Origin of the sequence: Nocardia sp. NPDC024068, from assembly GCF_040638875.1 — a bacterium.
Classification (GTDB): Bacteria; Actinomycetota; Actinomycetes; order Mycobacteriales; family Mycobacteriaceae; genus Nocardia.
Map to the genome: position 1 here is coordinate 1 of NZ_JBEZYU010000041.1, position 51,071 is coordinate 51,071.

At 69.1% G+C, this 51,071-nt stretch carries 32 protein-coding genes; 22 read left to right on the forward strand and 10 right to left on the reverse strand.

Features of this window, described 5'->3' with window-relative positions; genetic code table 11:
• The first annotated feature begins 620 nt into the window (after positions 1-620).
• The gene (locus tag AB0F41_RS23775) at positions 621-848 is read left to right on the forward strand and encodes a DUF3107 domain-containing protein (protein WP_357427299.1); all 228 of its coding nucleotides are present in this window, start codon (positions 621-623) and stop codon (positions 846-848) included.
• 61 nt (positions 849-909) lie between these two features.
• On the opposite strand, the gene AB0F41_RS23780 is transcribed toward AB0F41_RS23775, so the two are convergent.
• The gene (locus AB0F41_RS23780; RefSeq protein ID WP_357427301.1) at positions 910-1,566 is read right to left on the reverse strand and encodes a TetR/AcrR family transcriptional regulator; all 657 of its coding nucleotides are present in this window, start codon (positions 1,564-1,566) and stop codon (positions 910-912) included.
• Positions 1,567-1,783: 217 nt separating this feature from the next.
• Between AB0F41_RS23780 and AB0F41_RS23785 the strand changes: the two genes are divergently transcribed.
• The 3 genes from AB0F41_RS23785 (at position 1,784) to AB0F41_RS23795 (ending at position 5,259) form a co-directional block, all read left to right on the forward strand.
• Complete coding sequence (locus AB0F41_RS23785; protein ID WP_357427303.1) at positions 1,784-2,833, forward strand: DUF3152 domain-containing protein; 1,050 nt, start codon at positions 1,784-1,786, stop codon at positions 2,831-2,833.
• 193 nt (positions 2,834-3,026) lie between these two features.
• Positions 3,027-4,208 (forward strand): adenylyltransferase/sulfurtransferase MoeZ, encoded by a 1,182-nt coding sequence (gene moeZ, locus AB0F41_RS23790; RefSeq protein ID WP_357427305.1) that lies wholly within the window; start codon positions 3,027-3,029, stop codon positions 4,206-4,208.
• Between the two features lie 196 nt (positions 4,209-4,404).
• Positions 4,405-5,259, forward strand: coding sequence for a TIGR02569 family protein (locus tag AB0F41_RS23795; protein WP_357427307.1), 855 nt, complete (start codon positions 4,405-4,407; stop codon positions 5,257-5,259).
• 180 nt (positions 5,260-5,439) lie between these two features.
• Here AB0F41_RS23795 and AB0F41_RS23800 read toward each other — a convergent pair whose 3' ends face one another.
• Both AB0F41_RS23800 and AB0F41_RS23805 read right to left on the reverse strand, forming a co-directional pair.
• Positions 5,440-6,930: an MFS transporter gene (locus AB0F41_RS23800; protein WP_357427309.1), complete on the reverse strand. Its 1,491-nt coding sequence runs from the start codon at positions 6,928-6,930 to the stop codon at positions 5,440-5,442.
• A gap of 204 nt (positions 6,931-7,134) precedes the next feature.
• Complete coding sequence (locus AB0F41_RS23805; RefSeq protein ID WP_357427310.1) at positions 7,135-7,803, reverse strand: FadR/GntR family transcriptional regulator; 669 nt, start codon at positions 7,801-7,803, stop codon at positions 7,135-7,137.
• A gap of 170 nt (positions 7,804-7,973) precedes the next feature.
• Between AB0F41_RS23805 and AB0F41_RS23810 the strand changes: the two genes are divergently transcribed.
• From AB0F41_RS23810 to AB0F41_RS23850, 9 genes are all read left to right on the forward strand, one after another.
• Complete coding sequence (locus tag AB0F41_RS23810) at positions 7,974-9,128, forward strand: MFS transporter (RefSeq protein ID WP_357427357.1); 1,155 nt, start codon at positions 7,974-7,976, stop codon at positions 9,126-9,128.
• 261 nt (positions 9,129-9,389) lie between these two features.
• Positions 9,390-10,898, forward strand: a complete 1,509-nt coding sequence (locus tag AB0F41_RS23815) for a nitrate/nitrite transporter (protein ID WP_357427311.1) — start codon at positions 9,390-9,392, stop codon at positions 10,896-10,898.
• 24 nt (positions 10,899-10,922) lie between these two features.
• The gene (gene nirB / locus AB0F41_RS23820; RefSeq protein WP_357427313.1) at positions 10,923-13,469 is read left to right on the forward strand and encodes a nitrite reductase large subunit NirB; all 2,547 of its coding nucleotides are present in this window, start codon (positions 10,923-10,925) and stop codon (positions 13,467-13,469) included.
• A 133-nt stretch (positions 13,470-13,602) separates the two neighbouring features.
• Positions 13,603-13,998 carry a nitrite reductase small subunit NirD gene (gene nirD, locus AB0F41_RS23825; RefSeq protein ID WP_357427315.1) on the forward strand — a complete coding sequence of 132 codons (396 nt, stop codon included), beginning with the start codon at positions 13,603-13,605 and terminating at the stop codon, positions 13,996-13,998.
• The gene (locus AB0F41_RS23830; RefSeq protein ID WP_357427317.1) at positions 13,995-15,215 is read left to right on the forward strand and encodes a uroporphyrinogen-III synthase; all 1,221 of its coding nucleotides are present in this window, start codon (positions 13,995-13,997) and stop codon (positions 15,213-15,215) included. Before nirD ends, AB0F41_RS23830 begins: the two co-directional genes overlap by 4 nt.
• Positions 15,212-16,096 carry a CbiX/SirB N-terminal domain-containing protein gene (locus AB0F41_RS23835; protein ID WP_357427319.1) on the forward strand — a complete coding sequence of 295 codons (885 nt, stop codon included), beginning with the start codon at positions 15,212-15,214 and terminating at the stop codon, positions 16,094-16,096. The genes AB0F41_RS23830 and AB0F41_RS23835 overlap by 4 nt, the downstream gene beginning before the upstream one ends.
• A 304-nt stretch (positions 16,097-16,400) precedes the next feature.
• Positions 16,401-20,438, forward strand: a complete 4,038-nt coding sequence (locus tag AB0F41_RS23840) for an amino acid adenylation domain-containing protein (protein ID WP_357427321.1) — start codon at positions 16,401-16,403, stop codon at positions 20,436-20,438.
• A complete protein-coding gene (locus tag AB0F41_RS23845) occupies positions 20,435-21,196 on the forward strand; it encodes a DUF6875 domain-containing protein (RefSeq protein WP_357427323.1) in 762 nt (253 codons plus the stop codon). Before AB0F41_RS23840 ends, AB0F41_RS23845 begins: the two co-directional genes overlap by 4 nt.
• 40 nt (positions 21,197-21,236) lie before the next feature.
• Positions 21,237-22,220 carry an alpha/beta hydrolase family protein gene (locus AB0F41_RS23850; RefSeq protein ID WP_357427325.1) on the forward strand — a complete coding sequence of 328 codons (984 nt, stop codon included), beginning with the start codon at positions 21,237-21,239 and terminating at the stop codon, positions 22,218-22,220.
• Positions 22,221-22,239: 19 nt separating this feature from the next.
• Here the strand turns inward: AB0F41_RS23850 and AB0F41_RS23855 are convergent, their stop codons facing one another.
• Positions 22,240-22,962, reverse strand: a complete 723-nt coding sequence (locus AB0F41_RS23855; protein WP_357427327.1) for a hypothetical protein — start codon at positions 22,960-22,962, stop codon at positions 22,240-22,242.
• Positions 22,963-23,564: 602 nt separating this feature from the next.
• Between AB0F41_RS23855 and AB0F41_RS23860 the strand changes: the two genes are divergently transcribed.
• The 4 genes from AB0F41_RS23860 (at position 23,565) to narI (ending at position 30,652) form a co-directional block, all read left to right on the forward strand.
• Positions 23,565-27,248: a nitrate reductase subunit alpha gene (locus AB0F41_RS23860; protein WP_357427359.1), complete on the forward strand. Its 3,684-nt coding sequence runs from the start codon at positions 23,565-23,567 to the stop codon at positions 27,246-27,248.
• A 45-nt stretch (positions 27,249-27,293) separates the two neighbouring features.
• Complete coding sequence (narH, locus tag AB0F41_RS23865; protein WP_357427329.1) at positions 27,294-29,105, forward strand: nitrate reductase subunit beta; 1,812 nt, start codon at positions 27,294-27,296, stop codon at positions 29,103-29,105.
• Between the two features lie 64 nt (positions 29,106-29,169).
• On the forward strand, positions 29,170-29,850 hold the full coding sequence (gene narJ / locus AB0F41_RS23870; protein ID WP_357427331.1) for a nitrate reductase molybdenum cofactor assembly chaperone: 681 nt from the start codon (positions 29,170-29,172) through the stop codon (positions 29,848-29,850).
• A gap of 61 nt (positions 29,851-29,911) precedes the next feature.
• Positions 29,912-30,652 (forward strand): respiratory nitrate reductase subunit gamma, encoded by a 741-nt coding sequence (narI, locus tag AB0F41_RS23875; protein WP_357427333.1) that lies wholly within the window; start codon positions 29,912-29,914, stop codon positions 30,650-30,652.
• A gap of 124 nt (positions 30,653-30,776) precedes the next feature.
• Here the strand turns inward: narI and AB0F41_RS23880 are convergent, their stop codons facing one another.
• The 5 genes from AB0F41_RS23880 to AB0F41_RS23900 form a co-directional block, all read right to left on the reverse strand.
• Positions 30,777-35,342, reverse strand: a complete 4,566-nt coding sequence (locus tag AB0F41_RS23880) for a TIR domain-containing protein (RefSeq protein WP_357427335.1) — start codon at positions 35,340-35,342, stop codon at positions 30,777-30,779.
• Between the two features lie 36 nt (positions 35,343-35,378).
• Complete coding sequence (locus tag AB0F41_RS23885; protein ID WP_357427337.1) at positions 35,379-35,840, reverse strand: DUF4231 domain-containing protein; 462 nt, start codon at positions 35,838-35,840, stop codon at positions 35,379-35,381.
• A gap of 132 nt (positions 35,841-35,972) precedes the next feature.
• Positions 35,973-37,721, reverse strand: coding sequence for an NTP transferase domain-containing protein (locus tag AB0F41_RS23890; RefSeq protein WP_357427339.1), 1,749 nt, complete (start codon positions 37,719-37,721; stop codon positions 35,973-35,975).
• Between the two features lie 67 nt (positions 37,722-37,788).
• Positions 37,789-38,085 carry an MGMT family protein gene (locus tag AB0F41_RS23895; protein WP_357427341.1) on the reverse strand — a complete coding sequence of 99 codons (297 nt, stop codon included), beginning with the start codon at positions 38,083-38,085 and terminating at the stop codon, positions 37,789-37,791.
• A 9-nt stretch (positions 38,086-38,094) separates the two neighbouring features.
• On the reverse strand, positions 38,095-38,871 hold the full coding sequence (locus AB0F41_RS23900) for an alpha/beta hydrolase (RefSeq protein WP_357427343.1): 777 nt from the start codon (positions 38,869-38,871) through the stop codon (positions 38,095-38,097).
• Positions 38,872-38,955: 84 nt separating this feature from the next.
• On the opposite strand from AB0F41_RS23900, the gene AB0F41_RS23905 reads away from it, so the two are divergent.
• Positions 38,956-43,086: a PD-(D/E)XK nuclease family protein gene (locus AB0F41_RS23905; RefSeq protein ID WP_357427345.1), complete on the forward strand. Its 4,131-nt coding sequence runs from the start codon at positions 38,956-38,958 to the stop codon at positions 43,084-43,086.
• Positions 43,083-46,520, forward strand: a complete 3,438-nt coding sequence (locus AB0F41_RS23910; protein WP_357427347.1) for an ATP-dependent DNA helicase — start codon at positions 43,083-43,085, stop codon at positions 46,518-46,520. Before AB0F41_RS23905 ends, AB0F41_RS23910 begins: the two co-directional genes overlap by 4 nt.
• Before the next feature lie 128 nt (positions 46,521-46,648).
• On the opposite strand, the gene AB0F41_RS23915 is transcribed toward AB0F41_RS23910, so the two are convergent.
• Positions 46,649-47,062: a hypothetical protein gene (locus AB0F41_RS23915; RefSeq protein WP_357427349.1), complete on the reverse strand. Its 414-nt coding sequence runs from the start codon at positions 47,060-47,062 to the stop codon at positions 46,649-46,651.
• A gap of 134 nt (positions 47,063-47,196) precedes the next feature.
• Between AB0F41_RS23915 and AB0F41_RS23920 the strand changes: the two genes are divergently transcribed.
• From AB0F41_RS23920 to AB0F41_RS23930, 3 genes are all read left to right on the forward strand, one after another.
• Positions 47,197-48,267 carry a potassium channel family protein gene (locus AB0F41_RS23920; RefSeq protein WP_357427351.1) on the forward strand — a complete coding sequence of 357 codons (1,071 nt, stop codon included), beginning with the start codon at positions 47,197-47,199 and terminating at the stop codon, positions 48,265-48,267.
• A 41-nt stretch (positions 48,268-48,308) separates the two neighbouring features.
• Complete coding sequence (nudC, locus tag AB0F41_RS23925; RefSeq protein WP_357427353.1) at positions 48,309-49,247, forward strand: NAD(+) diphosphatase; 939 nt, start codon at positions 48,309-48,311, stop codon at positions 49,245-49,247.
• Positions 49,248-49,428: 181 nt separating this feature from the next.
• On the forward strand, positions 49,429-50,904 hold the full coding sequence (locus tag AB0F41_RS23930) for a zinc-dependent metalloprotease (protein WP_357427355.1): 1,476 nt from the start codon (positions 49,429-49,431) through the stop codon (positions 50,902-50,904).
• The last annotated feature ends 167 nt before the right edge of the window (positions 50,905-51,071 follow it).

Consider the following 51,071-nt stretch of genomic DNA (forward strand, 5'->3'; position numbering starts at 1 on the left):
CCTCGAGACTCGTGGCTTCGCCACATGCGCTTCGAGGGCTGACAGCAGACGCGGGCCGAACCCTTTGTGGGCCTCGCTGAACTCGGCACCGAGGGGTGGACCTTCGGCGAGAGTGCGACCATCCGGTCGGCAACCATCGGTTGATTCAGGATGGGATGCAATGGTCCCGGCAGCCTGTTCTCGACCGCAGTGTCCCTGGGAGAGCTGTCCTTATGGGTCTCGCGTCGAGTCCCGTCGGCCTGAGTAGGTTCCGCGATCTTGTAAGTGCTCAACGGTTCGCAACACCTGGATTGTCGGCCGCGTACATCGAAACTTCGACCGGGCGCAGTTGCGGTTCCCAATTGACCGGATCACCCACGACCCATCCCCGGATCACCCACGACCCATCCGCAGTTCCGATTCACGAACCCGCCTCCCCCCACAGCGCCGAGTTCAGCGAGGCCCTTGAAGGGTTGCGGGCCGTCCCGTGTTTCAGCCCTCGAAGCGACGCGCCGCAGGCGCGAGTCTCGAGGGCTGAAACACGGGACACAAGGGGCCCGCAACCCCGCCCCGCCGAAGGCGGGGCCAATAGATATAGCCTTTAGGCGACAGCACAGGACTTACAAGTTCGGAGGTTGGCCGTGGAGGTCAAGATCGGTATTTCGGATAGCCCGCGTGAACTCGTCATCTCCAGCTCGCAGACCCCGGACGAGGTCGAGACCCTGGTGTCCGAGGCGCTCGCGAACTCGAGTGGTGTCCTGGCTCTGGCCGATGAGAAGGGCCGCAAGTACCTGATCCAGGCGAGCAAGGTCGCCTATGTGGAGATCGGTGCCGTCACCGGTGGCCGGGTGGGGTTCGCCGCGGTCTGACAGAGACAGATTCTGATACAGGAAGGCCCCCGCCGGGATCCGGCGGGGGCCTTCCTGTCGTTCAGGCGGTGGGGTGCAGGGGGATGTGTTTCAGGCCGCCCCAGGCCAGGGCGACCGTGGTGTCGACGGCGTCGTCCTTGGGGATGGGGCGGTCGGCCTCGAGCCAGTACCGGGCGGTGAACTGGCTGGCGCCCACCAGGCCGACCGCGAGGATGCGGGCGCGGTAGGGGTCCAGGCCGGAGTCGTGGGCGACGAGGTCGTAGACGGCATCGACGCAGGCTTCGGTGGCCTGTTCGACCCGGCGCTGAACCTGAGGTTCGTTGGTGAGGTCGGATTCGAAGACGAGGCGGAAACCCTGCATCTCGTTGTCGACGAAGTCGTAGTAGGCGGCGACCGCGGCGCGGACGCGTTGTTTGTTGTCGGTGGTGGAGCGCAATGCCTGGCGCACGCTGGACACCAGCATGTCGACATAGTTCTGCAGCACCGCGAGATACAGCTCGAGTTTGCTGGTGAAGTGCTGGTAGAGGACCGGCTTGCTGACGCCCGCGCACTGAGAGATCTCGTCCATGCCCGCGGCGTGGTAGCCGCGCAGTACGAATATCTCGCTGGCGGCCACGAGTAGCTGCTGGCGTCTTTCGTCACGTGGAAGCCGGGTGCCACGTTTGGGGGCGGTGCCGGACGAGGAGCGGGGCGTCATCCGGTCCACGAGGTCGGTCATATTCGGATCTCCCAGTCGATTCCCCGGCAAAGGGGTGTGTACCGGGTCTTTCGAGCACCATACTCGCATCTTGCGCGGTTGCCGACCCGGGTCTGGGAACCCGGTTCCGGTCCGGACCGATGTGGGCGGCGGTTCAATTGTTCGTGGGCCGGTGGCTCCGGGGTCCGGGTCGACGCCGTTTTTACCGGTTCCGGCGGGCTGTGAGATTCTGGAATGTGTGACCGACAGACCGGATAGCTCCGCCTCCGGCAGCGGGCGCGACGCGCACCGTCCCCACGATTCGGACCTGGTGATCGCCGCACGTGAGGCGGTTCCGGAGGCCGCGGTATCGCGGGTGGACGATCCGCGTTCGCCGTTGCGGGCGGCCTGGGATCCCGGGACATCGGGTGCGAGCGACCCCGCGGGTGGGCGGCGGCGCCGGCATTTTCTCTTGCGGTACGGCTGGCGGCCGTACGTGCTGCCGGTATTGCTCGTACTGACGGTGTTGGTGGCGGTGGACGCGGTCCGATCCGGATCGCGATCGCCGCTGGATCCGGCCCAACCGGGCCTGGGGGAACTCGGACCGCCGCCCGCCAGCGCCGGGGTGATCGGCGCCCCGCCGGGTGACGGCAGGTTCCCCGAGGATCTGCCGGTGGGCGCTCTGCCCGAAGGCGGGAAGTTCACCGAGGCCGGGAAGGGTTCCTGGCGGATCGTCGCGGGCGGTTCCCCGCGGTCGGGAGCGGGGGAGCAGTACACCTTCACCTATACCGTCGAAATCGAGAACGGGATCGACACCCGGGCGTTCGGCGGTGACGAGTCGGTGGCCCGGATGGTCGATTCGACCCTGGCCAACCCGAAGAGCTGGGTACACGATCGTAAGTTCGCGTTCCAGCGGATCGATCGCGGGGAACCGGATTTCCGGGTCTCGCTGACCGCGCGGGCGACCACTCGTCAGACTTGTGGTTTCGATATTCCGATCGATTCGTCCTGCTACAACTCCGACGAGGCCCGGGTGGTGCTGTCGGAGGCGCGCTGGGTGCGGGGTGCCCCGGCCTTCGAGGGCGATATCGGTTCCTACCGGCAGTATCTGGTCAATCACGAAGTGGGCCACGCCATCGGCTATCACGCGCATCAGCCCTGCGAGAACAACGGCGGTCTGGCCCCGGTGATGATGCAGCAGACGTTCGGTACCGCGAACAACGAGATCGCGGCCCTCGATCCGTCCGGTGTGGTGCCGATGGACGGGAAGACCTGCCGGTTCAATCCGTGGCCTTATCCACGCGGCTGAGCCCGGCCGCCGGGCCGGAGATCAGTCCGGGAAGAATGGTTCCCGCATCGGCGTTGTACCGGGAACGACGCCGGTGCGGGTGCGCATCGCCGCCGCGTCGGCCAGGGCCGGGCGGATGCCGCGTCGGGGAGGACCCGGCGGCCGCACCCGCGCCCACCGCAACCGGCCATATCGATACGAGGAGTGCACAGACGTGTCAACACCGCAGTCCCTGCCCCCACTTGTGGAGCCTGCCGCCGAACTGACCAGGGACGAGGTCGCCCGTTACAGCCGTCACCTGATCATCCCGGACCTCGGGATGGATGGGCAGAAGCGGTTGAAGAACGCGAAGGTGCTCGTCATCGGCGCCGGCGGGCTGGGTTCCCCCGCGCTGCTGTATCTGGCCGCCGCCGGGGTGGGCACCCTCGGCATCGTCGAATTCGATGAGGTCGACGCCTCGAACCTGCAGCGTCAGGTCATCCACGGTGAATCCGATATCGGCCGGCCGAAGGCCGACAGCGCCCGGGATTCCATTCTGGAGATCAATTCCGGTATCGATGTGCGCCTGCACAAGATCCGGCTGGAACCCGATAACGCCGTGGAACTGTTCCGTGAGTACGACCTGATCGTGGACGGGACCGACAACTTCGCGACCCGCTATCTGGTCAACGATGCGGCGGTGCTGGCCGGTAAGCCCTATGTCTGGGGTTCGATCTACCGGTTCGAGGGCCAGGTCTCGGTGTTCTGGGAGGACGCGCCGGACGGTCGCGGGATCAACTACCGCGATCTGTACCCGGAGGCCCCGCCACCGGGAATGGTGCCCTCGTGCGCGGAGGGCGGTGTGCTCGGGGTGCTGTGCGCTTCGATCGGTTCGGTGATGGTGACCGAGGCGATCAAGCTCATCACCGGTATCGGGGACCCGCTGCTGGGCCGGCTGATGGTGTACGACGCACTCGATATGAACTACCGGACCATCAAACTGCGTCGCGATCCGGAGCGGCAGCCGATCACCGAGCTGATCGACTACGAGGCGTTCTGCGGTGTGGTGTCGGAAGAGGGCCAGGCCGCGGCCGCGGGCTCCACCGTCACCGCGCGGGAACTCAAGGATCTGCTGGACGCGGGTGATGTGGAACTGATCGACGTGCGCGAACCCGTGGAATGGGACATCGTGCACATCGAGGGCGCCACCCTGATCCCGAAGGACCGGATCCTGTCCGGCGAGGCGCTGTCGGAGTTGCCGCAGAATCGCAAGATCGTGCTGCACTGCAAGACCGGGATCCGGTCGGCCGAAGCGCTGGCGGCGCTCAAGCGGGCGGGTTTCTCCGACGCCACCCATCTGCAGGGCGGTGTGATCGCGTGGGCCCATCAGGTGGACCCCTCGCTGCCCGTCTACTGATTACGTAACGGGATCACCCCCGGTGGTCGACGGGGTCACCGAGTTTGCCCCGGCCTGCGGCGATCGCGACCGCCGCAGGTCCGGTGCGGCGCTGCACACGAGCCCGGTAGCGCTGTCGGGACGGGCGTGTCGCGGCCCTGCCACGACACGGTGTGGCGCCCCGGCCGGGCCCGGGTCCGCAGGTACGGTACGGCCCGTGACCACCACAGTCGAACCCCCCGAGCATGTGCGGGCCACTTTCGGGCTACGCGAGATGACCCCGGTCGCCCTCGGTGATTGGGAGGGCGGCTGGCGCCTCGGTGATGTGGTGCTGAGCCCGGTCGCCGACCATGCCCGCGCGGCGTGGTCGGCCAAGATACGGGAGAGTCTGCGGGTGGACGGGTTACGGCTGGCGAAGCCGGTGCGTGCCACCGACGGGCGATACGTGGTGTCGGGGTGGCGCTGCGATACGCATATGTCCGGCGCCCCCGAACCCCGGCACGACGAGGTGGTTTCGATATCGCTGCGGTTGCACAAGGCGACCGCGGAGCTGGACCGGCCGCGCTTCCTCTCCCAGCCGCCGGTGACGCCGTGGCTGGATGTGGACGTTTTCGTCGCCGCCGACCGGGCGGCCTGGGAGGCGGTGCCGTTGCGCACCCTGCGCGCCGCCGGCGCGGTGATGGAGAATTCCCCCGACGGCCGGCACAGTCTCGAATTGATCGGGCAACTGGCCACGCTGCGCAAGCCGGTGCGGACGCCGCCCCAGCTGGTGCACGGGGATCTTTTCGGCACAGTGCTTTTCGCGGGTTCCCGGACTCCCGCGCTCACCGATCTCACCCCCTACTGGCGTCCGCCGGCGTGGGCGGCCGGTGTGGTCGTGGTGGACGCGCTGTCCTGGGGCGGCGCCGATGACGGGCTGCTCGAACGCTGGTCCGATCTGCCGGAGTGGCCGCAGATGCTGTTGCGCGCGGTGATGTTCCGGCTGGCGGTGCACGTTCTGCATCCGCGGTCGACGCCGGAAGCGCTACCGGGCCTGGTACGTACGGCGGATATGGTGCGATTCCTGCTCTGAACCGGGCTCGCCGGTACACCGCCAGCGACGGTGGTGACCAGCGCGTCGACGAGGGTGGTGGCGCGGTACCGGCATGCGATCGGCGGGCCGGTCTGCGACCGGCCCGCCGGATTTCCGGGATCCACACCAGTTTCCGATAGCGCGCAGTGCTGATGCCCCCCCTGAGGATGTTTCGGTGGATCAGATGTTGGCGTAGGCCAGCGACGGGACCCGCGTCACCGCGAACGAGGACCGGCGGTAGAACCACCAGGTGACCCCGCCCATCACCAGGAAGGCGCCGGCATAGGCCCAGAAGGCCGGGGCCATGGTGCCGAAATGGGTGTTGGACAGCCGCAGCGCCTGCTGCAGGATGAATCCGCCGAACGCGCCTACCGCCCCGATGACGCCGATCGCGGCACCGGCCTGGCGTTTCGCCGACGCGGCCGATTCGGCCGGCTCGATGCCGCGCTCGGCGGCATACTTCTTCGCTTCTGCGGTGAAGATGGACGGGATCATCCGGTAGGTGGAACCGTTGCCGATACCGGTGAGCACGAACAACAGCAGGAACGCGAGCAGATACAGCGGGAAGCTCTTCATCTCCAGCGCCGCCATGATGAGTGCCACGGCCACCGCCATCCCGCCGAACACCAGCACGGTGATCTTGGCGCCGCCGCCGAGCCGGTCGGACAGCCAGCCACCGAACGGCCGGGAGAACGAGCCCACGAAGGCGCCCAGGAACGCGAGGTTCCCGATGGTGCTGATCCAGCCGATATTCGCCAGGTCCGGGAAGTTGGCCTTGATCAGCGTCGGGAAGGCGAACGAGAACCCGATGAAGGACCCGAAGGTGCCGATGTAGAGGAAGGCCATCACCCAGGTATGCCGGTTGGTCAGCGCCAGTGAGTACGAGCGGCCGTCGGATTTCGCGGTGGAAAGGCTGTCCATATAGCGCAGTGCCCCGAACGCGGCGGCGAGGATGAACGGCACCCAGATGAGCACCGACAGGGTGATGCCGAACCGGTAACCGGCGGGGTCCTTCGCGGTGAGATGGGTGCCCAGGGCGATCAGCAGCGGCAGCAGCAACTGGGTCTGCGCCACACCGAGGTTGCCGCCGGCGGCGTTGATGCCGAGCGCCGCGCCCTTTTTCCCGTCGGGGAAGAAGAACGAGATATTGGCCATCGACGAGGAGAAGTTACCGCCGCCGAAACCGGACAGCGCGGCCAGGATCACGAAGACCCACATGGGCGTTCCGGGCTGATTCACGAAATACATCAGGCCCAGCGTCGGGATCAGCAGCATCGCCGCGCTGAAGGCGGTGAAGGCCCGCCCGCCGAAACGTGGAATGGCGAAGGTATACGGGATACGCAGGGTCGCGCCGACCAGGGTGGGGATCGAGGTGAGCAGCAGGGCGTTGCTCACCGCCGTGGGATTGCCCTTGCCGAGCCCCTCGAGGAAGCCGAAACCGGCCGCTCCCATACTGGTGACGACACTGGCCCACAGCACCCAGATGCTGAAGCCGAGGTTCTCCGCGAATACGGAGAAGATCAGATTCTTGCGGGCGGTGCGGTCGGCGCCGGAATTCCAGAACCGTTCGTTATCGGGTTCCCACCGGTCGATCCAGCGCCCGCGCCGGCGATGGGTGAATGATGCTGTCGTATCGGATGACTGTTGGCCGGTGTCGACAATCGCGGTCATCGGCGTCCCTCTCGTCATGGCTCGACGGCCCCCGGAGCCGGGTCGTCCGGCTGCCTCGCCGGGCGGGTCGAGTGCGGTGTGTGACGTGAGAAAACGCTAGAAGCCGGGTGTTTCAGCGGAATAGCGCGCAATGACGATGAGCGCAATTCCCGCTCACGGGAGCAAAATACCCGGGTGATCGGTCCGTAACGCGGATGGAACCCGTCAGGGTTCGGGATACTCGGCGAGCAGGCTGTCCAGAAAACATCGGGTGGTCTTGGCCGCGCGTTCGGCGTCGCCGTCGGTGATCGCCTGCACCAGTTCGCGGTGCTCGGCGCAGTACCAGCTGTCGATGCGATCGGTGCGCGAGCGGATCCCGGATTCGATATTGCCGAGCAGCGAATCGTAGAACTCCAGATACACCGCGTTGTGGCTGGCGACCACGATCGCGCGATGCAACTGCACATCGGCCTCGATCGCCGCGGCGCGGTCGGTGCGCCACAGGCGGTTCCGGGCGTCCAGCAACTCGTGCAGGGTGGCGACATCGGCCCGGTCGCGCCGGTGGGCGGCCAGGGCGGCGGCGGTCGACTCCAGTCCGTGCCGTAACTCGAGGACGTCGCGTTCGGCGGCCTCGGCGAAATACTTCGTGAGGGTGCCGCCCACCTCGGAGGTGGCGATGACGTAGGTACCCGAACCCTGGCGGCGCTCGAGCATGCCGGCATGCACCAGCGCCTGCACCGCCTCGCGGAGCGTGTTGCGGCCGGTACCGGTGAGTTCGGCCAGTTCGGGTTCGGTCGGTATCCGCGTCCCGACCGGCCAGCGTCCCGAGCGGATATCCTCTTTGAGTTGCTCGGTGACCTGGGCGATGAGACTGGTGCGGCGAACGCTTTGCACCGCAACAGCGTACCGCTCGTCACAATCCACTTGTCCCACTCCTCAGGTCATCCTATGATTTCTCGGTGACTGCAGCGCTGCCCGAGGTGACCCGTAAGGCCGATCAGCCCGCCGCGGGCCGTCGGCGTGCGCTCATCGAAGGCCGGCTGCTGGTACTCGCGGCGATTCTGATGTCCGCGCTCACGCTGCGGGTGGCGGTCACCGCCTTCACTCCGCTCGCCGAGAAGATCGGCGCGGAAATCGGTTACTCCACCGCCGTCGTCGGCGTATTCGGGATGATTCCCACCCTGATGTTCTCGATCACCGGCCTGCTCACGCCGGCCCTGGTGCGGCGGCTCGGTCTGGAGCGCACGGCGCTGCTCGCCATGGTCGCGGCCGGCGCCGGCATGCTCATCCGCGTGCTGGTCTCGGGCACGGTGGAGCTGCTGCTGTTCTCGGCGCTGGCCCTGGGCGGTATGGGTATCGGCAACGTCGTGGTCCCGCCGCTGGTGAAACGGTATTTCCCGGACCGGCTGGCCACGGTCAGCGCGCTCTACATCACGATGGTGCAGATCGGCACGGTGCTCCCGGCACTGGTCGCCGTGCCGCTGGCCGAAGCGCACGGCTGGCGCGTCTCGCTGGGTGTGTGGGCGCTGCTGGGCTTCGCCGCGGCCGTTCCGTGGATCGGGGTGCTGCGCGACCGGCGCGGTCGCGACCTGGCCGATACGACCGGGCTCCCCGGGTCGGCCGCCCCGGCACCGAAAGTGTGGCGCTCCCCACTGGCCTGGGGGATGGGCGCCATGTTCGGGATGACCTCGCTGACCACCTATTCGGTGTTCACCTGGCTGCCGACGATCCTGTCCGACGCCGGTGCGGACGCCGCGTTCGGCGGTTCCATGGTCGCGCTGTTCGCGCTCATGGGTTTGGTGGCGGCCCTGTCCGCGCCGACCGTGGCCGCCCGGATGACCAACCCGTTTCCGGTGGTCGTGGGCTGCGCTCTGAGCTTCTTCGTCGCGTTCGCCGGTCTCTGGCTGGCGCCGATGAGCGTGCCGGTGCTGTGGGTTGTCATCCTCGGTCTGGGGCCCAGTACCTTCCCGATGGCGCTCACGCTGATCAACCTGCGCACCCGGACCCCGGCCGGGTCGGCGGCGCTGTCGGGCTTCACCCAGGGCGTCGGGTACGCGCTGGCGTGTATCGGGCCCGTGGCGTTCGGAATGCTGCATACCGCGACCGATGGCTGGACGGCGCCGTTCGCGCTGCTGTGCGTCTCTGTGGTGGTGCTGCTGATCGGCGCCTGGCAGGCGTGCAAACCGCGCATCCTCGAGGACAACCCCGCGGTGTGCTGACCCGGCCCACGGCTCCGCCCGAGTTGCGGCCGGGAGTGACGCGGGTCATCATTTCCGCAGGCCCTCACCGCGCCCGTCGGCGGAATTGGGCTCTTCGTGACGCACGGAAACGCTGACGTGACACCGAATTAACAACCGGGGTCTTCTCACCTGAGCGGTCGGAACCGCGTGAGAAACCGTTGATTCGACGGTCATTTTGGGCAGCATTCCGGCAATACCGCTTTCCTAACGTTGGGGTCGAACCACGTTGGGAGGCCCAATTTGAGCACGCAGACGGAAAGTCGCCGGAACCCCGTCCGGGCGATCCTCGGGCGGCCGAAGCTGGAGCGCTGGGATGCCGAGGACACCGCGGCCTGGGAGGCCGGCGGTAAGAAGATCGCCACACGCAACCTGGTCTGGTCGGTGGCCGCCGAGCACATCGGATTCTCGATCTGGTCCATCTGGTCGGTGATGGTGCTGTTCATGCCCACCGAGACCTACGGGATCGACGCGGCGGGCAAATTCTTCCTGGTCGCGGTGCCCACCCTGGTCGGTGCGATCCTGCGCATCCCGTACACGGTCGCGACGGCCCGGTTCGGCGGCCGCAACTGGACGGTGTTCAGCGCCGCCGCGCTGCTGGTACCGGCACTGCTCACCCTCTATTTCGTCAATCAGCCGGGTACGTCCTATACGACCTTCCTGATCGTGGCGGCGTTCGCCGGGCTCGGTGGCGGCAACTTCGCGTCGTCGATGACCAATATCAACGCGTTCTATCCGCAGCGGCTCAAGGGCTGGGCCCTGGGCATGAACGCCGGTGGCGGCAATATCGGCGTTCCGGTGATCCAGCTGTTCGGCCTGCTGATCATCGCCACCCTCGGCAACGAGTACGCGACCGTGATCTGTGCCGCCTACCTGGTGCTGATCGTGCTGGCCGGGCTGGGCGCCGCCCTGTTCATGGACAATCTGCCGAACCAGAAGGCCGATCTGTCCTTCATGCTGACCGCGCTGAAAGTGCCGCAGTCCTGGGCGGTTTCGTTCCTCTACATCGGCACCTTCGGCTCGTTCATCGGCTACAGCTTCGCGTTCGGCCAGATCCTGCAGATCAGCTTCGTCGCCGGTGGCGACACCGCCGCCGAGGCCACCCTGCACGCCGCGCAGATCGCCTTCATCGGACCGCTGCTGGGATCGCTGGCCCGCCCCTACGGTGGCAAACTGGCCGACCGGATCGGCGGCAGCCGGGTCACCGTCTACACGTTCGCGGCCATGATGGCGGCCGCGGTGGTGGTGGCAGTGGCCTCGACCGTCGCCGACGGTTCGGCGCACGGTTTCTCCGGTCCGGTGCTGGGTGTGCTGGTCGCCGGGTTCGTGGCCCTGTTCGTGCTGTCCGGCCTGGGCAACGGCTCGGTCACCAAGATCATCCCGTCGGTATTCGACGCCAAGTCCCGCGGTCTCGACGCGAGCCCCGCCGAACGCGCCGCGTGGGCGCAGAACACCTCGGGTGCGCTCATCGGCTTCGTCGGCGCCATCGGCGCGCTGGGCGGTGTCGGGATCAACCTGGTGCTGCGGTCGTCGTACGCCTCGACGCAGTCCGCGACCACCGCCTTCTGGGTGTTCACGGCGTTCTACGTCGCCTGCGCCCTCGTCACCTGGACGGTGTTCCTGCGCCGCCCCCGCCGCCCGGTATCCGACAACGAGGTCGTCGCCGCAGCCGAAGCCCTGGTCCGCGGGGCCGAAGCCGGCTCCCGCACCGCAGCTCAGCCCATCGGATCCCGGTCCGCCCGGTCGCTCTGACACCGGATCTCCACGGAGGACACCATGAACGCACAGCGCAAAACAGTCGTCGTCGCCGGTCACGGCATGGTCGGGCACCGGTTCGTCGAAGCGCTCCGCTCCCGGGACGAGGCGGGCCGGTGGCAGATCGTCGTGCTCGGCGAGGAGAAGCTGGCCGCCTACGACCGCGTGGGGCTCTCGTCCTACATCGGTAACTGGGAGGCATCCGCGCTGGCGCTCCCGGGCAACGAGTACGCCGGTGACGATCTCGTGGATCTGCGGCTGGGCCAGCGTGCCGAGTCCATCGACAAGGACGCCCAGAAGGTGATCACCACCTCCGGCGAGGTGCTCGACTACGACGCGCTGGTCCTGGCGACCGGGTCCTATCCGTTCGTACCGCCCGTGCCGGGGCACGAACACCCGGAATGCTTCGTCTACCGCACCATCGAGGATCTGGACGGCATCAAGGCCGCCGCCGAGGCGGCCGGTCCGGGCGCGCACGGTGTGGTCGTGGGCGGCGGTCTGCTCGGGCTGGAGGCGGCCAACGCGCTGCGCCTGCTCGGGCTCACCCCGCATGTCGTGGAGTACAACGACCGGCTGATGCCGGCCCAGGTCGACGAGGGCGGCGGCGCGATCCTGGAGAAGCTGGTCACCGATCTGGGGCTGGCCGTGCACACCGGGGTGGGGACCGCCGGTATCGAGCGCAGCGAATCGGCCGGTCCGGCCGAACGGCTGAAGATCACCCTGTCCGACGACAGCGAGATCGACGCCGCGCTGCTGGTGTTCTCCGCCGGTGTCCGGCCGCGGGATGAGATCGCCCGGGACGCCGGTCTCGAAGTGGGCCCGCGCGGCGGCATCATCACCGATCTGGGTCTGGCCACCTCCGATCCGAACATCTACGCGATCGGCGAATGCGCCGCGGTCGAGGGTGTCTGCTACGGCCTGGTCGCGCCGGGCTACAGCACCGCCGAGATCGTGGCGGACCGGCTGCTGGGCGGCGCCGGTGAATTCCCCGGTGCCGATATGTCGACCAAGCTGAAGTTGCTCGGGGTCGACGTGGCGAGCTTCGGCGACGCGCACGGCAAAACCGAGGGCGCGCTGTCGGTGGTCCTGCACGACGCCGCCGCGGGCACCTACGCCAAACTGGTCATCTCCGACGATGCGAAGACCCTGCTCGGCGGCATCCTGGTGGGCGACGCCACCCAGTACGCCGCGCTGCGCCCGCTGGTCGGCCGGCCGCTGCCCGCCGAACCCGCCGCGCTGATCTCCCCGGCCGGTGCCGAGCTGGGTGCCGACGCGCTGCCCGATGAGGCGCAGATCTGCTCCTGCAACGATGTGAGCAAGGGCGCCATCTGTGGCGCCATCGCCGACGGTGCCTGCGATATCCCGGCCATCAAGGCCTGCACGAAGGCGGGTACCTCGTGCGGCGGCTGCGTGCCGATGATCAAGAAGGTGCTCGAACAGTCCGGCGTCGAAATGTCGAAGGCGCTGTGTGAGCATTTCGAGCAGTCGCGCGCCGAACTGTTCCAGATCGTGCAGGCCACCGGTATCCGCACCTTCTCCGAGCTCATCGCCCGGCACGGTAGGGGCACCGGCTGCGATATCTGCAAACCGACCGTGGCGTCCATCCTGGCCTCCACCTCCAGCGATCACATCCTGGAGGGAGAGCAGGCCGCGCTGCAGGACACCAACGACCATTTCCTGGCGAATATGCAGAAGAACGGCACCTATTCGGTGGTGCCGCGGATGCCGGGCGGCGAGGTCACCCCGGAACAGCTGATCGTGATCGGCGAGGTCGCCAAGGAGTTCGGGCTCTACACCAAGATCACCGGTGGGCAGCGGATCGACCTGTTCGGCGCCCGCGTCGAACAGTTGCCGCTGATCTGGAAGAAGCTCGTGGACGCCGGTATGGAATCCGGTCACGCCTACGGGAAATCGCTGCGCACCGTCAAGAGCTGCGTCGGATCCACCTGGTGCCGGTACGGCCAGCAGGATTCGGTCGGGATGGCGGTCCTGCTGGAGAAGCGCTACCGCGGGCTGCGGTCGCCGCACAAGCTGAAGCTGGCGGTGTCCGGTTGCGCCCGCGAATGCGCCGAGGCGCGGGGCAAGGATGTGGGCGTGATCGCCACCGAGAACGGCTGGAACCTCTACGTCGGCGGTAACGGCGGTCTCACTCCCAGACACGCGGTGCTGCTCGCGGGTGATCTCGACGACGAGACGCTGATCTCCTATATCGACCGCTACCTGATGTTCTACGTCCGTACCGCGGACCGGCTGCAGCGCACCGCGCCGTGGCAGGAGGACCTCGGCATCGACTACGTGCGCGAGGTGGTGTGCGAGGACAGCCTCGGTATCGCCTCCGACCTGGAAGCCGCCATGGTCGCCCACGTGGCGGGCTACCGCGACGAATGGGCCGCCGTGCTCGACGACGAGGAGAAGCTGTCGCGGTTCGTGTCCTTCGTCAATGCCCCTGCCGAGGCGGATCCGACGATCGCCTTCGACGAAAGCGGGGAACGCAAGGTCCCGGTCCTGCTCGGATTGCCCGGGATGCCGGAAACCGCCGCCGCCGAGCCCGCCACCAGCGGGAAATGATCGTGTAACCGTCAGGAAACAGGCCGCCGGTACCAATGGGTGACGGCGCGTGGAGAAGAACACCGATGCTGCGATCCCGCCGCCTTCGCTGCGGCCTCCGCGGACCGCATGTACCGCCTTCGAAGGAGGCACAATGACCGTGATCGACACCCAGGTAGCAGCCCCGGCCACCACCACCGGCTGGACCCGGGCATGCCCCCTCGAGTACCTGATTCCCGGCCGCGGTGTGGCGGTGTTGTTGCCCGGCGGCCACCAGGCCGCCCTGTTCCTGCTGCCCGAGGGCACGCTGTACGCGGTCGGCAATATCGACCCCTTCGGCCGGGCGGCGGTGATGTCGCGCGGTATCGTCGGCGACCGCGGCGGTGAACCCGTCGTGGCGTCGCCGCTGCTCAAGCAGCCGTTCTCGCTGCTGGACGGCCGCTGCCTGGACGACACCACGAAGTCGCTGCCGGTATATTCGGTGCGCGTGGCCGACGGAACGGTCTCGATCTCCGACGAACCCGTGCAAATGAACGGCCTCCCGACATGACAGTTGCCGAGACGAACACTTCGCTGGCCGGTTTCACCGTCGGCATCACCGCGGCCCGGCGGGCCGAGGAGTTCGCGACCCTGCTCACCCGGCGGGGTGCCTCGATCGTGTCCGCGCCGGCCATCCGGATCATCCCGCTGGCCGACGATACCGAGCTGGAACGGGTGACCCGGGAACTGGTCGCCGCCCCACCGCAGATCACCGTGGCGACCACCGGTATCGGTTTCCGGGGCTGGATGGAGGCGGCGGAGGGCTGGGGTCTGGCCGAGCAGCTGCGCGCCATTCTCGGCGGGACCCGGATGCTCGCGCGTGGACCCAAGGCCAAGGGTGCGATCCGGGCCGCCGAACTGCGTGAGGAATGGTCGCCGGCGTCGGAGTCCTCGGCGGAGGTCCTCGACCATCTGCTCGCCGAAGGCGTCGAGGGTGTGCGCATCGCGGTGCAGCTGCACGGCGCCACCACAGAATGGGAGCCGATCCCGGATTTCTGCGAGGTGCTGCGCTGCGCCGGTGCCGATGTGGTGCCGGTTCCGGTGTACCGGTGGGAGCCGCCCGCCGATCGCGGTCCGATGGATCAGCTGATCGAGGCCATTGTCACCTCCGCGATCGACTGCGTGACGTTCACCAGTGCCCCGGCGGTCGCCTCGATGCTGATCCGGGCGAAGGAAACCGGGGTGCTCGAGGGGGTGCTGCACGCGCTGCGCAGCCGGGTTCCGGCCGCCTGCGTCGGGCCGATCACCGCGGCGCCGCTCGAAGAGCTCGGCGTACCGACCACCATGCCCGGCCGCGCGCGGCTGGGCGCTCTGGCCCGCCATGTAGCCGAGGAACTGCCGCGTCGTGCCGGGCGGATCAACGCCGCCGGGCACACCGTCAGCGTGCGCGGGGCCTGCGTGGTGGTGGACGGCACGGTGAAACAGCTCGCTCCGGCCCCGATGGCGTTGATGCGGTCGCTGGCCCGCCAGCCGGGTCGCGTGGTCTCCCGCGAGGATCTGCTGGCCGCCCTGCCCGGTGGCGGCGACGACACCCATGCGGTGGAAACCGCCATCGCCCGGCTGCGTGCGGGCCTGGGGGCGCCGAAGGCGATCCAGACCGTCGTGAAACGCGGGTACCGGCTGGCGATGGACCCGGCCGAATGTATCGACAACAACGCCGATACCGGCCCGCTGCCCGTGGTTCCCTCCCGCAACACCCGCTATGTGCGCACGGTGGTGCCCGGATGACCGCCGCCGCGCCGACGCCTCCGCTGGTGCTGGTGGCGCACGGTACCCGCAGCGGCCGGGGCGTGGAGATGATCGCCGCGCTGGCCGAGGCGGTCGGCCGGGAACTGGGGCACCGCCACGATGCCGACGGACCGTGCGGCGCGCAGATCTCCCCGGGCAAGCCCCGGGATCGGCGCGCCGCGATCCTGGACGGGCCACACGGTTTCGCGGTCTGCGGGTGCGCCCCGGACCCGCTCGCCGGTTTCGGGACGGCCGGCCCGGCTCCCGCAGCGCCGGTGGTGCGGACCGCGTTCGTGGACGTGCTGGGGCCCTCGCCCGCCGAGGTGCTGCGCGATCTGTCCGCGGATCCCGTTCCGGCCGTGGTCGTTCCGGCCTTCCTCGCCTCCGGCTACCACGTCTACCAGGATGTCCCGCGGGAAGTACGCGACAGCGGCCATCTCGCGGTGACCGTCACTCCGGCCATGGGACCCGATCCCGCATTGGCCCGCATCATGGCGGTTCGACTGCGTGCGGCCGGTTGGCGGCCCGGTGACGCGGTGGTCTTCGCTGCCGCGGGGTCGTCGGATCCGCGGGCCCGGGCCGATGTCGGCCGGGCCGCCGCCATGCTCACGGCCCAGCTCGCCACCCCCGTCCGCACGGCGTATGTCGCCACCGGCGCTCCCCGCGTGCCGGAAGTGGTGGCCGAACTACGGGCGTCCGGGCAGACGCGGGTGTTCGTCGCCTCCTACCTGCTGGCTCACGGGTTGTTCCACGAACGCCTGCACACCGCCGGTGCCACCGGGGTGGCCGAGCCGATCGGCGTGCATCCGGCGGTGGTCCGCCTGATCGCCGACCGCTACCGGGCCGCCGCCCGCCGCGCCGCCCACGAAGGGGCACGCTGACGGGGCTCGGCGGCGGTTCCCGGGCGAGCCGGCTCGGTAATTCCACCCGATTTCGTCGTGTCGGGCCATGTCTCCAGGGCGGATCTGTGACCCCCTGGCCGGGCGGAAGTCGCCGTTGCCGGGCGCTATCCCGGGTCTGCGGGTGGGCACCGCCGAGCTGTGTCGCATGTACTCCTTTGATGATCGAGCGTAACGTTTCCCGCAGGTCAATCCGCAGATAGTCGTAGGGGCCGGGATGGTTTCCGGGCGGCGCGTGGATCGGTGTCGCGCGTTGTGATGGACCTCGTGGCCGAACGCAGGAAGCGTGGTCGAGGTTGTGAAGCACCACGAAACGGAACCGGACCATCCACTCTCGGCGGCGCAGCTGCGGTGGTGGGTGGCCCAGCAGTTGCATCCGGAAATCCCGAACACCGTCGCCATGTATCTCGATCTGCACGGCCCACTCGATATCGGCCTCATGCGCGAATGCGGCCACCGCGCCGCGGGCGAACTGGAATCACCCAATATCCGGTTGTACTCCGATCTCGGGCAGCCGCGGCAGCGGCCCGACTCGCCGCTCGAGTTGCGGGTAGCCGATTTCACCGGCCACCCCGACCCGGTCGCCGCGGCATCGGAGGCCATGGCCGACGATTACGGTGCGCCACTGAAACCGCTGACCGCGGCACTCACGGTCGGAATCCTCTTCCGGGTCGCCGCTGAACATCATCTGCTGTACCTGCGCAGTCATCATATGGTCCTCGACGGCGCGGGCGCGGTGGCGCTGCTGCGCCGTACCGGGGAGCTGTACCGGGCGGGGGTGGCCGGGACCACCGCCGGGGAGGCGGGCGCGCTCGATACGGCCGGGCTGCTGGCCGCCGAAAACGATTATCGCCGTTCGGCGCGCTCGCGCGCGGACCGGGAATTCTGGCAGGAGGCACTCGCGGGGCTCGCCGATCCGGTCGGCCTCGCGGGTCATCCGGCGGCGCCCCGGCCCCGCCCGCACCGGGTCTCCGCGGCGCTGGACCCCGAGGTCGCGGATTCGATCGCCCCGGCCCGGGACCGGCTCGGCGCCACCTTCGGCGAACTCGTGGTCGCCGCGTTCGCCTGCTATCTGTCCCGGCTCACCGATAGCGACGACACCGTGCTGGCCCTGCCGCTACCGGCCCGCACCACCGCTGTGTTGCGCCGCTCGGCCGGTACCGTCGCGAATGTGGTGCCGCTGCGGCTGACGGGGATCGGCCGGAGCACGGTCGGCGGGGCCATCGCCGACGTCCACCGGCGGGTGCTGGGCGCGCTCCGCCATCAGCGGTACCCCTACGAGGACATCCAGCGCGACCGCGCCGCCGGGCGGGTGGTGCGCGGCGGGTTCGGACCGGTGATCAACGTCCTCGGTTTCGTGGAACCACTGCGGCTGGGCCCGCTCACCGGTACGGCCCAGCTGCTGTCGTCGGGACCGGTGGAGGATTTGCTGGTCAACGGCTATCAGATGGGTCCGGACGAGCGGACCGTCACCCTCGATTTCCATGGCAACCCCGCCCGCTACAGCGCCACGACGCTGGCCTGGTACCACCGCGGGTTCCTCGCGTATCTGGGCGCGTTCCTCACCGCCCCCGCCGATGCTCCCGTTCCCGAGCCGGACCTGCCGGAGCGGGCCGGTTCCGGAACCGGGCCAACCCGAAATCGAACTGCCGATGCCGGTTCCGGCCAGGTACGGACGCTGTCCGATCTGCTGCGGGGCGGGCCGGCGCACCCGGACGCGGTGGCGATCGGCGACGGCACCCGCTCGCTCACCTATCGCGAACTCGACGAGCAGGCGCGTCGCTGGGCCGGTGTCCTGCGCGATGCCGGTGTGCGGCCCGGCACGGCGGTCGCCGTGGTGGTGCCGCGATCGGTCGAATCGGTGCTCGCCGTATGGGCGGTGGCCACCTGTGGCGGCTGCCTGGTGCCGATCGACCCCGATGATCCCCCGGACCGCATCTCGACGGTGCTGGCCGGTGCGCGGGTGCGGGCCGGGCTGACGATTTCGGCGATTCGGGCGGTGCTCCCGGCCGGTGCGGAGGAGGAGAATGCGGGTGTCCCGGACGCCGGGCGAGCGGCGGCCCGCGCCGGGGCGATCCGCTGGTTCGATCTCGACCGTCCGGCACCCGCCACCACCTCGGCCGGGAGTATCCGGCCCGGGCCGGACCACCCGGCGTATCTGATCCACACCTCGGGCACCACGGGAAAACCGAAGGGGGTTCTGGTGGGCCACCGGGGTTTGGGATGGCTCACCGACCACCTTGTCGAGCACTACGGCCTGGATGCCGATTCCGTTGTCCTGCACGCGCATTCTCCGGCGTTCGACGCCCATCTCCTGGAATTGCTGGGCGCGTTCGCCGCCGGGGCGCGACTTGTGGTCGCCGCGCCCGATGCGCCGATGGGTGCCGGGCTGGGCGCCCTCGTCCGGACCGCCGGTATCACTCATCTGCTCAGTACCCCGGGAATTCTGGCGACCCTGGACCCCGCCGAGCTGCCGGATCTGCGGGTCGTGGTGACCGGCGGCGAGACGCCACCGCCCGAGCTGGTGCGCAGGTGGGCGCCGCTGGTCCGGCTGTACAACGGGTACGGCCCCACCGAGGCGACCGTGATGACGATGCAGAGTGATCCGCTCCCGCCCGGCGATCCGGTGCTCATCGGCCCGGCGTTGCCCGGGGTGCGGGCGAGACTCCTGGACCGGAGGCTGCGGCAGGCGCCCGCGGGCGGGCAGGCGGAGTTGTACCTCGGTGGCCCCGGCGTCGCGCTCGGCTATCTGGGTGATCCCGCCGCGACGGCCGCGCGGTTCGTCGCCGATCCCGCGGGTGGCGGGCGGCGGCTGTATCGCACCGGCGACCGGGTGCGGCCGGACCCCGCCGGTTACGAATACCTGGGCCGGGCCGACCGGCAGCTTTCGCTGCACGGCCGGCGGATCGAGCCCGCCGAGATCGAATCCACGCTTACCGCCGGGCCGGAGATCGCGCAGGCGGCTGTCACCGTCGCCGGCGGCCCTGGACCTGCGGCCCGGCTGATCGGCTATATCGTCGCCGCCCCCGGGCATCCTGTGGATACCGCGGCCACCCTGCGGCGGCTGCGGGCGGCGTTACCCGCCGCCCTGGTGCCCGCGGTGCTGGTGCCGATCGACCGGATTCCGTTGACTCCCAGCGGGAAACTCGATCGGGGCGCCTTGCCCGAACCGGTGCCGGTGCGCGACTACCGGCCCCCGGAGACCGAGCTGCAGCGGCTGGTCGCCGGGCGGGTCGGGTCGGCTCTCGGTCGCGAATCCGTGGGCCTGGATGACGATTTCTTCGCCCTGGGCGGTAATTCGATCCTGGGAGTGGCCCTGTCGGCCGATCTCGCCGAGCGGACCGGGGCCCCGGTCACGGTGCGCTGGCTCTACACCGCGCCGACCGTGGCCGATCTCGCCGAACGGCTCGCCGCGCACGAGCCGGCGGATGCGGCAGCGGCCGTGAACGGTATTCCGGTGGCCGGATCCGGCGCCGGGAGCGGGACGGTGCGGCTGCCGGGCACCGAATCCGTCGAGGGGATGGAGGTACTGCTTCCGTTGCGGCGCGGTGGCGATCGGCCGCCGCTGTTCTGTTTCCACTCCGCTGTCCCGCTGGCCTGGTGCTACGCCGGCCTGTCCCGCCATATCGAGGATCGGCGCGTGTACGGGGTGCAGTCGCCTGTGCTCACCGCATCCGGACCCGAACCCGGCACCGCCGACGATCTCGCCGAACACTATGTGCGCGCGATCCTCCGGGTGCAGCCGGAGGGGCCGTACCACCTGCTGGGCTGGTCGCTGGGCGGGCAGCTCGCCCATGCCGCCGGGGTGCGGTTACGGGATCGCGGTCATGCGGTCGCGCTGCTGGTCATGCTGGACAGTGTGGTGTTCCCGCCCGATTCCCCGCCGCCGTCCCGGCCGCGGATGCGGGATCTGCTCACCCATCTCCTGGGTGACGAACACGATGGGGCGACCGCCGCCGAGGAACCGGAGATCACCGCCGCCGAGGCGGCCGCCGAGCTGGCCACGGCCGGCGCCAACCTGGGGACCGGGCTGACCGCCGGTCAGCTCGAACGGCTGCACCGGGCCTATGTGGGAGGGGTCGAGATATCGCACCGCTACCGGCCCCGGGTCTTCGACGGCGATCTCCTGTACTTCTCGGCGACCCGGGGGGTGACCGAGCTGGTCGGCGGCGGACTCTGGCGGCCCTATATCACCGGTGAGCTGATCGAACATCCCGTCGACGCCGCGCACGGGCAGCTGACCAATGTCGATGTGGTGGCCGGGATCGGCCCGGTCCTGGCGCGGCATCTGGCCGGTCTCGGGGAACCGGCGGGCAGCCGATGACCGGCCGCCGTGCCCTCGCCTCCGCCGCCGCCCGGCAGGCGGCCGAGGCGCGGACCGGGCCGCCCGAGTTCTGCGGGCCGCGTACCGGTGTTGTCTGGCAGGACGTCTACGCGGACCCGGACCGCTGGTCGCGCGCGCATCCGGACGCCGCGATGTTGACCGGATGGATCACCGGCTATCTCGCGGAGCCCCATCCGGATCTGGGCCGGGACGGGCCGGTATGCCCGTTCGTCCGGCAGGCCACCCTGCGCCGCGCGCTGTGGATGGCGGTGCTGCCCGGCGGCGACGACCTCACGGTCGACGACCTGTCGGCGTCGATTCTCGACGCCCGCGACCTCTACCAGCGCTTGCGTGACGGCAGAGACGAACGCTGGTTGACCACGGTGACCGCCTTCCCGGGCCTCACCGATACCGGCCGGGTGGATCATGCGCATCGGCTGCACAAGACCGAGGTGGTGTGCGACGGGCTGATGCTGGGCCAGTTCTATCCGGGGTGCCGGGTTCCGGGGTTGTGGAACATCGATTTCCATCCGCTGGACGCACCGCTGCCGATGCTGGTGATCCGGCCGATGATGACCACCGATTTTCCGTTCCTGGTCGCGCATACCGAATGGCTGTATGCCTATTTCGGCAAGGTGGCGCCGCAGCTGCCGCGCGCGCTGCGATGGTCCATCGCCGAGCGGATGCGGGTATCCGAAGAGGAGGCGGGCCGGATCACGGCGCTGCGGGTCCACGACCGGGACGAACACGCCACGTGAATGCTCTGGGCCCGGTCCGGCTCGTGGTAGAAACCTCGGCATGTACCGGCCGCCGCGTTGCCTGGTGTACCTGTTCACGCTGTGTATCGGTCTGCTTCCGGCGGTAGCGGCCGGCCCGGCCGCCGCCGAGGGCCCGGCCCGGATACTCGAGGTACGACCGCTGGGTGGCCGGCAACTGGAGGTGGTCGTGCATTCGGCCGCCATGGACAGGCCGATCACCCTGTGGATGTCGCATCCCGGTCCCGGTGCGCCCGCGCTGTACCTGCTCAACGCCGTCGACGGCGGCGAGGACGGCGGACCGTGGATGCGGCGGACCGATGTGGTGGATTTCTTCGCCGGCAGACCGGTGAACGTGATCGTGCCGATGGGCGGGCGGGCCAGCTACTACACCGACTGGATCGCCGACGATCCGGTGCTGGGCCGCAGCAAATGGGAAACCTTTCTCACTCGTGAGCTGCCGCCTCTGCTGGGTTCCCGGTTCGCGATGACCGGGCGCAACGCCGTGGCGGGACTGTCGATGTCGGCGACCTCGGCGCTGAACCTGGCGACCCGCGCGCCGGGGCTTTACCAGGCGGTCGGCGCCTACAGCGGGTGCACCCGGACCAGTGATCCCGCGGCCCGCGCCATCGTGTACTCACAGCTGGCGCTGTTCGGCGCGAATGCCACCAATATGTGGGGCGCGCCGGATAATCCGGCCTGGCTCGACCACGATCCGATGCTGCACCTGGAACGCCTGCGCGGCACGGCACTGTACGTTTCGTCGGGCAACGGCGCTCCCGGGCAGCACGAGGTGCTGCAATCGCGCGGGATCGAGGGGGATCCGCTGCGCCTGGCCGACCGAGTGCTCGTCGGCGGCACCATGGAGGCGGTGGTGGGTAACTGCACCGGTTCGCTGGTGGCCGGGCTGGCCGCCGCGCGGATTCCGGCGACCGTGCATCTGCATCCGGGCACCCACGCCTGGGCCTACTGGCAGGACGATCTGCACCGCTCCTGGCCGGTGTTCGCGGGCGCGCTCGGAGTCTGACCGCCCGGTTCCCGGCTGTTCAGACCCGGTACCAGATGAAGGGTTCGTCGCGGGTGGGGCCGTAACGCTCGATCTGGTCGAACAGCCAGGCGGCGGGTTCCACCACGGCACTGCGGCCCTGGGCGTCGTCGTAGGCCACGAGGATGCCGACGAACGCGGCGTGACCGTCGGAGGTCTGACGGTAGACCACCGCTCCGGAATCGCCGCCCTCGGCGCCGAGGGCGTTGCTCACGTAGAGCCATTCCTCGGTGGCCTCGGTGATCGTGCCGCAACTCCACCCCGTGGTGGCGCCGATCTTGCAGACCTCCTGGCCCAGCTGGGGTTTCATATCCATCGTGGACAGCCCGAAGCGCCCCATGGACGCGGCGACGCCGATACCGTCGTAGAGCCGGATCATGCCGAATCCGAACTTCAGGCCGTCGTCGGGGTGCTGGAATTCGAACCAGCCGATCGGATTGCCGACCTTGTCGGTGACGATGCCCGGGTGATAGCAGTGTCCGGCCGTCACCGCGTACTGCGCCGCCCCGATGGAGCCGGTGAGCCCGATCGTGCATTTGTTGACCACCGCTTTGCCGTCGGCGAGCGTGGTGTGCCGGATCTCCATTCCGGGGTGGACGGTGACCGCGGGGGTCGCCGCGGCCGTCGGGCCGGGCAGCAGGGCGGTCCCGGTCGCCGCCACGGTCAGGGCCAGCACGATCAGAACCGGAAGCCGACGCCGCCCCTGCCGATGAACGCCGAACATTCGCCTACCTCGAACCTGCTCGGGCGACCGCTGACAACGGTCGATCGGGCAGCAGCGTAGACCATCGGTGCGCGAAATACCGCACAACGGGCTTCCCACCGGCTGGAAGCAGGCCCGTGGCCCCTGCGGTCCGGGCGCCGTGAGGGGTGTTCCGGTGTGTAAACAAATGTAAACCGCTGGAGAAGCCACGATTTCCGAAATTTCACCGCACCGGCCGAAAGGGAGCCTCCAGCGGACGGACCGGTCGGGTTTCGCGCGGTTTTCCCAGGTTCGCCGCCGTGGGGGCGAGGGCGCGCAACCGTTCACCGTGACCGCCACATTGCGGTGACCTCACACCTCACCGACCTGCGGTTTTCGATGTGAGAAGACCGTTTGGCCAGGTCGGGCGGCGTCCTTACAGTCGGTATCGACTCTGTATGAGCGCGGGCCCTGCGTGGTGACGCTGCGCTACCGCCTCCGGGCCTGACGCGCTCATACAAAGCATCAGCCCGATATCACCGCTCGCAGAAGAAGGGGGCGTCGTGGTTGCCTCACGAACGCCGGGCTCGGCGCATACCGGGACCGATCGGACCGCCGGGGACACCGGCGCCGGCGACGCACTCCTGCGACTGGGTAAATATTTCCAGCGCGGCGAAGTCTCCGCGGATCATCGCACCGTCCACAAGGTCGGCGGCCGCGACGGCGACGAGTTCTACCGGGACCGCTGGTCGCACGACAAGGTGGTGCGCTCGACCCACGGCGTGAACTGCACGGGGTCGTGCTCCTGGAAGATCTACGTGAAAGACGGTGTGATCACCTGGGAGTCCCAGCAGACCGACTATCCGTCCGTCGGATCCGATAAACCCGAATACGAGCCTCGTGGCTGCCCCCGCGGCGCGTCGTTCTCCTGGTACACCTATTCGCCTGCCCGGGTGCGATACCCGTATGTCCGCGGCACGCTGCTGGAACTGTACCGGGAAGCCAAGCAGCGACTGAAGGACCCGGTGCTGGCCTGGGCCGATATCGTGTCCGACCCCGAGCGCGCCCGGCAATACAAGGCCGCCCGGGGGCGGGGCGGATTCGTCCGCGCCGAATGGTGGGAGGCCGCCGAGATCGCGGCCGCCGCGCATGTACACACCATCAAGCAATACGGTCCCGACCGGATCGCCGGGTTCTCCCCGATCCCGGCCATGTCCATGGTCAGTCATGCCGTCGGCGCCCGGTTCATCTCGCTGCTGGGCGGATCGATGCTGTCGTTCTACGACTGGTACGCCGATCTGCCGGTGGCCTCACCGCAGGTGTTCGGCGACCAGACCGACGTCCCGGAATCGGCGGACTGGTTCGACGCGGGCTACCTGATCATGTGGGGGTCCAACGTCCCGGTGACCCGCACCCCCGACGCCCACTACATGACCGAAGCCCGGTATCGCGGCCAGAAGGTCGTGGTGGTGTCCCCGGATTACGCCGACAACACCAAGTTCGCCGACGAATGGGTCGCGGCCCGCCCGGGCACCGATGCCGCGCTGGCCATGGCCATGGGGCATGTGATCCTGCGCGAGTTCTTCGTCGACCGGGAGACGCCCCGGTTCCTGGACTACATCCGCAAATACACCGATCTGCCCTTCCTGATCACTGTCGAGGAAGGCGAGGACGGGGTCGCGGTGCCCGGGAAGTTCCTCACCGCCGCCGATCTCGGCAATACCGACGAGGGTGCGGAGTTCCGGACCGTGCTGCTCGACGGTGACGGCGCGCCGGTGGTGCCGAACGGATCGCTGGGGGATCGGTTCGGCGAGAACGGCACCGGGCGCTGGAACTTGGATCTCGGGGGTGTCGAGCCACTCCTGACGCTGTACGGCCGCACCGACTCGGGTGGGAGCAGGGCGGGATCGGACACAGTTGCGGCCGTACAGTTCCCCCGGTTCGATTCCGACACCCCGGGCGTGCTGACCCGTGGGGTGCCGACCACGGTGGTCGCCGGAAAACGGGTCACCACGGTCTTCGATCTGCTGCTCGCGCAGTACGCGGTGGGACGTCCCGGCCTGCCCGGCACCTGGCCCACCGGCTACGACGACGCCACCGAGCCCTACACCCCGGCCTGGCAGGAGACCATCACCGGCGTACCGGCGGTCCAGGCCCGGCGGATCGCCCGCGAATTCGCCGATAACGCCGAGCGTTCCGGCGGCCGGTCCATGATCCTGATGGGCGCCGGCACCAATCACTGGTTCCACTCCGACCAGATCTACCGCTCCTTCTTCACCCTGACCCTGCTCACCGGCTGCCAAGGCGTGAACGGCGGTGGCTGGGCGCATTACGTGGGTCAGGAGAAATGCCGCCCGGTCACGGGCTGGTCCACGCTCGCGTTCGGGCTGGACTGGCAGCGGCCGCCGCGCCAGATGCAGGGCACCGTGTTCTGGTATCTCACCAACGATCAGTGGCGCTACGACCCGTTCACCGCCGACGCCTTCTCCTCCCCACTCGGGAAGGGGAAGTTCGCGGGCCGGACGGCGGCGGACAATATCGCGCTGGCGACCCGGCTGGGCTGGATGCCCTCGTACCCGACCTTCGATCGCAACCCGCTGGACCTGGCCGATGAGGCCGAAGCCGCGGGACGCTCCGCCGCCGACCACGTGGTGGACGGACTGAAATCCGGTGACCTGCGGTTCGCCTGCGAGGATCCCGACGCGCCGGAGAACTTCCCCCGGGTGCTCACCGTGTGGCGGGCGAATCTGCTCGGGTCGTCCGGTAAGGGAAACGAATACTTCCACCGGCATCTGCTCGGCGCGGATTCCAATCTGCAGACCACCGACACCACCGGGGTGCGCCCGGAGGAGCTGGTCTGGCGCGACGAAGCCGCCACCGGGAAGCTGGATCTGCTGCTGTCGCTGGATTTCCGGATGACCAGCACCACGCTGTTCTCCGATATCGTGCTCCCGGCCGCCACCTGGTACGAGAAGCACGACCTGTCCTCGACCGATATGCATCCGTTCGTGCACGCCTTCACTCCGGCGATCTCGCCGCCGTGGGAGGCGAAAACCGATTTCGAGGCGTTCCACCGGATCGCGCGCGGTTTCTCCTGGCTGGCCGAAAAGCATCTCGGGGTGCGCAAGGACATCGTCGCGGTACCACTACAGCACGATTCACCGGACGCCCTGGCCCAGGCGGGCGGCCGGGTACTGGACTGGAAAGCCGGGGAATGCGAACCGATCCCGGGTAAGACCATGCCGAAACTGGTGCTGGTCGAACGGGACTATCCGAAGATCGCGGAGAAGATGGCCGCGCTGGGCCCGCTGGTGGAAACACTGGGCCTCACTGTCAAGGGCGTCACCACCCATCCCGGCGCCGAGGTGGAATACCTCGCGGGTGTGAACGGGACAGTGGTGTCCGGCGCCGCCCAGGGGCGGCCGTCGCTGGCCAAGGACCGCGATGCCGCGGAAGCGATCCTGGCGTTGTCGGGTACCACCAACGGGCGCCTCGCGGTGGAGGGCTTCCACGCGCTGGAACGCCGGACCGGAACCGAACTGGCGGATCTGGCGGCCGAACACGAAGGCAAGCGCATCACCTTCGCCGATACCCAGGCGCGTCCGGTGCCGGTGATCACCTCACCGGAATGGTCGGGCAGCGAAACCGGTGGGCGCCGATATTCGCCGTTCACCATCAACACCGAGCGGCTCAAACCCTGGCACACCCTGACCGGACGGCAGCATTTCTATCTCGACCACGACTGGATGATCGAACTCGGCGAACAATTGCCGACCTTCCGGCCGCCGCTGGATATGACGGCGCTGTTCTCCGAGCCCGGGGTCGGCGACGTGAGCGAGCAGGGAGTCACCGTGCGGTACCTCACCCCGCACTCCAAATGGTCCATCCACTCCGCCTACCAGGACAACCTGCATATGCTCACGCTGTCCCGGGGCGGGCAGACCATCTGGATGTCGGAGAAGGACGCCGCCAAGATCGGTGTCGCCGACAACGACTGGATCGAGGCGATCAACCGCAACGGTGTGGTGGTTGCCCGCGCGATCGTCTCGCACCGGATGCCCGAGGGCACCGTGTTCATGTACCACGCCCAGGACCGGGCGGTGGACGTCCCGCGGATCGAGGGCATCGCGCAGGCCGGCGAGAAATTCAAGGGCAAGGGCAAACGCGGCGGTATCCACAACGCGCTCACCCGGATCATGATCAAACCCACGCATCTGATCGGCGGCTACGCCCAGCAGTCGTTCGCGCTGAACTATCACGGCCCGACCGGGAACCAGCGCGACGAGGTCACCACGATCCGCCGCCGCAGCCAGCAGGTGGAGTACTGACGTGATCCGCCACCACGAGCTACCCGCGACCACGACAGGACTGATATGCGAGTGATGGCGCAGATGGCCATGGTCATGAACCTCGACAAATGCATCGGCTGCCATACCTGCTCGGTGACCTGTAAGCAGGCGTGGACCAATCGCGGCGGCACCGAGTACGTCTGGTTCAACAATGTGGAGACGCGGCCCGGTCAGGGGTATCCGCGGCAGTACCAGGATCAGGAGAAGTGGAAGGGCGGCTGGACGCTCACCAAACGCGGCACACTGACCCTGAAATCGGGTTCGCGGATGAAGCGGCTGCTCAATATCTTCGCCAACCCCGATCTGCCGACCATCGAGGACTACTACGAGCCCTGGAGCTACGAGTACGACAATCTGCTCTCCTCCCCGGCCATCGACACCACCCCGGTGGCGCGGCCGAAATCGCTGATCACCGGCGAGGATACGAAGGTCACCTGGGGCGCCAACTGGGACGACGATCTGGGCTCCGGGCCGGAACAGGTCGGTAAGGATCCGCTGCTGGCGCGGGTCTCCGAGCAGGTGAAGCTCGAATTCGAAGAGACCTTCATGTTCTACCTGCCGCGGATCTGCGAGCACTGCCTCAATCCGTCGTGCGCGGCGTCGTGCCCGTCGGGCGCCATCTACAAACGGTCCGAGGACGGCATCGTCCTCGTGGACCAGGACAAATGCCGAGGCTGGCGCCAGTGCATGACCGGCTGCCCGTACAAGAAGATCTACTTCAACCACAAAACCGGTAAAGCCGAGAAATGCACCTTCTGCTATCCGCGGGTGGAGGTCGGGATTCCGACCGTGTGCTCGGAAACCTGCGTCGGACGGCTGCGCTATATCGGCGTCATGCTCTACGACGCCGACGCGGTCCTCGAGGCGGCGTCGGTGACCGAGGACAAGGATCTGTATCCGAGTCAGCTCGGCGTGTTCCTGAACCCGCACGACCCGCGGGTGGTCGCGGAGGCCGAACGCGCCGGGATCTCGCCGGAATGGATTCAGGCGGCCCAGGATTCGCCGGTGTACAAGCTCATCGTCGACTACCAGATCGCGCTGCCGCTGCATCCGGAATACCGCACCATGCCGATGGTCTGGTACGTGCCGCCGCTCTCGCCGGTGGTGGATGTGCTGTCGGAGACCGGGCACGACGGCGAAGACCACGCCAACTTGTTCGGCGCGATCGACGCGCTGCGGATTCCGGTGGAATACCTGGCCGAACTGTTCACCGCCGGCGAGGTGGGACCGGTCCGGGCGTCATTGCAGCGGCTGGCCGGGATGCGGGCGTTCATGCGGTCGATCAACCTCGGACAGGAACCCGATCCGGCCATCGCGCCCTCGGTGCGGCTGGAGCCGGAGGAGATCGAGGCCATGTACCGGTTGCTGGCCATCGCGAAATACGAACACCGGTATGTGATCCCGACCGGTGCGGGGGCACAGGCCCACGAACTGGATTCGCTGGCGACCGGGTGCAGCCTCGACAACGACGGCGGTCCGGGGATGACGGCGTTCGATCAGATGGTGGAGAAATTCCACCTCACCGATACCAACGGCGCCGCGCCGGAGGAGAAGAACGGGCGGATCAACCTGCTCAACTGGGACGGCCGGAGTACCGACGGGCTGGTGCCGGTCGGGGGTGACGGCTCGAATGCCGGCGCGGGCGACGGGACCGGGTCCAACGGGAGCGCATCCAACGGGAGCGCATCCAACGGCAAGGGCGCCGACGGTAACGGCGCGAACGGTCATGCCGCGAACGGGCACGGTGCGAACAGCGACACCGGTGTGAACGGAAACGGTTCCGCGGCATCAGCGAACGGTGACGCGGGAGTGGCACCCACGGAGGTCCGGCGATGAGGCGATACCCCCGCCGACGTCACGGCCTCCGCGGACCGGATAAACCTGCCGCGAGGGGTATCCGATGGCTCTGCTGAAACTGCGCCGCCGCCCCGAACCGGCGCTGGCGATGAGCGAACGGGACCGGCGGATCGTCTGGCGGACGGCCGCGCTGTTGCTGGACTATCCCGGTGCCGGCACGCTCGCGATGCTCGATCAGGTCGCCGAGGCGGTGCGTGACCTACCCGAGCCGGTGCGCACCCAGCTGTCGGAGTTCTGTCACCACCTGCGCGTCACTCCCGAACTCGAACTGGGTGCCCGTTACGTCGAAACCTTCGATATGCGGCGCCGCGCCAGCCTGCATCTCACCTTCTACGCCTACGGCGACACCCGGAAGCGAGGAATGGCGCTGCTGCGGTTCAAACACGCCTACCGGCACGCCGGGGTGGAACTCGGCGAAACCGAGCTGCCCGACCACCTGCCGGTCCTGCTGGAGTTCGCGGCCACCGTCGACCCCATCGGCGGGGAACGTCTGCTCGGCGAGCACGTTCCGGTGCTGGAACTGCTGCGGCTGTCGCTGGCGGACAACGGATCGCCGTACGCCGGGGTGCTGGCCGCGGTCGTCTCCACCCTCGCTCCGCCCACCACCGCGGACCGGCGCCGGATCGCCGAACTCGCCGCCCAGGGTCCGCCGGAGGAAGAGGTCGGACTCGAGCCCTTCGCCATGGACCCGACGATGCCGGACCGCTCGGCAGGCCGCCGATGACGCGTGACCTCCGCCGGCGCTTCGACCTGCGGACCGCACGCACCCGCTCCAGGAGAACCCGATGACCTCCATGCTGTGGCTGACCCTGCCCTATGTGGCATTCACCTCCTTCGTGCTCGGCCATATCTGGCGCTACCGCAACGACCAGTTCGGCTGGACCACCCGCTCCTCGCAGATCTACGAGTCGCGCCTGCTGCGGCTGGGCAGCCCGCTGTTCCACTTCGGCATGCTCGGGGTGTTCGGCGGGCATGTGGTCGGGGTGCTGATCCCCGAATCGTGGACCGCGGCCGTCGGTATCAGCGAACACGTCTACCACCTGGTCGCGGTGAGCGCCGGAACCGTCGCCGGGGTGATGGTGCTCGCCGGTATCGGCATCCTGCTCTACCGCCGCTGCACGGTCCCGGCGGTCCGCAGGGCCACCACCACCAACGACAAGTTCATGTACTTCCTGCTCGGCGGCGCGCTGATCACCGGCATGCTGAATACGGTGGGCAGCAACCTGCTGTGGGGGACCTACAACTACCGGGAAACGGTGTCCCCGTGGTTCCGCAGTCTGTTCACGCTGAGCCCGCAACCGGAACTGATGGTCGGCACACCGTGGACGTTCCAGGCGCACGGACTGTTCGTCCTGGTACTGGTCGGGGTATGGCCCTACACGCGGCTGGTGCATATGTTCTCGGCGCCGGTCGGCTATCTGGTCCGGCCGTATGTGGTGTACCGGAGCAAGGAGACCGCCGGTCCCGACAAGCGCCGCTACGCCCGCGCCTGGGACGCACCGGTCACCCCGGAGCGCTGGGGCTGAATCCTGCCTGTTCGGAACAGGTGGTCGCCCGCAAATACCCCGGCCGCGCGTGCCTCGAGGGAGGACGGGTCGGCCTTTCCATCGGGGGCCGGGCCGTCCGCAACCCTTGACTGCATGTCACCGTTCAACACTCCGGGTGTGGAGGTACGTCCTCGGACACCAGCAGTTTCCATTGGGCGTCGGTGATTCTGGAATCGAGAATGCGGCAAAGAGCATTCCGATCGGGTGATGAGTAAGTATGATGTTCGATCGAATCTATTCTGGTCACCGGGATGGTTCGATTGGTGAAGTCGGCTCCCAGATCGAAGACCGCGACCAGTCCGATATCGCTCCTGTCCCCGAGCATTGTCAGAGCTCCGTCGCCACGGCGCCATTGCCAGAGTGTGCCGTCGGCATCGGCCAGAAAGAACTGCGAACCATCGGGACCGAGGACCAGCCGGAGAACGCCACGCGGTACTCTGAGCAGTATTTCTCCGGCGGCCTTCTCGGAAATTGCGACGCTGCCGTCGAGGCTTCCGGCGACTACGGTTTCTCCATCGTCGCTCATGGCTACGGATGTCCCCGACCCGGTGATCTGGATTCGACGTTCAGGTGATCCTCCATTGATTATCGATACTTCGCCTCTGTTGTCCTCGCCACTGGTCGCGATCGCCAAGTTGTCTCCATCGGAATCCATCGCAATTGCGGATACGAAACCTCCGAGCTCGAGTAGGTCCTCGGTTCCATCGGTTCGGTGTATCAGGAGACCACCGCGGGAACCTCCAGCGGCAACGGTCGTTCCGTCACTGTTCATCGCCAGGGCCGTAGCGAATTCGCCGAGTTGTAACTGCTGTTCGGGAAGTCCTTTTCGGCTCACGATGATCCGGCTCGTGTCATCCGGTCGATTCGTCGAGGCGGCGACAACTTCTCCGTTATCGCTGACCGTCAGGGCCTGGATCTCCTCGGCGATGGGTATCTCAATAACGGCCGCCGATCCCGTCCGGCTGATAATGATATCGCCGACGCCGTCGCTCTGGTATGTCATCGCGGCCACCGTCGTACCGTCTTCGCTGATTTCGATTCCGCCGACTTCCCGTGCCGGAATTCGACGGATTATCGTATCCGACTGAAATACAAGAATTTCGCCTGCCGTGCGGTCGTTGTTGTCGGTGTTGACTGCGATCGTTTCACCGTCGGCGCTCACAGCGAGGTCGGTGATGTTACCGGCGATCCGGAGGGTCTTGACCGGATGGCCTGTCCGGGAAATATGGAGATCGGAATGCGCGTCGGTCCGGCCGTTGGCGGCGACCGCTGTTGAACCATCGGAACTGGTAGCGAATGCTCCTATCTGTGCGCCCGTGGGAAAGCGCGTTGGTGAATCGTCATGTCTGACCACATACTCACCGTTGATATCGATGGCGGCCACGGCTGTGCCGGCGGTGTTCAACGATAAACTCGTGATCTGCCCACCGAGCAGGGTTCGTTGCTCGGCAAGTCCGGGTTCCCAGACGACCGCGACTTCTCCGCCGGCCGACCCGGCTGCCGCCACAGTGCCGTCGGCGCCGATCGCGATCCGAGTTACTACGTCGTTGAGTTCTATTCTCCGATCCGGTGTATTTTCTCGCATTATCACAATTTCGTTCCCGCCGGTGGCGGCGACTATCGCGCTGCCGTCGTCGCTGATGCGCATATCGGTGATAGAGTACTGGCCCGCGGAATATTTCGGGGCATGACCGATTCGGGTGACGGTGAGCGGGCCGTTGCTGATCAGTGTGCCGGTCTTTGCGGCAACGGTGGTGCCGGATTTGTTGATCGCGAGGGCTGTCGGCACTCCGCCGGGCAACGGTATGGACTCAGCGCGGGCTCCATCCCGGAATATATTCAGATTCCCGTCGTAATCCGCTATTGCGATTACTCGCCCGTTCTCGCTGATATTCATCAATTGTGGAGCGGCGGGGAGCGGGATTTCCGGAATCGAGGTTCCGGGAGAAGAAATCATCATCTTATGCCCGCCATCGGATCCTTGCGATACTGCGGCTACAGTATTGCCGTCGGCGCTGATATATACATTGCTGATCGTCCCGGACGCCTCGATCGGGGCCTCGGACACTCCGTGCCGATCGATGATAATTTCATTGTTGTACCCGGTGGTCCCGCGGCGGCTGTGCTCGGTGATCGCAACGACGGAGGTGCCGTCTGCGCTGATCGACGGGATTCCTATGATCGGATTTTCCAATCCGATTATCCGCTCCGGTTCACCGGACTTCGCTACGAGTAATCTCGTGCTGTCCAAAGTGTAAAGTAACGCATTTCCATTCGCGCTGGCCGTGCAGTATTCTGCGGCGGATCCAAGGCCGGGGAGCCTACTGCCGGGCCCGATACCCAAGACAGACGATCCGTCGTTCGCGCATGCGGATGCGGTCGGTTCATCTTCGATGAATCCGATTTCAGCGGAGGTGGGCTGAATCGGTAGATTTCCCAGGTGGGTAACTCCCCGTAGTCTGTATTGAGCATTGAGCAGATGCCGTTCGGTGCGGTCCGGTGACAAGGAGTGTGCCGCCAATACCTGATGCAGCGATCTGAGGTACCCGCCGGGAATAGTGCCGGCAAACAATTGGTCGGCTTCGGAGGTGAGTTTTGTCACGAGTATTTCACGCGACCGCATATCCGCTCTTTCGCTGGCGCGTGCCTGAAGAAAGAACCCGGTGCCCGCGAGGATTGCCGCCAATACGGCGGCTGTGGTGATGGCGATCAGTGCCCGCCCTCGTTTTCGCAGATCCGAGGCATGTTTGCGAGCTACCGCGAGGTCGGATTCGGTGCGCTCGGACTCGGCTCGCCGGGACGAGACAAGGTAGTCGTGGAACCGGGACAGCAGGTCTCGATATGCCGGCTGCTGTGCGAGTGTCTCGGCGTCGGTCAGCCGGGAGCCCGTCAGCAGCCATGCGTTGCCGCGCTGGTGTCGGTCCCAGGCCGCGGCGCCGAGCGCGATGGTGTCGGCGGTTCGCAGATCATCGGCATGCTTGCGCAGCCAGGACGCGAGGTCGGCCCACTGCCGGAGCAGACTCTCCAGGGTCACCTCGACAGTGATGTCCTCGCCACTGCGGTCCTTGGACAGCAGGCGCCGGTCGACGAACTTGTCGATCAGCGGAAGGGCGGCGGCCGGCAGGTCGGCATATCGTGCGATCCTGCGAAGTGGCTGGTCGCTGTCAGGGCTGACTGTCGCCAGCCATGGGATGAAAGCGGAGTGCAGGAGCGCGAGTTGCTCTTCTCGGGCCGGTCTGGAGCCCTCGAGAATCTGATCGATCTCGGCGTCGACCACCCCCTTGATGCCACCCAGCTCGGCATAGTTCTCCACGGTGATACGGCTGGTCTTGCCGTAATCGCGAAACAGGGCGGATAGCGTCAGCGCCAGCAACGGCAGGGTGTCGGCCCCGTCCCGGAGGTCGTCGAGGATCTGGTCTATCACCTCGCGGTCGAATTCGAGCCGCCGGCCGTTGTGGTTGTGACGGTGCGCCGGCTCGAGAATGATCTCCCGGAACCTATCGGCGGGCATCGGCTTCAGCTCGTCGAACAGTTCGCTCTCGACATTCGCGAGCTGCGGCGCCGACTGCATCGCCGCATAGCGATCCGTTCGGATCGTCGCGACGATGATCAACGGCACACGATCGGGAGCAGAGGGCGAGACCATCGCCGCGAACAGTTCCAGCGCGGTGGAGCCCTCTTCTCCCGCGTCGGCGGAGAAAAGCTCCTCCGCTTGGTCTACCGGAAGAACGAGTGTGGGATCTCCCGCGTCATCACGGCGCTGCCGGGCGGCCGTGGATCGAATCCGGGTGAGCCATTCGCGCAAGACGCTCGAATCACCGTCTTTCAAGCGGCTTTTCATCTGCCCCAGGGAAGGATGCGGTAGCTCGAACCTCTCGAGGGTCGCCTGGACCGAGGATGCCAGGCCGTAGTCACCGGTGAGTGCATGGCGCTCCGGTCGCATCATCTCCAGAACGACGAATTCGCGGTCTTCCCGTTGTAGACGCGGGATGAGTCCGGCGCGCAGGAAAGAGGATTTACCGGTTCCCGACGCGCCGAGGATGACGAAGAGTCCGCGGGTACCGAATCGCATGGTGCGCAAGCGGTCGATTCCGTGCGTTATCTGCGCATCGCGACCGAAGTAGATCGCCGCGTCCATCGGTTCCAGCGGATCCCAGCCGCGGTACGGCGCGCGATCGGGTTCGTCGGGAGGCGGCCATGGGAACAACGCCGCCGCGATGCCGGCAGCGCGCAACCCGTGAAGTAGTCGATCGAGCCCCGCCGTCGAAATCTGCACCGGCTCTGCGAGCGTGGGTACCACGATATCGGTAGTCGGACCGTCGCCGAAGAGGTCGCACCGTTGCCATTCACGGGTGAAGTCGCCGTCGGCGATCGGGCCGAGCCGAGCGATGAAGATTCGCTTGCCGAGAATCTTGGCTGTGAGGTACTCCTCCAGGCAGGGACGGGAGGCGATCCATGCGGGTGAGACCAGGCAGACGACAGCTTCGCAGCGAGTACCTGCCTCACGCAGGACGTCCGCCCACTTCTGGCCGGTCGCGATGCCGGTCCGTGGGTCCAGGTCGAGAAAGATCTCCTCGGCCAGGCCGGGGTCCTGATCGATCAACCACTGTTTGACCGCGATCGCCGACGGATTGTCGCGGCTGGAATGGCTGATGAAGATCCGCGTCACGACGTCCGCCCCCTCCTGCGCTCGTCCGCTGAACCGCTATTCGGCAGGACGACCGGGATCGGTCGTTCCCGCGAGCCCCCGGGTGGCCCATGTCCTGTTTTCCTGCGCCATAACCGACGCGATTCGCTCAGCGAGGATCGATTGCCGATCAGGCCCGGTGTAAGGCCCTGCCTGGGTCAGGTAGAGGAACTTCTCCTGTTTGAGTTCTTCCGCGGCAGTACGGTAAATGTGCCAGTTGTCGTGCCAGCGAAAGAGCTGCTGGGCGCCTTCGGCAATCACCACAGCGGCGGCGAAGGCCGCGGTGAGTAGTCCTGGTGCGCCAACTCCTGCCAGGACCGGAACGAGCGCGCCCACGCCGATCTGCCCGAGTTTCACTCGTTTGTACATCGCTTGTGCGGCGTGGCTTCGTTTTCGATACCAGCTCAGCTGATCATCGAGTCGATGCCAGAGCAATTCGGCGGGCCCCGCCCCATCATCGGCTTCGAGTGTTTCGGCCACAGACCAGGATTAGCATGGAATCGGTTGATATGCAGATGTTCTGGGCGTCGCGGGCGAACCGGTCTTGTGGAGACGACACCGGTCTCCACTCGCGACCCGCGTGCGCCTGTCCCGAACGCCGATACCGCCTGATCAGAGCCGGATGAACTCCACGACCGCGTCGTCGCCTGCCCCGGGCGGTACGACGACGAGACCGTCGCGGTCCACCAGCCCCCCGAGATGCGCGGTGCGCACGGCGGAGTCACCGATCCAGCCGCCGCGCGGCCCGTCGGCGTGGCGCGCGGGAACGATCCGGGCAACCGTGCCGCTGATCTCACCCGCATTGCGCAGCGGTCCGAGTAAGGGGCGGGCCGCGAGGGCGCCGGTGCGGCCGGAGACGACGGCCGGGATCAGGGCCAGGAGGGTGGCGAGAGCGGCGAACGGGTTCCCGGGGAGTCCGAGAACGGTGGTCGCCGCCGGAAGTTCGGCGACCACCGTGGAACCGCCGGGACGCAGCGCCAATCGCGATACCAGGAGCCGGGCGCCCGCGCGGTCGAGTGCGCCGCGCAGTTGATCGGCGGCCCCGCCCCCGGTGGCGCCGACCACCACCAGCAGATCGCAGTCGGTGGCTGTGGCCAGGACGTGGTCGAAACCGTGGGAGGTATCGCGGAGATGGACCCGATCGACAGTCTGTACCCCGCGGCCGGTGAGCAGTTCCGGCAGGATCGGCCCGATCGAATCGCGGGTCTGGCCGGCCTGCAGTGGGCCGGTACTGCGGATCTCGTCGCCGGTCATGACGATCCGGGCCCGCACCGGCCCGCGCACCCGCCCCGCCGCCACCTCCACCGCGGCGGCGGCGGAGACGAGCGCCGAGGTCACCGGGGTGCCGGCCGGGGCGATCTCGTCACCCGGTGCGCGGTCCTCGCCGCGGCGGCGGATATCGGAGCGCTCGGGCGAATCCGGGATGCGGTGCAACCGCCGGTCGTCACCGGTCCGGGCGAATTCGTCGCGCAGCACCCGGGTGGTGCCCTCGGGGACCTGTGCGCCGGTGGCGATCCGGACCGCCTCGCCGGGGCGCAGACCGTCCGCGCGCCGGCCGCCGGCGAAACCGATATCGGCGCGCAGCTCCCACGGGCCCGCCCCGGCCACGGCGTAACCGTCCATCGCGGATGCATCGAACCGGGGCAGCGCCTCGGCGGCCGTGAGCGGGGCGGCCAGGGCCGCGCCCGCGGCGGCCCGGAGTTCGGCGTGCCGGTCGGCCAGCCGGGAAAGTCCGGTGCGCAGGACCTTCCGGGCCCGTTCCAGGTCCAGCGGCGCGGACGCCGTGGCCTCCAGGGTCGCGCGGGCGGCGTCGATATCGCCGGGGGTATCGCAATCGTCGACCCCCGCCAGGGTCACGATGGTGGTGTTCGCGGGTACCAGTGCTTTCATCGGCTGGTTCACCACGCTGCCGAGGGCGCGTAGCCGCGCGGCCAGTGGTTCGGTGCGCCAGACGCCGATCAGGTATTGGGGCCGGCCGGAGCCGTCGGCGGCGAAGACCGCGTCCACCGCGCCGGATCGCCGGAGCAATTCGGTGATCGCGGTATCGGTGAGGAAGGGCAGATCGGCGGCCAGAATCACCACCTGCGGCGCCGGATCGCGCAGGGCGGCCAGACCGGCGGCCACCGCCGCGACCGGACCCGAGCCCGGTTCGGGTTCGCGAGTCTGCAGTACACCGGTGCCGAGTCCGGGGCGCGGCGGGCCCACCACCACCGTGCGCCCCAGCGCGGATACCGCGGACAGTGCGGTGTCCAGCATGGACCGCCCGCCCACGATCAGGCCCGGTTTGTCGACACCGCCCATCCGGCTGGCCCGGCCACCGGCCAGCACGATCACATCGGGGGCCGGTGCAGAATTCGGCATGCGCCCATGCTATTCGCCGTCTGGGACGACGCGGATTGGCGGCGGCCGTTCGGTGCGGGTCGCCGGGTCAGGGAAAGCGGTGGCGTGCCGTGCGCAGGTTCACCCGGCCGCCGGTGACCGGTACGCCCTCGGCGGCCAGGAGCCGCAGCTGTCGCTCGGTGAGATGGGCCGCGGGCCGGCCGGACGCGCCGATGACCCGGTGCCAGGGCAGGTCGGCGGCATCGGTGCGCATGATCCAGCCCACCGTGCGCGGCGTCGACAACCCGGCCGCCGCGGCGATATCGCCGTAGGTCGCGACCCGCCCCGGCGGGATCGTCGCGACCAGATCACGGACTCGTTCGATCTGCTCGTCACTGGTCGGCATCGCGGCCGCCTACAGTGCCGCGCGGATCAGCGCCGCGGTGTCCTCGGGCAGGACTTGGGACACCATATGGTCGCAATCCCATTCGTGCACGATCAGGTTCGCGCCGAGATGGGCGGTGAGGGCGTCGCGCAGGTCCGGTGTGACGAACGGTGGGTCCACTTTCGCCGCCCGCACCAGGACGGTCGGCAGGGCGGGGTCGGGCAGCACCGCCCCTCGGGCGAGCTGCCCCCAATACGCGATCAGGGCGGCGGTATCGACCCGCCAGCCGACCCGCCCGTGCGCGGTGGGCACCAGATGGTCGTCCAATTCGGCCCGCAGCAGTTCGGGTGCGGCCGCACCCCAACCGGTCGCGAGTTTGTCCATCCGCGCTTCCTCGATATCGGTGTAGTCGGGGGAGCCGAGGGTGGCGGTCGCGATCTCACGCAGCCATTCGGGGTCCAGCGCGACCGCCGGGTCCAGTAGCACCAGCCCGCGGACCAGTCCGGGATGGCGGTGGGCCAGATGCAGTGCGCACGCGCCGCCGAAGGAATGCGCCACCACCAGCACCGGGTCCTCGGTCTCGGCGGTGATCACGGCCACCAGATCCGCCACCACGGTTTCGAAATCCCACGGCGGCAGCGCGCTCGACCGGCCGTGCCCGCGCAGGTCCGGTGCGACCACCCGGACGTCGGGCAGCAATCCCTCGGCCAGCGCCGCCCAGCGCCGGCCGTGGCCGGTGAGACCGTGCAGGGCCAGGACCACCGGCCCGGTCGACGGGCCGAAACGGTGAACATGCAGTGTGGACACAGTGACATTCTCATCGCTGTGCCGGGCACCCGCAGGGCGGGTGGGTCCGCCGCGGTGTCGGCCCCGTCTGTTGCAATAGCCCTCGTGGTGCGTTCGGATAGGCCGGTGCGGCTGGTGCGCCGGAAGACATCGGCTCCCCGGGCTCGGACCTGGGGCGCCGGTCTTCGCGCGCTCTTCGCCCCGGATCCGCCCGCTACCGCCGCGCAACCCCGGACCGGCCGGTTGTGGCGGGTCCTGGGCGGCCCCGGTACCGGTAAGACCGCGCTGCTGGTGGATGTGGCCGCCGCGCGGATCGCCGGGGGCGCCGATCCGGAATCAATCCTGCTGCTCACCCATTCCACACAGGCGGCCGCCGCCGCGCGCGACGCCCTCACCGAACGACTGGCGCACTGGGACGTCTGCGCGCCGGGGTTCGGTGACGACGTGCCGAGCGGGCCGGGTGCGGCGCCCCCGGTCGTGGTGCCCTCCGATCCAGCGCTGTTCGCGCTCGCCGCGCCGGAATCCCGCACGGCGGCCGCTCCCGGCGGGGTCCCGGGCGCGACTCGGGAACCGCTGGCCCGCACCGTTCACTCCTATGCCTTCGGGATCCTGCGCCGCCAGGCCGCCCGGCACGGCAATCCGCCGCCCCGGCTGCTGACCGGCGCCGAACAGGACGCGGCACTGCGGGAGATGCTGCACGGCGACCTCACCGATATCGCGGCGGGCGCCACCGGTCTCTGGCCGCGCCGGTTGCAGCCCGCGCTCGGCCTGGCCGGGTTCGCCGACGAACTGCGCGATCTCATGCTGCGTGCCACCGAACGCGGGCTCGGCCCGGAAGACCTGGTGGAACTGGGCCGGCGGCGGGATCGCGAAGACTGGGTGGCGGCCGGCCGGTTCGCGGCCCGCTACGAACAGGCGATGCTGCTGCGCTGGTCGGTCGGGGTGGCGGCACCGGAGGCCTCGGCTCCGGCGTTGAACGCGGCCGAACTGGTCGGGGCGGCGCTGGACGCGCTGGCCGGTGACCCCGACCTGCTGGCGGCCGAACGCGCCCGGTTGCGCTGTCTGCTCGTCGACGATGCCCAGCACCTGGACCCACAAGCGGCGCTGCTGGTACGGGTGCTCGCGGCGGGCGCGGGCACCACCGTCGTCGCCGGCGATCCGGACCAGGCCGTCTACACCTTCCGCGGCGCCGACTCCCGGTTTCTCACCGACCTCGAAGTCCCGGCCGCGCGGCGGGTGGTGCTGCACAACAATCATCGTTGCGCGCCCGCGGTGCATACCGCGGCCGCCCGGATCGCGACCCGGCTGCCCGGCAGCGCCGCGCATCGCACCACCCTCGCCGACCTCGGCCCGGACGAACGCGGAGAACCATCCGAGCAGGCCGAGAGTCCGGTCCCGGCCGCGGAGGTCCGGGTGCGGGTGCTGGGCAGCCCGGCCAAGGAGGCGTCCCTCATCGCCGACCATCTGCGGCGCGCCCATCTCACCGAAGGCGTGCCGTGGTCACAGATGGCGGTGATCGTGCGTTCGGTACCGCTACTGCTCCCGCCGCTGCGCCGGGCGCTGCTGGCGGCCGGGGTGCCCGTGCGCCGGCCGGCGCACGATACGCCGCTGGCCCGCCGGCGCGGCGCCGCCTGGATGCTGCTCGCGCTGCGCGCGGTACTCGCGAGTGAGGCCGCCCGCCGCGGGAGCGGCTCCACCGAATCCCTCTTCGGCCCGGACGAGGCGCTCGATCTGCTGTCCGGCCCACTCGGCGGCGCCGACCAGATCAGCCTGCGCCGATTGCGCCGCGGAATCCGCCGCACCACGGTGGAACTCGCGCGCGCCACACCGGCCGCCGCGCACTCCGACGCCACCGCGGAGCCACCCCGTGACGAGCCATCTCCTGCCGACCGCGAGACCGCGGCGGGATCACCTACGGGCGCCGCGCCGCGCGACCCGTTCGACGAGGCGGCCCGCCATGCCGAGGAAGCCGAGTGGTTCGGGCTGGACCAGGAGCGCGTGGATACGGACCCGTGGGAGGGGCTGCCACCGGAACCCGTCGACGAGGACGATCTCCCGCCCGACCTCGCCCCTCCCTCGCCTGACCCCGGCGCGCCCGACCCCGGCGCGCCTGACCCCGGCGCGCCTGACCCCGGCGCGCCCGGCCCTTTCGTCGCTGCCGCCCCGGGTGGTTCCGCCGACCGGATCCCTGCGGACGCCCGATCCACCGCCGGACCGACGGATACCGAGCCGCCCGGCGCAGTGACTGCGTGCCCCGCCGATCCGGCCGGCACCGACCCCGCCACTGACGCGGCTGCCACTGACGCGGCTGCCACTGACGCGGCTGCCACTGACGCGGCTGCCACCGACCGCGCGACCGACCCGACCGGCACCCGTCTCGCTGCCGCAGGCCCGGCCGCCGCAGGCTCCGGCCCATCGGCTCCGGCGTCCGCTGACTCAGCCGCCCCCGACTCCCCACCTCCGGCCGTCACCGACCGGCCGTCGGTGGAATTCCTGCGCGACCTGCTACTCGGCTCCGGCGACGAACGGATCCTGGCGGGGCTCACCGAGGTGGAACTCGCGCCGCTGCACCGGGCCGCGCGCGCCCTGGAACGGGCCCGCCGGGTGCGGCGCGACGGCGGCGCGCTCGAGGATGTGCTGTGGGCGCTGTGGACCGGATCGCGGCTGGAGAAACGGTGGCTGGCGCAGTCCGAACGGGGTGGCGCGGCGGGGATGCAGGCCGACCGCGATCTCGACGCCGCGGTCGCGCTGTTCGACGCCGCGGCCGCCTATACCGACCGGCTGCCTGGCGCGACCATCGAAGGCTTCGTCGAATACCTCGACCGGCAGCAGATCGCACAGGACCGGGCCGCCCCCGCGCGGCAGGACGAGGCGGTGGATCTGCTCAGTGCCCACGCCGCGGCGGGCCGGGAGTGGGAGGTCGTCGCGGTGGCGGGGGTTCAGGAGGGCATCTGGCCCGATCCCCGGCCGCGTGGCACCCTGCTGCACACCGAGGACCTGGTGGACGAGGTCGCCGGAATCACCGAGCGGGTCAGCCGCACCGCGCCGATCCTGGCCGAGGAACGCCGCCTGCTGTTCGTGGCCTGTAGCAGGGCGCGGCGGTCGCTGCTGGTCACCGCGGTGGAATCGGTGTCCGGGGAACGTGATCTGGTGCCGTCGCGGTTTCTGTCCGAACTCATAGGCGGCGACAGTGACGGGGAGCCCGGGGCTTTGCCGGTCGCCGAACCCGGCCGGGTGCTGGCCCTGCACGCGCTGGTCGCCGAACTGCGCGCCGCCGTCTGCGATCCCGGAGCCGGTGACCGGCGCCGCCGCCGTGCCGCCGAGCAACTGGCCCGGCTGGCGCTCGCCGGCATCCCCGGTACCGCGCCCGACGACTGGTACGGGGTCCCGGGACTCAGCTCGAGCGAAACCCTGTGGGACGACGACGGTCCCATCGCGTTATCGCCCTCGACGGTGGAGCTGTTGCGCACTTGCCCGCTGCGCTGGGCGCTGGAACGCAACGGCGGTTCCGACGGCGAGAACCCCTACGCCGTGAAGGGCACCCTGGTGCATACTCTCGTCCAGGCGATCGCCGGCCGCGTCCCGCTCGACGAGGTACGTGCCGAACTGGTCCGCAGCTGGCCCGGTATCGATCCGGAGGCAGGCTGGCACTCCCGGCAGGAGTTGCGCCGTACCGAGGCGATGCTGGACGCGTTCGTGGCGTGGGTGCGCACCACCCGCGGCGAACTCACCCAGGCCGGTATCGAGGTGCCCGTCGACTGCGTGCTGCCGGGTACGCCGGAGGTGCGGATCCGGGGGCGTATCGATCGGCTGGAGCGGGACGAGCACGGCCGGTTCGTCATCGTCGACGTCAAAACCGGGAAGAACCCGGTCACCGAGGCGGACGCCGCCCAGCACGCCCAGCTGGCGACCTATCAGGTGGCGGCCGCCGCCGGGGCGCTCGGCGAAGAAGGCGAGGGCGGTACGGCCGGCGAGGGCGGTGCGAACACCGCCGAACCGGGTGGCGCGCGGCTGGTCTATGTGGCCGCGCCCGGGGCCACGGGGGTCGCCAAGGAACGGGTCCAGTCGCCGCTGGACGCCGAGGCGCTCGAAGCCTGGCGGGAGACCGTGCACACCGCCGCCGCGGCCACCGAGGGGCCGGGCTTCCTGGCCATCCGCAACGAGGGTTGCCGGCACTGCTCGGTGAAGAACAGCTGCCCGGTCCAGGACGCCGGACGTCAGGTGACCGACGAGTGAGCGCCCGGGTCACACCGGGGCAATTGGCCGACGCGCTCGGCCTGCCGCCGCCGACCGCGGAACAGGAGGCCGTGATCGCGGCGCCGGAGGGTCCCGTGCTGGTGGTGGCGGGCGCGGGGGCGGGCAAAACGGAGACGATGGCCGCCCGGGTCGTCTGGATGGTCGCCAACCGGTTCGTGACGCCGGAGGAAGTGCTCGGGCTCACCTTCACCCGCAAGGCGGCCCAGCAGCTCACCGCCCGGATCCGGACCCGCCTCGCGCGGCTGGCCGGCTCCCGGCTGCTCCGCGATCTCGACCCCTCCGGCGAACTGCGCGCGGTCCTGGCCGGCGCGGAACCGGAGATCAGCACCTACCACTCCTACGCCGGGCGGTTGCTCGGCGAACACGGACTGCTGCTCCCGGTGGAGCCGTCGGCGGCCCTGCTCACCGAAACCCAGCTGTGGCAGCTCGCGCATCAGGTGGTGCGCGGCTGGGACGGTGATCTGGAGACCGAGCGATCGCCGCTCACCGTCACCGAGGCGGTGCTGGCGCTGTCCGGGCAGCTCGCCGAACATCTGGTGGAACCCGAGGAGCTCGCCGAAGCCCATACCGAACTGGAAAAACTCGTGCATACGCTGCCGCCCGGACCGCGCCAGCGCGGTGGGCCGAACAAGGAACTGCTGTCGGTGCTGCGGGCCCAGCGGGAACGGGTCGCGCTGCTGCCGCTGGTCCGGCAGTTGCGGGAAACGCTGCAGCACCGCGGCGCACTGGATTTCGGCGCCCAGATGTCGCTGGCGGCGCGGCTGGCCGCCGAACACCCCGAGGTGGCCGCCGCCGAACGTGGGCGTTTCCGGCTGGTACTGCTCGACGAGTACCAGGACACCGGTCACGCGCAACGGATTCTGTTGTCCGCGCTGTTCGGTGCCGGATATCCGGCCGAGCGCTCCGGGCCCCGGCGCAACGAACCGCGCCCCCCGGCGGTGACCGCGGTCGGCGACCCCATGCAGTCCATCTACGGCTGGCGCGGGGCCTCCGCCGCCAACCTGCCCCGGTTCACCACCGATTTCCCGCGCGGCCCGGGCGATCCGGCGCCGGTACTGCCACTGCTCACCAGCTGGCGCAATCCGCCCGAGGCGCTGGAACTCGCCAATATGGTCGTCGAACCCCTGCGCGCGGCCGCCCGGGCCGGTGGCGGAGTGACGGTGGACCCGCTGCGGGCCCGGCCCGGAGCCGAACCCGGCGGCGTCGCTCTCGCGCTCACCGCGACGGTTGCCGACGAACGCCGCTGGATCGCCGAACGGGTCGCCGCGGAATGGCGGCGCGCCGCGGACGCCGGCGCGCCGCCGCCCACCTCCGCGGTACTGATCCGCCGCAACGCCGACGCCGCTGAGCTCGCCGAACAGTTACGCGCCCAGGGCCTGCCGGTGGAGATCGTGGGGCTGGGCGGCCTGCTCTCGACACCCGAGGTCGCCGATATCGTCGCGACCCTGCGCCTCATCGCCGATCCCGCCGCCGGTAGCGCGGCGGTCCGGATCCTGACGGGCGCCCGCTGGCGGCTCGGCATGGCCGATCTCGCCGCCCTCGCCCGGCGCGCCCGGGAACTGTCGATCGGGCACGAACCCGCCGGCGATATCACCGATTCCGCCGCCCTCGCCGCCGCCCTGCACGAGGTCGCCCCCGAACCCGCCGAACGCGCGGGCCTCGCGGACGCGATCGCCGACCCCGGTCCGCCGGACCGCTATTCGGCCGCCGGTCATCGCCGCATCACCGTGCTCGGCCGGGAACTGGCGGCGCTGCGGGAACGGGCGGGCCAGCCGCTCACCGAACTGGTGGCCGATGTGGAACGCACGATCGGCGTGGGGGTGGAAACACAAGCCCGCCGGGCGCTCGCCGGGTCCGGCGCCGGACGGGAACATCTCGACGCCTTCGCCGAGGTGGTCGCCGGATACGCCGGCGATACCGGTGCCACGCTCGGCGGTTTGCTGGGGTTTCTCGCCGCGGCGGAATCGGTGGAGAACGGGCTGGAACCGGGGGAGGTGGAGGTCGCGCCGGATCGGGTCCAGGTGCTGACGGTGCATGCGGCGAAGGGATTGGAGTGGGAGGTTGTCGCGGTACCGCATGTCACGCGCGATGTGTTCCCGTCCACCCGGGGTGCGAACACCTGGCTCGGCGCCCTGGCCGAACTTCCGACCGCGCTGCGCGGCGACCGGGCCACCGCGGACTCTCCGGACGGCGTGCCGGTGCTGGATCTGACCGATCTCACCGATCGCTCGGATCTGCAACGCGGGCTCGCCGCGCACAAGGAGGCGCTGTATCGCCGCCGCCTCGACGAAGACCGGCGACTGTTCTATGTGGCGCTCACCCGGACCGAGCGAGTGCTGCTGGTCTCGGCGCACCACTGGGCCGAAACCGGTGACAAGCCGAAGGGTCCGTCGGAATTCCTGCTGGAGGTGCGGGCCGCCGCCGACCTCCCGGGCAGCGGTGTGGAAACCGCCGTATGGGACGCCGCTCCCGAGCCGGGCGAACCCAACCCGCTCACCGGGACTCCGGATACGGCGCCCTGGCCCGGTGATCCGCTGGGTACGCGCCGCGCCGATATCGAACAGGGTGCGGCCCTGGTGCACACCGCGCTGGCCGATCTCGCCGCCGGGACCGCGGAACCGGACTCCGGCACCGACCCGGACGACCCGGGTGGCCCGAACAACCCGGACGATCCCGACGGCTGGATCGCCGATGTCGACGCGCTGCTCGCCGAATACCGGGCCGGTGCCACGGCGGCCACCGAGGTGGAACTTCCGGCCCAGCTACCCGCCACGGCGCTGGTGGAGATGCGCGCCGACCCGCACCGCCTCGCCGCCCGGCTACGCCGTCCGCTGCCCTATCCGCCCAATCCGCTGGCGCGCCGCGGTACCGCGTTCCACGCCTGGGTGCAGCGCTGGTTCGCCACCGATCAGCTACCCGGTCTGGACGATCTGCCCGGGGCGGCCGATTCCGGGGCCGCGGCCGACGCCGAACTGGCCCGGATGCAGGAGGCGTTCCTGTCCTCGCCGTGGTCCGCGCGCCGGCCCGTCGAGATCGAGGTGCCGTTCGAGACCACCCTCGCCGGGGTGGTGATCCGCGGCCGGATGGATGCGGTGTTCGCCGAGCCCGGCGAGCGCTGGACGATCGTCGACTGGAAGACCGGCGCCGAACCGCGCCCGGCCGAGGAACCCGCGGTCGCGGTACAGCTGGCGGTCTACCGGCTGGCGTGGGCCCGGCTGCTCGCCGCCCGCACCGGCGAATCCGAGGAACGGATTCTCGACCGGGTCGGGGCGGCCTTCCACTACATACGAACCGGTCGCACCGTATCGCCGCGCAGGCTGCCGGGGCCGGCGGAACTCGCGGCACTGCTCACCGAGACCACCGCACCGGACCGGTTGGACCCGCCGGACGAACCGGCCGATCCACCGCGATAGTCCCCGGCGGCTCACCGCCGATGCCATCGGCAGTTCACCGCTGCGTATACGGCCGGTTCACCGCTGGGGATTAGGCCGGTTCACCGCTGCGGGGTTCGGCCGGTTCACCGCTGTGGGGTTCGGGCGGTTCACCGCTGTGGGTTCGAGCGGCCGACCGTGAGCGCCTGGGTGATCATGGGCAACTGCAACGGCAGCCGCAGGATCGAGACCGCGGTCAGCAACCGCGGGGTCCGCGGGTTGCGCAGCGAATCCACCACGAGCTGGACATTCGCCGGGAACACCGCGACGAACAGCACCGCGGCCAGCCGGCCACCGAGCCGCCGGGTCCGCGGGACCAGCAACGCTGTGCCGACGCCGATCTCGGCGACGCCCGACCAGTACGTATAGGACCGCGCCCGGCCAGGCAGCCGGGGTGGAACGATCGAGTCGAACTGTTTCGGAATGACGAAATGCATGATTCCGGCACCGAGGAGAAGCGCGGCCAGTCGCCGCGCGGGGGCGCGTCCGGAATCCGGAGTGCCGGAGGGCGAGAGATCTGCCATGCCCCCACCCTAGAGTTCCCTACGGGCCACGCACGCGGCGTGACGCCGGACCAGCGGGTAGGCTCCCGAGCTGTGTCGGAGGGACTGACAGCAGTGCAGCGGCGTAAAGCCCGGGGCGGTCGATGGAATCGCCCGTGAATTCGCGCTTCGCGCAACTCGGCGGACGAACGCGGCTGGGTGCGGGAGCGGACCGCCCCGATTTCGCGCTGGTCGGGTTGTTGCGTATCCCGGAGGCGCAGAGCAGCCCGTGGATCTCGCTGTGGCGGCGGGTGTTGTTCGCGGTCGGACTCCTGTGCCTGGCCGCGATGGTCGTCTACCTCGGCCGCGACGGCTATCGCGACAGTGCCGACGATTCGGTGACCCTGCTGGACGCCTTCTATTACGCGACGGTGTCCCTGTCCACCACCGGATACGGTGATATCGCCCCGGTCACCCCGTCGGCACGCCTGGTGAACATCTTCGTCATCACCCCGTTGCGCGTGCTGTTCCTCATCGTCCTGGTCGGCACCACCCTGGCGGTGCTCACCGAGCGTTCCCGCCAGGCCTTGAAGATCCAGCGTTGGAGGCGCACCGTGCGTAATCACACCGTCGTGGTCGGCTACGGCACCAAGGGCCGCACCGCTATCGACGCCATGCTCGGCGACGGCGTCCAGCCCGCCGATATCGTGGTCGTCGATACCGACGCGGTGAGCCTGGAAGCCGCGTCCACCGCCGGCCTGGTCACCGTGCACGGATCGGCGACCCAGTCCGATGTGCTGCGGCTGGCGGGGGTGCAGAACGCGTCCTCGGTCATCGTCGCCGCCAACCGGGACGATACGGCGGTCCTGGTCACCCTCACCGCTCGGGAACTCACCAAGAAGGCCAAGATCGTGGCCTCCATCCGGGAATCGGAGAACACCCATCTGCTGCGCCAGTCCGGCGCCGATTCGGTGGTGGTGTCCTCGGAGACCACCGGGCGGCTGCTGGGTATCGCCACCACCACTCCGAGCGTCGTGGAGATGATGGAGGACCTGCTCACCCCCGAGCACGGTTTCGCCGTCGCCGAGCGCGAGGTGGAACCGGGGGAGGTCGGGGGGTCGCCGCGTCATCTCAGCGATATCGTGCTGGGCGTGGTGCGCGGCGGGCAGTTGATCAGGGTCGGCGAATCGGAGGCCGACGCCCTGGAATCCGGAGACAAACTGCTCTACATCCGCCGGGCCCGCTGACCCGGCGCCGGCGCTCGCCGGGCCGCGATACGCTCGGAGGCGTGGCGGTATTCCAGCTCAACCAACTCCCCCTGCTCTCTCGCTCCGCACTCGATCGCGCCGACCATCTGCGCGCCGACGACCGCGCGCTGAAGGAAGGCTGGGCCACCGCCCGGCTGCTACGGGTCGGCCGGGGTGGTGCGGTGCGCTACGAAGCCGGGGCGCTGATCTGGGATCGGGCCGTCGACCTGGCCGCCGAACCCAGCCCGGACGCGGTATTCCTCGGTATCGACGACGGTGTGCACCTGTGGGCCGTTCGCGATCCCGAACTCACCGGGTCACTGCGGGATCTGCGCCGGCTCGCCGATACCTCGCTCGACGATTTCACCGCCGGTGTGCTGTCGGCGGCGCTCGCACTGATCAACTGGCATACCTCGGCCGCCTTCCACGGCGCCGACGGCAGCCCCACCAGGCCCGCCAAGGGCGGCTGGTCGCGAGTGGCCGAGGACGGCCGGGAGGATTTCCCGCGCACCGATCCGGCGGTCATCTGCCTGATCCACGACGGCGGTGACCGGGTGCTGCTGGGCCGCCAGCACAGCTGGCCGGAAACCATGTTCTCGTTGCTGGCCGGATTCGTGGAGGCGGGTGAATCCCTGGAGCGCTGCGTCGAACGGGAGATGCGCGAGGAGGTGGGGCTCGACGTCGGCGATATCCAGTATCTCGGCAGCCAGCCGTGGCCGTTCCCGCGCTCCCTCATGCTCGGGTTCTGTGCCCTGGCCGACCCGGAGCAGCCACTGGTCTTCTCCGACGGCGAGATCGCCGAGGCGCATTGGTTCACCCGCGAGGAGGTGCGCGAAGCCCTCGCCGCCGGCGCCTGGCGGACCCGGCCCGACGGGGGCGACGCCGCCGGGCCTCGCCTGCTGCTGCCCGGGGCGGTATCGATCGCCCGCACGATCGTGGAGTCCTGGGTCGCCGCGGGGGACACCGCGCCCGCGCAGTGAGCGTCCGGCGCTTTCCGGCGAGCATGTTCACCCTGCGCGAAGCCGCGCCGGTGCGGCGGACCGGCCGGTTCGTCACGCCTACTATGGACTACATGCAGCTTCTCGAAGCGCCGACCGGTCGAGCCGGTTCGTGCGCGCTCACCGGATTCCGACCGGACGCGAAACCGGCGGGTGAGGCGGAATGAGCGATCTCCCGTTCGGATTCTCGCAAGGAGGCGACGACGACGACCGCGGTCGCGGCGACAAACCGGGTGGCGGTAACGACCCGTTCGGTCTCGGCGGCGGCGGATTCGACCCGGCCTCGCTGGGGCAGATGCTCACCTCGCTGGGGCAGATGCTCAGCGGTATGGGGCAGGGCGTGGCAGGCGGCGGCAGCGGGCCGGTCAACTACGACGTGGCCAAGCGGCTGGCCCGCCAGCAACTCGGCGCGACCGTTCCGCCGGTGTCCAGCGGTACCGCCGCGGCCGTCGCCGATGCCGCTCACCTCGCCGAACTCTGGCTCGATGACGCGACCACCTTCCCCGCCGGCGCGACGAGCACCGTCGCCTGGACGGCCAACGACTGGATCGAGAAGACCCTGCCCACCTGGCAGCGTCTCTGCGATCCGGTGGCCCAGCAGATCTCCGGTATGTGGACCGCCGGACTCCCGGAGGAAGCCCGGGATATGGCCGGTCCGATGATGGGGATGCTCGGTCAGATGGGTGGCCTGGCGTTCGGCTCGCAGCTCGGTCAAGCGCTGGGACAGCTGGCCAAGGAGGTGCTGACCGGCACCGATATCGGCCTGCCGCTCGGTCCGGCCGGTACCGCGGCCCTGCTGCCGACCGCGATCTCGGAGTTCTCCGAGGGGCTGGAGCAGCCGGAGAGCGAGATCGTGGTGTTCCTCGCCGCCCGCGAGGTGGCCCATCAGCGGCTCTTCGTCCATGTGCCGTGGCTGCGCCAGCAGGTGCTGGGCGCCGTGGAGGATTACGCCCGCGGTATCACCATGGATTTCTCGGCGCTGGAGGAAACCGCTCGCAACCTGGATCCCTCCGCGCTCACCGACCCGTCCAAACTCGAGGAGATCCTCTCCCAGGGCAGCTTCGAGCCGCAGACCACGCCCGAGCAGAAACAGGCCCTGGAACGGCTGGAGACCCTGCTCGCGCTGATCGAGGGCTGGGTGCAGGTGGTCGTGGCGGCCGCCGTCGGCGACCGGCTGCCGGGTGCGGGCGCGCTGGCGGAGACGCTGCGCCGCCGCCGGGCCACCGGTGGTCCGGCCGAGCAGACCTTCGCGACCCTGGTCGGCCTGGAACTGCGTCCGCGCAAACTCCGTGAAGCGGCCACACTGTGGCAGCGGCTGACCGACGATGTCGGTATGGCCGCCCGCGACGGGGTCTGGGCACACCCCGATCTGCTGCCCGACGCCACCGACCTGGATACCCCCGCCGCGTTCATCGACTCGGTGATCGGTGGTGGTACCGGGGCTTTCGACGATCCGATGGCCCAGCTCGCCGCCACCGAGGCCGCCGAACGCGCCAAGGCCGAATCGGGGCCTCGCGCGGGTGAGCCCGATGCCACGGAGTCGGATGCCGCGAAGCCCGATTCCGCAGGGTCCGATGCCGCGGAGTCCGATGACGAAGGACCCGATTCGCCTCCGGATCCGGAGTCCGGTCAGCGATAGCGAGGCCCCCCGGGCAGTCGATCCGCGCGAATTCGGTTTCGCCGCTGGCGGCGACCGGCGGATAGGCAGTGAACTGCGGATATAGAGTTGTCCACAGGTCTCGGACCTGTGGGCCAATACCGGCGGGACCGCCTTCATCGACTGCGATATCAACAATTTCGGGGTCG

Bases quoted from the DNA above. Each gene is read 5' to 3' on its own strand.
- narH (WP_357427329.1), top strand. From the start codon at position 27,294: ATGCGAGTGATGGCGCAGATGGCCATGGTCATGAACCTCGACAAATGC.
- AB0F41_RS23890 (WP_357427339.1), bottom strand. From the start codon at position 37,721: ATGCCGAATTCTGCACCGGCCCCCGATGTGATCGTGCTGGCCGGTGGC.
- AB0F41_RS23850 (WP_357427325.1), top strand. From the start codon at position 21,237: ATGTACCGGCCGCCGCGTTGCCTGGTGTACCTGTTCACGCTGTGTATC.
- nirB (WP_357427313.1), top strand. From the start codon at position 10,923: ATGAACGCACAGCGCAAAACAGTCGTCGTCGCCGGTCACGGCATGGTC.
- AB0F41_RS23845 (WP_357427323.1), top strand. From the start codon at position 20,435: ATGACCGGCCGCCGTGCCCTCGCCTCCGCCGCCGCCCGGCAGGCGGCC.
- AB0F41_RS23830 (WP_357427317.1), top strand. From the start codon at position 13,995: ATGACAGTTGCCGAGACGAACACTTCGCTGGCCGGTTTCACCGTCGGC.
- AB0F41_RS23835 (WP_357427319.1), top strand. From the start codon at position 15,212: ATGACCGCCGCCGCGCCGACGCCTCCGCTGGTGCTGGTGGCGCACGGT.
- AB0F41_RS23915 (WP_357427349.1), bottom strand. From the start codon at position 47,062: ATGGCAGATCTCTCGCCCTCCGGCACTCCGGATTCCGGACGCGCCCCC.
- AB0F41_RS23780 (WP_357427301.1), bottom strand. From the start codon at position 1,566: ATGACCGACCTCGTGGACCGGATGACGCCCCGCTCCTCGTCCGGCACC.
- AB0F41_RS23855 (WP_357427327.1), bottom strand. From the start codon at position 22,962: ATGTTCGGCGTTCATCGGCAGGGGCGGCGTCGGCTTCCGGTTCTGATC.
- narI (WP_357427333.1), top strand. From the start codon at position 29,912: ATGACCTCCATGCTGTGGCTGACCCTGCCCTATGTGGCATTCACCTCC.
- AB0F41_RS23930 (WP_357427355.1), top strand. From the start codon at position 49,429: ATGAGCGATCTCCCGTTCGGATTCTCGCAAGGAGGCGACGACGACGAC.
- AB0F41_RS23895 (WP_357427341.1), bottom strand. From the start codon at position 38,085: ATGCCGACCAGTGACGAGCAGATCGAACGAGTCCGTGATCTGGTCGCG.
- AB0F41_RS23800 (WP_357427309.1), bottom strand. From the start codon at position 6,930: ATGACCGCGATTGTCGACACCGGCCAACAGTCATCCGATACGACAGCA.
- AB0F41_RS23810 (WP_357427357.1), top strand. From the start codon at position 7,974: ATGTCCGCGCTCACGCTGCGGGTGGCGGTCACCGCCTTCACTCCGCTC.
- nirD (WP_357427315.1), top strand. From the start codon at position 13,603: ATGACCGTGATCGACACCCAGGTAGCAGCCCCGGCCACCACCACCGGC.
- narJ (WP_357427331.1), top strand. From the start codon at position 29,170: ATGGCTCTGCTGAAACTGCGCCGCCGCCCCGAACCGGCGCTGGCGATG.